Raw genomic sequence first — 57671 nt, 5'->3', positions numbered from 1 at the left:
AATGTATTAGAACAAATGATTTGGAAAATGTTGGTATAACACCTAGACATCATACTTTCTTTGAAATGTTAGGTAATTTCTCATTTGGAGATTATTTTAAAAGAGAAGCAATCATGTGGTCTTGGGAATATATTACAAAACATTTAAAATTAGATATAGATAGATTATGGGTTACTGTATATACTACTGACGATGAAGCATATGATATTTGGGTTAATGAGGTAGGAATAAGTAAAGATAGAATAGTAAGACTTGGAGATAGTGATAACTGGTGGGCTGCTGGTCCTGTTGGCTCTTGCGGTCCTTGTAGTGAAATCTATTTTGATACACAAAATATGGGTAAAAACAATGAAGAAATAAATTGTAAACCTGGAGATGATGGAGATAGATTTTTAGAAATTTGGAATCTTGTATTTACTGAATGGAATAGATTAGAAGATGGCAGTTTAGTACCGCTACCTGAAAAAAATATAGATACCGGTGCAGGAATTGAAAGAATAGCAAGTGTTTTACAAAATAAGAAAACTAACTTTGATACTGATATTTTTATGCCTATAATTGAAAATATTAGAAAAATACTTTCTCTTAAAGAAAATGAAGAAGACGTATGTACTAAAATTATAGCAGACCACATCAGAGCATCTGTATTTTTAATATGTGATGGTGTTCTCCCTTCAAATGAAGGTAGAGGGTATATATTAAAAAAATTAATAAGAAGAGCTTATGGTGCTGGAAGTATTGCAAATAAAGAAATATTTGACAATGGTCTTTGCTTTTTATACAAAGTAGTTGAAAGCGTTGTTGAAACTATGAAGGAAGCTTATCCTGAATTAGTTAAAAAACAAGAATTTATAGAAAACACTATAAAATCTGAAGAAGAAAAATTTGCAAAAACATTAAAAGTTGGTGCTAATTTACTACTTGATGAAATTAATTCATTAAATAATAAAAATGAAAATAAATTAAATAGTGATATTTCATTTAAGTTATATGATACTTTTGGGTTTCCCTTTGAACTGACTAAACTTGTTTGCGAAAGAAACAACATATTAGTTGATGAGGAAGAATTTAATGAAAAATTAGCTGAACAAATCAATAGATCTAAATCTGCAAGAACTGTAATAAGTGATATGATAAAAGATGAATTTATAGATAAATTCTATAAAGAACATGGCAGCACACAATTTACAGGTTATACAACTCTTGAGGATACAGCCAAAATATTACACATTTCAGAAACTGAAAATGAAAATATTTACCAATTAATACTTGATAAAACACCTTTTTATAGTGCACAAGGTGGGCAAGTAAGTGATAAAGGATATATTTTTGGTGATAATTTTAAAGCAAATGTAGTAGATATGACTAAGAAATCTGATATATTTATACACTATATTGAACTTTTAAATGGACAATTACCTAAAGTAAACGATATTGTTAATTTATCAGTTGATAAAATATTTAGAAAAGCAACTATGAGAAATCATACTGCTACTCATATATTACATAGAGCTGTAAAAGAAATTCTTGGAAATGATGTAAATCAAGCTGGATCACTTGTTTATGATAAAGGGTTAAGATTTGATTATACTTATGAAAAAGCTCTTGATCTTGAAACTATTAGAAAAATAGAAAAAAGAGTTAATGAAATAATACTTGAAAATTTACAAGTTGAAGTTACATATACTACAAAAGAAGAAGCAGATAAAATGGGAGCTATTGCTTTATTTGAGGAAAAATATAAAGAAACTGTAAGAGTTGTAGATATAGTTGGTTATTCTGCTGAGCTTTGCGGAGGTACACATTGTCCTCATACTGGTAATGTAGGCTCATTTTATATTTTATCAGAACAAGCAAAGGCATCAGGAATTAGAAGAATTGAAGCTGTAACAGGTACAGGTGCATTTGATCATTGTATTAATTTATCAGAAACTCTATCAAATATATCAAAAGAATTTAAAACTGATGTAAATTCTATTGAAAAAACTTTAACAAAACATAAAGAAAATCAAAAAGAATTAGAAAAAACTATAGAAGAATTAAAAAATGATTTAGTTAAATACCAAATAAACGATTTACTTGATGAAGCTACTGATTTAAATGGTTCTAAACTTTTAGTAAAAAAATTAAATATTGGTACTTCTGATATCAAAAATATCATAGACAAAGCTAAAGATAAATTAAAATCTGCTATTGTTTTATTTGCTGTAACATCTAATGACAAAATTACCTTTGCTTGTGGTATTACAAATGATTTAACTAAGAAATATAAAGCTGGAGATATTGTAAAATATGCTGCAATTTTAACTGGTGGTAATGGTGGAGGAAAACCTAACTTTGCACAAGCCGGTGGTAAAGATATTTCTAAATTAGAAGATGCTCTACAATCTACAATAAAATATATTAAGGAATTATAATGAAAAAATATATAGGCATTGATTTAGGTGATGTTAGAATAGGTATTTCAAAATGTGATCCTTTAGGTATACTGGCAACAGGATTAGTTGTTATTGATAGAACAAAAGAAGATGCTCTCAAAAGAATATTAGAAATTTGTGAAGATGAAGGGACATACAAATTGGTTATTGGAAAACCATTAAGGTTAACTGGAGCTTCTGAAATACAAGTAGAAAAAGTTGAAGCTTTCGCAAATGAATTAAAAAAACTAAATTCAAAAATTGAAATAAATTTTGTAGATGAAAGATATACAACAAAAGAAGCAGAATATTATCTTAAAAATTTTTCCAAAAAAAATGGAAAAGACAGAAGAAAAATTGTTGATATGGTTGCTGCAACAATTATATTGCAAAGTTTTCTTGATAAATACATTAAATAGAACCAAAATTAGGTTCTATTTTTTATAAAAAATACAATCCCTATAAAATTTTATAAGGATTGTATTTTAATTTATTCTTATTTAATATTGTATAAAGATTTTATTCCTTTGTATATTGCTTGACCTGCTAATTCATCTTCAATTCTTAATAATTGATTGTATTTAGCAATTCTATCAGTTCTTGAAGCTGAACCTGTCTTAATTTGACCTGCATTAGTTGCAACTGCAACGTCTGCTATTGTATCATCTTCAGTTTCTCCAGATCTATGTGATATAACTGCTGTATATCCTGCTTTTTTAGCCATTTCAATAGCATCTAAAGTTTCAGTTAATGTTCCAATTTGATTTAATTTAATTAATATTGAATTAGCAATACCTTTTTCAATACCTTGTGATAATCTTTCAGTATTTGTAACAAATAAATCGTCACCAACTATTTGAATCTTATCTCCTAATTCTTTAGTCATTAATTTAAATCCGTCCCAGTCATCTTCTGCAAGACCGTCTTCTATTGAAACTATTGGATATTCAGCACATAATTCTTTGTACCATTCAACCATTTCAGCAGATGTTTTTTCTCCACCTTCTCTTTTGAACACATATTTTCCTTTTTCTGAATCATAAAATTCTGATGAAGCTGCGTCCATTGCAAATGTAATATCTTTTCCTAATTCATATCCTGCATTTGTAACTGCTTTAGATATAATGTCTAATGCTCCTTTTGTTCCAGCAATTTTTGATGGTGCATATCCACCTTCATTACCTACATTTGTAGAATCTCCATTTGCTTTTAATAATTTTCCTAAGTGATGGAATACTTCAGTACCCATTCTTAATGCTTCTTTATATGTTTTAGCTCCAACAGGTTGAATCATAAATTCTTGAACGTCAACTGCTGAATCAGCATGTGCTCCACCATTTAAAATATTCATCATTGGAACAGGTAATTCTTTTGCATTAACTCCTCCTAAATATCTATATAAAGGCAATCCTAATTGATTTGCTGCTGCTTTCGCAACTGCTAATGATACACCTAATATTGCATTAGCTCCTAATTTACCTTTATTTGGTGTTCCATCAAGTTCTATCATTGCTCTATCTATTTCTACTTGATTTAAAGCATCCATACCTATGATATTTTCAGCAATTATTGTATTAACATTTTCTACTGCTTTTAATACACCTTTACCTAAATATCTTGATTTATCTTCATCTCTTAATTCAACCGCTTCGTGTACACCAGTTGATGCTCCTGAAGGAACAGAAGCTCTACCCATAGCTCCACCTTCTAAGTAAACTTCAACTTCAACTGTTGGATTACCTCTTGAATCTAAAATTTCTCTTGCATAGATATCTTCTATCATTGTTTGATATTTTATATTTGTCATTGCAAATTTCCGTTTTTTTTGAAAAAACGGATTCACCACCTTTCACTATTTTTCATAATTAATTATATCACAAATGATACTTAAAGTCTATAAAACAAAAAGGATTATCCCTAATTAATTTTAGGGATAATCTAAATTTAAAATACGTAATTTAAACCAAAACCAATTTTATTTGATTTTATATTTTTATTAGTATAATTAATGTTTAAATTTAATTTATTTGTAGGTCTAATATTTAATCCTGCTTTAAACTTGAACTCATTATCCTTCAATTTTACTGTATTAACGGTATTTTGTATATCAGTAAATTCTGATGAACTAACTTTCAAATCAAATTTAGTATTTGTAATCCATTTACTGTATTCAAAATCCAAGTCTAAATCTAACTTATCATTAAATTTAACATTACTTTCTATTCCAATTTTTGCACAAACTTTATATTTTGCTTGTAAATCATATTGTAATCCTAAAAATGAATCTTGTTCTTTATATTTATCAAATACAAATAAATGATTATCTAGGGTTAACTTAGGTTTAATTGTAGCAATATTATTAATATTGAATCTATATCCAAGTCCTACTGCAAATGATAAATTATATTGATTTTGCGAATATTCACTTCTATTTTCATATAAAACATCTTTTACCACTTTTTTATAAATCACATCAGTTGACAACACGGCATCAAACTCAACATTCTTTTTATCAAGTTTCATAAACGTTCCTATTCCAATACTGTTTAATTTTACTGCTTGAATATCATCATTATATACACTTCCATTTAAATATTTACCATAAATACCAAAATTAATATCATTCATTTTAGTACCAACACCTAAATATCCTCCTGTTAAATGAGATTTTAATACAATATCATCTTTAATATCTTTATGAACTGTTAAATCTGTTAATCCTTGTGTAAATAAATTTACTTTTTTATTTGTAAATCTAACTTTTAAAATATCATCAGATATATCTTTATTTAAGCTTGCTACATCAAATCCTACAGATAAAGAGTCAACAAGTGTTTGACCATTCATAGCTTTAATATCATTCTTTTTTGCATATAAAATGGCATCTAGTGCATCACTTACTTTAGAACGCTTGTACTCTAACATTTCTGTTGTCATAGATTCTGACAATGAAAGTGCAGTAGGTACATATTCTCCTTCTTGTTTTTCTAAAGAATTTATTGTAGCTAATACAGTATTTGTACTTGGTTTATCAGATGATTTTTTATTTTTACTATTTTTTTCGTCTTGTTCTTTACGTCTTTTTTCTGCTTCTTCATCTAATTTTTTTCTTGTTTCTTCAAGTTTCTTTTCTAATTCTGATAAGTAAGGTAATTTATCTCCGCCTGATCTTTTATCCTCGGCTTTTTCATATATACCACCTTTCATTATTGTCCCTTTTAAATATCCGTCTTTATATTCTAATTTAAGAGATAATTTTTCACTTACAGGAAATATTCCTAGTCTTACTTTGCTCATTTCAGTAGCATTTGCCTTTGCTTCAAATATTAAAGATTCTGTTTTAAACTGTGTTATTTTATTACTTATACCCTTTACTTGGAATATATCAATAGTAAAATCATCTGTAAAACGTAAATCTAATGCTCCTATACTTAATTTAGATATAGGTGAAACATATGTTTTTGACCCTGTGTAAGGAAGGTATTTTTTCGTAATTGTGTCTGAATTAGAATATGAGTATAAAGAACCTGCATTTTGTATTTCTCCATCTATCGGTTTATACTTACCTTCAGGATCATTTTTAGTTATTACATTATCTTCATAGTTAATATCTAATTTTAATTTAGCACCTTTAAATATATTTATATTAGATTTCATACCACCTCTTATAACTAAAGTTCCTTCTTTTACATTTGTATCTCCTGTATAAGTATTATTTTTTCCTGCTAATATTAATGTTCCTTTTCCTGTTTTTTCAAGACCAGCATCAAAGAATAATTCTCTTTCCTCAAAAGATAGACTTGACAGATATTCTTTTAGTTTATCAGCATATTTTTTATTAAAATCATCTTGACTTGCTGAATTATTAAGTTTTGTTATTTCCTCTTGAGGTAATTTCCCTCTTGATAACATATGTTCTATAACACTAAATCCTCCAGCTATGTCATTTGAAAATACAGACACACCTGATTTTATATTTGCATTAAAGTAATCGCTTCCTGTTTCATGAGTTAAAGCTTTAACAAATCTTGCAGGACCTTTGTATGCTTTTTCTTTATCAAGTAGACCCCAACCTATATTTTCATCTACTCCATAAATACCTTTAATTTCTTTTTTTCCATCTTTAACTTCTACTATTCTAAAATCATCTTTAGCTGTAGTTAAAATTGTTTGCTTTATTTGATGTGCTGTCATCCAAGGAAATAGACTTTGTACTTTTGCAGCTACTGCTGTAACTCTTGGTGTTGCAAAACTTGACCCAAAGTTTATATTAAAATTCTTATCATCATCTAATTTTGTACCATCTGTTGCTGTTTTACTTACATATGCATATTCTCCTTCAGCTGCAATAGACCATAATTTTGATGAACCTGCTCTTGTCAGTGAGAATAAATCCGCTTTACCGTTAGTTGATGAACTGAAACTTTCAATTGCTTTTATTTGATTTTCAACTTCTTCCTGTTCTTCTTTAGGATATTTAGTTGGATCTTTTCTCATTTCATTTAACTTTTTAACTAAAGAAATATACATATCATACATTCCAGGTGTTAAATCCTTATTTTTTAATTTAGGTATTGCTCCTGTTCCTATACCATATCCCCAAAAATCATCAGTTGATTTTGATCCATAAAATGATGATTTACTACTTACTCCAACTACTCCAAGTAAATTTTTTCTATAAGTATAGTCGTATTTATATTCTTTTCCTTCTTTTTCTGCTTCTTTTGCTCTTATATAATTTAACATACTTGGGATACTTCCTAAATTGTTATTATACTTTAAATTAGGATCTGATATAATTCTTTTTTGCCCATTAGATTTAAAAGTTGTTAAATCTACATTAGCATGTGAATATGTATTCCCTAAAGCTCTTACAAAAAGCACATCATTATTTGCTGCAATAAGTTCTGGAGCATTTTCTAATGCTGACTCCAAATGATATTTTTTAAATCTTATTAATTTTTTAAAATCTTCTGCTGTTATTGTTTCTTTATTTTTAAAATAATTGTATAAAGTTGTTGCATCAAAGGCATCTGTATATCTTTTACGTATTAATTCTGATATTTTATCATCTTCAGCTTTAAGCCAAGCTTGTATCAAAAATCTGTATAATGGATTTTGATTATAGTAATCAGCTGCCTTTTGTACATTTTCATCACTTACAGTATCAAGATTAACATATTCATCAAAACTTTGATCTGAACCATAAGACATATTAACTATTTTAATATTCTTATTTTCTTCTAAAGCTTTTGCAATATATTTTCCTGATTTAACAGGATCAACTGAACGACCATCTTTTTTCCCCATTGAAATAACATGAAAATTAATGTCTGTATAAGGTATTTTATCAACTTCTGTAATATTTCTAAGTTCTAAACCTTTTTTTAGTACAAAATCATAATATTCTTCTAATTTTTTCTTTTTTTGTTCCTCAGTTAATGTTTGCTCTTGCTGCCCAATAGGTTTCATTTTACCTTCTATTGCAGGTTTTAGCGTTTTCTCCATTTCTGCTCTAATTTCATTTACAACGTTTTTTACATTAACTTTATCCGGATATTTTATTTCAAGTGATTCTAGTATACCGTTAAGTAAATCAAATAACTTTTTATCATCTAATTTTTGTTTTGTTTTTTCTCCCGCATCTTTTCCAACTTTTCCTATTTGAGCTATAGTATTAGCTCTCCACCAATAATGATCCCCATAACTTAACTCATCTATCATAGAACCTATAACTGTAGCTCCATGTGTTCTTTCAAGTTTTGATTGCTCTTTTGCATATTCATTAGGGTTATTCTTATTCATATCAATATAGTTAAATTTAGGGTCTGAATAATATGGTGTTTGTCTGTATGTTCTTCTTTCAATTTCAGGTGATAAATCAAAAAATGAATTATCTGTAACTAATACAGTAGGTCCATTAAATCCTACAAAACTTTCATCATATTTTTGATAAACAACTTTTCCATTTTCTATTATTTGTCTTACAACTTTATGATTACCAACTGTAGGTTTAGTAGGATCTTCATCAATTATTTTTGTAACAAATGCTAAATCTTTTGTATTTTTACCATGATAATCTTTATTTTCATTTGCTAATAATTTTGATGTTATCTCTTCATTAAATCCACCTAAAACTTCTTTCCCGTCTTTACTAAATCTTAATGAATTTTCATCAAGATTTGAAAGTAATTTTGAATAGTCTTTTTTATAGTCTTCTAATTTTTCACCAAAATATACTTTTTTCTTAACAAATACATCTCTTTCAGAAGCAAAACCATCAACTCTTATTCTTACAAGAACTTCATGTTCTCCTACCATATCATCTAAATCTTCATATTTATTTATATTTGTATCTTTAATTTTAAATGTTAATCTACTAAGTCCGTCAGCTGATGCTACATCTAAAGATATTCTTCCATTATCAAGTCCTTTTTTTAAATCAGTATATCTTACTACTCCTGGATATTGTTTATTAAATACATCTAAAGGATCGATTACTTTTATTTTTTGAGTTAAATTTACTTCTCTTTCTTTTCCTGTATCTGTACTTTTTAAAATCATTTTTACATTTTTATCATTATTTTCAAAAACAACTTTTTGTTTAATTGTCTTTTTGCTATCTTTAGGATCTTTTATTTCTTCAATCCTAACTGTATACTGTTCATTTGATTTATCAGGATAGTTTGAATATTCAGCTTCTCCTTCTTTAATAACTTTTTCAGCTAATTCTACTTTTGTTTTATAAACCACAGTTTCTGAATCTATATATTGAGTTTTAAATTGTTCACCTTTATATACATATTTAGGTCCTCTAATTTCAAAATTCTTTGAATCATATTCTTTTGTATAGTCTGAAAGATTAGTATCTTCTTCTTTATACATTACTAAGGTAGGCTTACTGTATCCGTCATTTTTGACAGCAGTACTACAACTTGTTAAAGCAACTACCCCAAAAATTATATTACTTATCTTTTTGATATTCATGTTTTCTCCTTTATTATTACCACTTATACTCTAATTCTAAACCTACCTTAGGGGATATTTTTCTTAACTTAAATACTCTATCAACTGGTCCATAAGTTCCATAGTCTGTTCTTTTTTTATCTTCAATTTTATTTAAGACCTTTCTACCAAAGTCTATATTAAGTTCTAATAATCCGCTTAAATTGAAATTTTCAATAAAGTCATATTTTACCTTCACTTTAGGAACTATTTCTATTTTACCCCCAACATTGTATTTCATGTTGTAATAACTTGAAGTTTCTAAATCAATTCTATTTTCTTTTGTATCTTCTTCAGATTTTCTTTCCTTGGTTTGTTTTTCTTTCATAAGTGAAATAACATCTAATTTTGCTAGCACTTTAACACCTGTTTCTAGTGTTAATTTATCTATTACCTTTGTATAATTTAATTGTGCATTAGCTGTATATTCTTGAATGAATAATAAAAGCCTTGGATCGTTTTTAAATTTTCTTTTTTGAGGTTCATTGAGTCTATTCAAATCAATTTCAGGTTTAACAAGTTCTTCTATCTTTTTCTTATTTTTATCCTTCTCAGTTTCGTTATTATCTTTTTTTAGTAAAGCTAAGCCCGCAGTAAACACTTCTTCTGATACTGTTTTTGCACCTGGTAATGGTGGTGCAGGCGGTATTGTTCCAGGCGTACTTGGTAATGGCGGAGCTGGAGGCACTGGAGTTTTAGGTAATGGTGGTGCAGGTGGTATATTTGTTCCTCCTTGTTCTTTTTTTCCTGTGTTATTATTTGTATCTTTTGATTTTTCTGGGAAGTTAATTTCAGGTTTATCTTTATGTGGTTTTTCTTCAGGTTGCTTTGGAAACTTATCATCAGGTATAAATGGAACATTTCCTCCATCTAAAACATAACTGATCTCATATTTATGACTCAGTCCTAAATCTACTACTAAATTCATTTTTTCTGATGTTTTATTATTATTAATTATTGTATAATCTGCTCCTGCATTTACTGAATATGCTAATTGTAAGTTATCAAAATATACTCTTTCTTGCACATCATTTACGGTTTTTAATACAGCTGTATTTTTTCCTTTACTTGTAAATGTAAGTTTATCATTATATTTATATTTAACATCATATGATTGACTAAATTCTGAATTTACTTCCTTTAGTATCTTTCCTAAAAGATTAAAATTAATTTTATTATTAAATTTAGCACTTGCATTTATATTATCTTTTTCATATGAATTATCTAAGTTTGCATTTAAAGTATATTTACTCACAAAATATTCACTCATAAACATATCTTTAGTTGTTGGGAAAATTAATTTTGTTTCAAAATTGATGTTTGGTTTAAATGTGAAATTGTTGTAATAAAAGTCTTTTCTAAGTTCTATTTTATGAAATGGTTTTACAACAGACCATAATTCGTAATTTTTATTATTAAGATATTTTGAAGTTTCAAATCTATTTTCAAGTCCAATTTTATTTACTAAATTTATTCCATATTCCAATTTATTGTTTATGTCTAAATTAGTATTAAAATCAATTTTATGATTTATTATGTCTGTTTTATCTTCTTTTTTTGGTCCGCCAATAAAATAACCCTTATCATTAAGTTCTACACTAATCTTATACGTATCTTCATTTACCTTATGAGTATAATCTGACTTAATATCTTGAGTATATCTTCTTACAAAATTGTTAAGGTAAGAAAATGATTCATCTTTTTCATTTTCTTTTTCTTCTGTATACTTAACTGATAAAGATCTTAGGTTATACTTGAAATCATGACTAAAATTAAAATTATCATAATTCAATTTGTTTTTTAAATAAAAGTATGGATATCCTTTAGTATAATTAACAAAGTTATTTGCATAATATTCAGAGTCTATCTCAATATTTAATTTTTCAATAGGCTTTAATTTTAATCCTGCTCTAAGTTTAACATCTCCACCCAAATACTTCTTCTTATCATTTTCAATAAATTCTAAATCATATGTCTCTTCTTCTAAAGTTTTCCCTTTATCGCTTAATTTCTTTTTAAAATAATTATCGATATAATAATCAATTCCTAGATTAGCACCGATTTTACCTTCTTTGGGATATTTCCAATCAACAAACAATTTTGATTGAAAATCATGATTTTTTTCTTTTCTTTCTGCTTCCTTATTGTATTGTTCACTAGCCCAATCATTAATCAAAATGTTTTTTCTACTTGATTTAGTTACAGTTCCAAATGTAAAACCGTGTATTTTATCTTTTAAAGTTAAATCTAAAATAGTAAAGTTATAGCCAGTTTTGTTATAAGTAAACCGTTCTTCATTAGTATTAGTGCTAGTATTATTTTCTTTTGATGTAAATTCCGGAGATATTTTTATACCAGTTTTAAGTTCACCTTCTAATGAATAAGCTAAGTTTGTTAGTAGTAGTATTGATACAAATAATCTAGTTTTATTCATTTATCCTCCTTATTTAAATTTTTTAGATTAATTGTATAGTAAATTATTTCATTATGCAACAGTTTACATAAGTTTCAATTATATCAATTTTTAATAAGATCTATTAATATTTTAATGATTAAAATTTAAAATTTTTTCTATTTTTTTATAAAAAAAATTATTTTTATGCAATAATTAAAAAAAGCAATTCAAATGAATCGCTTTTTATAGACCTAAAAATTCTTTTACACTATCAGGTATAAAATCTATATATTTTTCAGGATTTTCTCTTATTTTCGTTGATGATATGTAATATCCTATTCTTTTAGGGTCAACTAAATACGCAGGTGTATTAAGATATTTAGAATAATTTTCAATATCTTGTACTTCATTTGTAAATATACAATCTATTTTTATATTATCTTTATCTAAAGTTTGCCTAACTCTTTCACTCCATTTTTGCCAACCATTAGGATATGACTCTATTCCATCTTCATTTAAAACTTTAACGTATATATTTTTATATCCTTTTAACTCTTTTTCAACAAATAATTTTCTATCTTTAATTGTCATGTTTTTATTTAATTTTGACTCTTCTTGTAATTTTATATCTCTTTTTGTTTCTTCACAAACATAGACATATAGTTTTTTACAATATCTACTCACGTATTTTATAAACGAAATATGACCTTTATGTACAGGAAAAAATTTACCGAAAATACATGCAATTTTATCTTTTTTATCATACATTTTATTTACTATTGTCATTGCATTTTCAAATTCTTCTTTACTAATATTAAGTAAATTTAATTTTTTAAGTAATCCCTTAGTATTAGAATATCCAATTGATAAAACATCCCCTAAAACTGCTCTTTTAATACTTGAATCATCTGTTAAAGTTAAACCGTTATCTATTAAATCTTGCATTGAAAATTTATCTTTTTGATTTTTACTATGTCTAATATTTTTAAAAATATTAAGTATAGCCTCATCAAGCAAATTCTCTACTCCTACATTACCATCTCTAAGGCATAAATTTCTTGATGCATATAGATTAATAATATTGGGTATATTTTTATTTATTTTTTCTCTTATTTTTTCACCTGCAAAATCAGGATCGGTTAATAAGTATATTGTATTATTGTTACTCAAATCTTTTAAATAATCAATTTTTTTCTGATTTGCTCCAGTCATACCGTTTAATACAAAAATATTTGCTGATATAACCCGACTTAGTGCTGTTTTATCATCTTTTCCCTCAACAACAACTATACCATCTACATTAAACAATTGTGTACTCCTCTAATACTTTTAATAAAAATTCCCAAGTTTGGGCTACTGCACTTATACTCATTCTTTCATCAGGCGTATGCGGATTTTTAATATCAGGTCCTATTGAAATTATATCTAATTTATCATTACTTTCATAAAAAATACCACATTCAAGTCCTGCATGTATTGCTTCTATTTTAGGATATTGTCCTGTTTGCTCTTTAAATACTTTTGCAAAATAGTCTCTTATCTTTGAATCTTTTTTATATTCCCAAGGATTTGCAGTATCATCAATAATGCTTTCTCCACCAAATTTATTTCCGTATTCAACAACATAATCACATAAATCATTTTGTTCTTTTAATATAGCACTTCTAACTAAAGTATTAATCATTAAATGACCGTTATTTAATTCTACAACACCTAAATTTAAAGAAGTTTGTATTAGATTTTCTATATCTTTACTTTTTCTGATTACACCTGTTAAATACCCAGATATATATTGCATGAATTTATATGTTGAAGATATTGTCATTTGTTTTTGACCTGTATATTCTATTTTTTCTACAATTACTTGCATTGTACTTTCACTTTCTTTATATTCATAACTAAGTGAATCCATTGCCATTTGTACAATTTCATTTACAGTTTCAAAATTTTCATCACATACTATATGTGCATGTGATTCTCTAGGTATTGTATTATTTTTATTACCACCGTTAAAGTCTATTATATTTACATCTTTTGTTATAGATAATCTTCTTATAATTTCATTTAAAATTTTATTTGCATTTGCCTTATTTTCATTTATATCAGCACCACTATGACCACCACTTAAACCTTTTAGCTCAAGTGAATAAATTTTGTCTTTATTTATTATTTCTTCCATTTCAAAATCAATCATAGTTCTAACTCTTGCACAACCTGCACTACTTACACAAATTGTACCGTATTGTTCACTGTCAACATTTACTAAAATATCCGATTCCAATTTTGATACATCAAAAAATATAGCTCCAGACATACCTACCTCTTCATCAGTAGTTAAAAGTATCTCAAGCTTTGGATGCTTAATTTCGTTAGATTCTAATATTGAAAGTACCATAGCAACACATATTCCATTATCAGCACCTAAAGTTGTTCCATCTGCAACTAAAAATCCATCTTTAACAAGTATTTTAATTTCATCTTTTTCAAAATCAAATTCTACGTCTTTATTTTTTTCGCAAACCATATCCATATGTCCTTGAAGTGCAATTGGTTTATATTTTTTATATCCCTTAGTTGCTTCTTTTCTTATTAAAATATTGTATTTCTCATCTTGATAAACATAAAGATTGTGATCTTTTGCAAATTTAACTAAATAATCACTTATTTCTTTTTCATTACCTGAGCCTCTAGGTATTTTTGATATTTCACGAAAATAGTGAAATACTCTTTCTGGATATAACTTTTCTAATTCCATATAAATACTCTCCTTTTACAATATATTTTCTAATAACTCTTCCAAATAACGTCTATCTTCTTGACTTAAATCAACGTTATTTTTAAGCTTTTTAAGTATAGGATCATTACTTCCAACTAGGCTTTTGTCTAATATTTTTATAATTAATTTTCTATAGTAGTCCATATCTCTCCTTTATAAATTTAAAAATATAGGTTTATGATTAGCATATTTTAAAAATTTTTCAAAATCGTAAAATTGTATATTAAGGGTAATTGTGTTTATAAACGGATGAAAACCAACTGTTGTATTTGTATCTATTTGAGTATCAATAATTACATTAATAATATTTTCAGTATCATATATTAAACCAAATGGAGTTACAACACCCGGTTTACAATGCAAACATTGTTCTAATACTTTTTCGCTTGCAAATGATAATCTTTTTTCATTCAATAATTCTGCTAAATTAGTTAAATTCACAGATTTTTCATCGTGTAGTATAACAAGATATATTTTATTACTACTTTTAGCTTTTAATACTAAATTTTTAACTTGTTGTCCTTTTAATTTCGGTGCATTTTTTACAGAAGTTATAGGTTCATGTTCTAACTTTTCATATTCAATCTTTAAAGCTTTAAGTAAATCATATATCATTTTTTCCATAACTTTACCTCTTTATTATTTATATTAAATTATAACATATGAAAACGGAAAAAAAGTAAATTTATCTAAACTTTTAATTTATAATATAAATTTATTATAAAAAATAACGGCTTTAAAAGTCAATAAATTAAGTTTTTTTATTATATAATAAAAATTATAATATCTAATTTAATTTTTATTGTATTGACTTTATAACATCATAGATTTTTTCTTGTATGCAATTATAAAATTTAAAAAAAATGAGCTATATTTAATAAAGCTCATTTTTATAAGCTCAACTATTGTTGAGTTTGAATTATTTCTATAATAATTACTATTTTTTTCTTTTTCTTATTTTACTAGAGCTTGTGCCAATTTATCTATTCAACTGTTACTGATTTTGCCAAGTTTCTTGGTTTATCAACATCATTTCCATTTAATATTGAAGCATAATAAGCCATTAATTGTGTAGGAATTATACTTAATATTGGCATAAATAAATCAATTGTATCTGGTATAATAATTACTTCATCTGAAATATTATAAATATTTGTATAATTTTCTTTAATTATAGAAATAGTGTCTGCTTTTCTTGCCTTAACTTCTTGTATATTTGAAAATATTTTATCTACTAAATTTTCCTGAGTTGCTATTGTAATAACAGGAATATCTTTTTCTATTAAGGCTATCGTACCATGTTTTAATTCTCCAGCAGCAAAAGCTTCTGTAAATATATATGAAATCTCCTTTAATTTTAAAGCTGCTTCCATTGCACTCATATAGTCAATGCCACGACCTAAATAAAAAACAGCTTTACTATCTTTTATTCTATTTGTTATTTTTTTAAATTTATCTTTTTCACTTAATATTTTTTCTATTTTACTTGGTAAAGTTAATAATTCATTTAATAGTTCTTTATACTCTTTTATATCTAAATTCTCATTTTTATATCCAAAATCCATAGCTATTAAATACATAGCAACCAATTGCGTTATATATGCTTTTGTTGAAGCTACTGCAATTTCAGGTCCTGCCCAAGTATAAAATACATAATCTGATTCTCTTGCAATTGATGAACCAACCACATTTGTTATAGAAAAAATCTTGGCTCCCATTTGTTTAGCTTGTCTAAGTGCAGCAAGTGTATCTGCTGTTTCTCCAGACTGACTTACAATTATTACAAGAGTTTTTTCATCTATAAACTGACAGTTATATCTAAATTCAGAAGCTATCTCAGTATAAACGGGTATTTTCGCTAGTTTTTCAACAGCATATTTGCCTATACACCCTGCATTATACGCAGTTCCACAAGCCACAATATATATTTTATTAATATTTTTTAAGTATTCTTTAGATATTTGTATATTTGATATATCAACAGTCCCTTGCTCATTTAATTTTCTTTTAATTGTATTTTCAACTGCTTGAGGTTGTTCAAATATTTCCTTTAACATAAAATGTGGATATCCATTTTTATTTGCAGCTTGTACATCTAAATCTAAATGACATAACTCCCTTTTTATTTCACATAAATTTTCATTAAATATACTTATATTATCCTTAGTTAAAACTACAATTTCTCCATTTTCAATAAAATAAACATCTTTTGTGTGCTCTAAAATTGCTGATATATCAGATGAAATAAAATTTTCTTCATAACCTTTACCAACTATTAATGCTCCTTCATTTCTTACTGCGATTAATGTATCCGGATCATTTTTTGAGATTATTCCAAGTACATATGCTCCCTTTAAATGCTTTTTTATTTCATATACAGTTTCTAATAAACTATCTTTTTTATAATAAGACAATAAATGAACTATTACTTCAGTATCTGTACATGAAATAAAATGATATCCTTTTTTTTCTAACATTTCTTTTAAATCAGTATAATTTTCAATTATTCCATTATGAACAACCGCAAATTCTCCTTTTTCATCAACATGAGGGTGTGCATTTATATCAGAAGGTTCACCATGAGTTGCCCATCTTGTATGACCTATTGCAATATTTCCAAGAAGTTGAGATTTACTAAGTTCATTTTTTAATACTTGTATTCTTCCTTTTTTCTTTTTAACATTAATTTTTCCATTATAAATAGTTGCAATTCCTGATGAATCATAACCTCTATACTCTAATTTTTCTAAACCATTCAACACAAATTGTGTTGCATTTTTATTTCCAATGTACCCTACTATTCCGCACATAAAAAAAGCCTCCTATATTTTTAGTAGCAAAAATTAAGGTTTTATACCTTTTTGCCTTCTATTATACAGAGAGTCACTGAAATAATTTTATTACAAAATTTCTTTTGTTTTTTGTATATTCCTTAGGCTGTGAAACCTTTGAGACATCCGCCGAATTTTCGATAATCTCACTCCTCGTCAACCATAAAAGGTTCTGGCGCTTCACTAATATTTTTCTCTCTTGTCATATGATAGTAACATAACATATCGCTATTTTGCAATAAAAACACTATTTTTTTATTTAACAAAAAAGCACTAAAAATAATTTCAGTGCTAATTAAATAACTATATTCTATACTCAAAATATGTAACATTGTCAACTAAATACTTAACTTTTGTATTCTCTTTAGGATTAATAATCATACCATGTTTTATTTTAAAATAATTTAACATTGCATAATCTCCATCACTATCTCCAGCTATTAAAACAGGATGTTCTTTTTTACCTAAAGATTTTATACTTTCTATTTTGCCAACTCCTCTTGTTACTATACCCGTTTCTTCATAGATATATTTATTGTTATTATCCATTTTTAAATTTACTGCTCTAACATTTTCTCTTGGAATACCATAAATATCTGCTGCTACATTTACCATATCTTTTTGTGATGCAGAACATATATATATTTCAATATTATTTTCTCTTAATAAATTAAAAAGATTTTCCATTTCAATTCTTTTTGTTAAATCATTAGGATAAGCTTTTATACTCTTTTTAGTTAAATTATATACTTCATCACTTGTCATACCTTCTATAAGAAGCAAACTAATATCTTTTTCATATTTTGAATATATTTTATCTGAAAGAGCTATAAAATTAGTTTTCATATCTAAATTTAAGATACCTTCTTCTAAATCAGGATACATCAAAAGTAATTTTTGTTTTATTTCTTCAGGAGTTAAAATATATTCATCATACTCTAATTGATATTTAACTGTAATTCTTCCTACATCACCATTTATTATTGTCTCATCACAATCAAATACAGCATATGCTCCATCTTCTTTTATTTTTTCTATAATATTTGTCATAAGCTTTTTAAAACCTCTAATTTATCACTAAATTCTTTAAGTGCTTTTTCAAATACTTCACTTGTATTAACATCAAGTCCTGCTGTTTTTAATATTTCAATTGAATTTGCACTACTTCCTGATTTTAGATAATTAATATATCTTTTAACAGCTTCTTCTTTATTTTCCAATATATCTTTTGCAAAAGCACAAGCACAGCTAAATCCTGTTGCATATTGATATACATAAAAATTATAGTAAAAATGCGGTATTCTCGCCCACTCTATAGAAATAAACTCATCAGTAACAACATTTTCTCCATAATACTTTTTATTTATTTCATAGTATTCCTTACATAGTCTGTCTTTAGTTAGTACTTAGCCTTTTTGTTCTAAATTATGGATTAAATCTTCAAACTCAGCAAATTGTGTTTGTCTAAATACTGTACCTCTAAATCCATCTAAATATTCGTTTAATATATAGTTTGTTACTTCTTTATTATCTTTATATTTTTCTAATAAATATTGTGTTAATAAATTTTCATTAGTCGTCGATGCTATTTCAGCTAAAAACATAGTATATGAACCATATACATACGGTTGTGTATGTCTTGTATAATATGAGTGTATACTATGTCCTATTTCATGTGCTAGAGTATATACAGAATCTATATTATTTTGCCAACTCATTAAAATATGGGGTCTTGTCGTATAACTTCCACTTGAATATGCTCCACCAGCTTTACCTTTATTAGGCATAAAATCTATCCAATTTTCATCATAACATTTTTGTACTATATCAAGATACTCTTGACCTAATGGTTTTAGAGCTTCTAATACTAGTTTTTTTCCTTCTTCTACACTAAATTTAAGATTAATGTTTTTAGATATACTCTTGTACATATCATACATATACAGTTTGTCATAACCCAATACTTTTGCTTTATAATTCATGTATTCATGCAATTTATTTAAATTTTTATTTATTACTTCAATTAAGTTATCATATATATTTTTTTCAATAAAATTTGAACTCATGGAAGCTTGTCTTGCACTATCATATTTTTTAATTCTTGCAAGTACATTATTAACTTTTACATTTGTTGATAAGGTTTTTGCAAATGTGTTTCCGTATTTATGATATTCATTATAGTAAGCTTCATATATTCTTCTTCTTTTTTCCCTATCCTCTATATCAGCAAGTATTGAAGTAAAACTTTCATTACCTATTTTTTCACCATCAACATTAGGAAAATTCATGTCTGCATGACAAAGTGTATTAAATGTTTCATATCCTGAATTTAAAATTTCACCAAGATTTGAAACTAACTTTTCATCAGATTTAGATAATGTATGTTCTTTTAACGAAAAAATTTCATTAAAATAATGTATATATATTTCAAGCTCTTTATCTGAATTTAAATATTCTAAAATTTTACCAGAATTTTTAAGATATTCTGTTGTCACATATGATAATACTTCATTTTTGTTTGTTATAATCGAAACAGCTTTAGAATACATTTCCTGATAAAATGAATTTGTTGTATCTTCATCATGTTTTAAATGTGAATACACATAAATTTTATCAATAAGTGTTGAAATTTCTTCAAAATCTGTTAAAAAATTTTTAAAATTTTGAATACTATCTGTGATTTTTCCCTCATATGCTTTCATTTTATCAAGCATTAATAAAGCTTTTCTATTAAATTATCATTTTCGTATATATACTTTAAATCCCATGTATTTTCTTTTATATCTTTCCTATCAATTACCATATATTTTCCTATTCTTCCTCAACAACTATCTCACTATCAGTAAATTGAATATTTTCAGCATAATATTTACCATTAAAATCATTCAAAGGTTTTACTGTCAATATATTTAAAACAAGATTTGTAATAACTTGACTTACTTTTTGCTCTTCAACGTATCCATTATCTCTAATAATATCTATTATTTTTGCATCTTTAGCATAAACAATATTATTTTCAGTTTTAACATCTGATACAATTGTCATAATTCCTTTATTACTTGTTCTTAAACTACCTAATTCTGAATATATATATTCAATTTTAGTGTATGTTTTACCATTTTTTACTTCTGTATTTAAATTTTTCAAACTAATATTTGAAAATTCTGAATTTTTAACTGTTTTTGCTGATATAGAACAAGATAAAAGGAATAAAAATATTACAAATACACTTAATAGTTTTTTCATTTTTTCTCCATTATTGTCTTAATATTGCTCCAAAATCCTTACTTAATTTTTCTTTAATTTTTTCAAGTACAGCATTTATATCTTTTTCTTCAAGAGTTTTATTTGCATCTCTCATAAGTATTGATATTGCAAAACTCTTATAACCTAATTCAACTCCTATACCTCTATATATGTCAAATAATTCAACTTTTTGTACTATTGGATCAATTTTTTCAACTGCTTTTAGTACATCTCCAATTAAAACTTCTTCCCTTGCAACTAAAGCTAAATCTCTTGTTGTTGATTGATATTTACTAAGAGTCTTATATTTTATTGCATTTTTTATGTATTTTGATAATTTTAAAATATTAACTTCCAAATACATTACTGCTTTATTTTCAAGTCCAAAATTTTCTTGTATATCAGGGTGTATTTCTCCAAAACTTGCTAACTTTTCTTTGCCTATAAAAATATCAGCAGATCTTCCAGGGTGTAATTTATTACTTTCAGATCTAAATAATCTATATGAATTAATTCCAAGTTTTTCAAATATTTTTTCAAAAATACCTTTAATATCATAAAAATCGTAACTAGTTCCCTTATCATAGATATTCTTATCAGTTGCTCCTGCAAGAACTACTGCTAGATTTTCAGTTTCAGTAATTTTATCATTTAATTTTTCAAAAACTTTACTAACTTCAAAAAATCTAATATTTGTAAAACTTTTATTAAAATTATCCTTAACATTTTTTAAAAGACTGTACATTAAATTTGATCTCATAATTGCAAAATCTTCTGTAATAGGATTTTCTATTTCAATAATATTCGTTTCATCTATTTCTGTTTTTATAAGTTCTAATGCTTTTTTAGGTATAAAACTATAATTAATGACTTCTCTTAATCCTAAATTTGAACATATTTCTTTTATAATATAATTCAATTTTGTTGTATCTACCACTCTATTTTTATTAATATCTAATCTAGGTAATACATTTTCTATGTTATCAAAACCGTACATTCTTATTATTTCTTCAAAATAATCTTGTTCATTTACTAAATCTGCTCTAAAACTTGGTGCAATAAGCTCTAAATTATCTCCTAAATCAACTACCTTAATTTCAAGATTTTCTAATATTTTTATTACAGTTGATTTATCAATTACTTTTCCGACAAATCTATATAGTCTTTCTAAATTTAATGTTGAAACCAAAGCTTTGTCAATAATTTTAACATCTTCTTTTATACTATAAAGTATTTGTCCTCCTGCAACTTCTTGTATTACATTTGCAAGTCTATTTACCACATTATGTAAATTAGAACTATCTACTCTTCTTTCAAATCTATATGATGATTCTGAAATTATTGTATATTTTCTTGATGTTTTTCTAATGTTTTGTGAATTAAAATGTGCAACTTCTAATAAAATATTTTTTGTATTGTCATCTACACAAGTATTAAGTCCACCCATAACACCTGCAAGTGCTACTGCTTTACCATTTGCTTTAATTACAATATCTTGGTTATCTAATTCCAATTCTTGATTATCTAAAGTAATAAACTTTTCTTTATATGTTGCAGTATCTACTTCAATACTATTAGAACTTAATTTATCTAAATCAAATATATGATTTGGTTGATTTTGTTCTAACATAACAAAATTAGAAGCATCAACTATATTATTAATACTTTTCATACCTAATGACTCAAGTTTATCTTTTAACCATTTTGGTGAAGGTCCAACTTTTACATTTTCAATTATTCTTGCAACATATCTTTTTGATAATTTTTCATCATTTATTTTTACATCTATATTATTTGCTTTAGTACTTTCTTCTTTTATTTTACAACTTGGATTTTTAACTTTAATCCCATAATATGCACCAAGTTCTCTTGCAATTCCTATATATGATAAACAATCCGGTCTATTAGGAGTTATTTCAAGCTCAAAAATTATGTCATCTTTACCTAAAAGTTTATTAAGTGATACTCCTATAGGGGTATCTTGTGGAAATATTATTATTCCATTATGTTCTTCTCCAAGTCCTAGTTCTTTTTGAGAACATAACATCCCATTTGATTCAACACCTCTAATTTTTCCTTTTTTTATTTCAAAATCAGGAGAAAGTTTAGTACCCACTTGTGCAAGAGCTACAATGTCCCCATTTTTATGATTACTTGCACCACAAACTACTTGTAATATTTCTTTGCCATTATCCACTTTACAAACAGTTAAGTGATCTGAATCTTCATGCATTTTATATTCAACAATTTTAGCTGTAACAACCTTATCAAGATATTCGTATTTATTTTCTATTTTTTCTACTTCTTGACCTATCATGGTTAAGGCATTTTCTAATTCTTTTATACTTTTATTTTTTATGTCAACGTACTCGTTTAACCAATTAAGTGAAATTAACATTTTTTATTGTATCCTTTCCATTAAAATTGCTCTAAAAATCTAATATCATTTTCATAAAATGCTCTTAAATCATCAATACCATATTTTAACATTGTTATTCTTTCAATTCCCATTCCAAAAGCAAATCCTTGATATTTCGTAGAATCTATGTTAGCTGCTTCAAGCACTTTGTTATTTACCATACCACTACCTAATATTTCAAGCCAACCTGTGTTTTTGCAAAGTCTACAACCAGAACCCTTACACATAGCACATTCAACGTCCATTTCAGCAGAAGGTTCAGTAAACGGAAAAAAGTGAGGTCTAAATCTTACTTTTCTATCAGAACCAAATATTCTTTTTACTATTAATTCTAACATAGCCTTAAAGTTTGAAAAAGAAACATCTTCTCCTATCATAAGTCCTTCTATTTGATGAAACATAGGTGTATGCGATATATCATAATCAGGTCTATATACTTTCCCTAACGAAACCATCCTAAATGGAGGTTTATGTTCTAGCATATATCTAATTTGCATTGGTGATGTTTGTGTTCTTAATAATGTATCATCAGTGATATAGAAAGTATCTGTTTTGTCTCTTGATGGATGTGTCTTAGGTATATTAAGTGCATCAAAATTATACTTAACCAACTCTATCTCAGGACCATCTACTATATCAAATCCCATTTCAGAAACTATATCTTTTAATTCTTTCATTGTCTTTGTTATTGGGTGCATACTTCCTGTTTGTTGTATTCTACCTGGTAAAGAAACATCTATAGTTTCATTTTTTATTCTATTTTGTTTAATTTCTTCTTTTATTTTACATAAAGTTACCTCAATTAATTCTTCAACATTTGAACGGGCTTCATTTATTAGTTTTCCTAAAACTTTTCTTTCATCAGGTGTTATATTCGCCATTTCCTTCATTAAATTGGTAAATTCACCTTTTTTTCCAAAAGCTTTTACTTTTATTTCGTTTAATTCATTAATATCAACTACATTTTTTAACTTTTCAGAAAAAAAGTCTTTTAGTTGTTTTAACTTATTTTCCATTCCAAACCTCTCAATTAATTTTGTTTAGTTTCCACATTTTAATAAATTCTTTTAGTTCCTTTTCATTTTGTGCATATCTAACACCATTCATATTATTTGTTCCACTTATGCCAATAACATCTTTTTTTGAATTTACAAATACATTTCCAATATAGATTGTATTGTATACATATTCTGTATCTTTTGATAACATTTTTGTAATATTATATGGTAAGTACTGTATTTTAAGTTTTTGAACAAATACTATGTCTAAATTTTTGTTTTCATCTAATAAATAATAAAGACCGGTATGTTCATCCTTGGTAGATTTTGTTAAATATCTAGTGTCGTATTTTCTAAGATAATGCTCTAATTTTTTTTCAATTAAATCTTCTTTTTTCTTTATTAAAATTGGTTTATCAATTAATTTAACATACTTTGAAAGTTTATTTATTTTTATACCAAGTTCATTTGCTTTTTCTAAATCATAAGATGCTTCAATTTTTAAGTTTTCTTTTCCTTCTAAAGTTTTCTTTGAATTTTCAATATCAAATGTTAAACCTTCTTCAAGAAAATTTCTTAAAAATGGATCAATATACTTGGTTTCAATTTTTTTATAATTTACATATGCTTTTGATTTAATTTCTCCTTTATCATCTAATGTGTAACCAAAAACAAAATAATTAAAAGGATTAATAATATTTGCATTTCTTATTACATAATAATTATATATACCTAAATTTGCTAAACATATTATTGTTGAATTTAAAACCAGTAAACTTAGATATTTTGAACTAGCCTTATCTGTTTTTAAAATTGTTTCATAAAAATTGCAAACAAATGCTACAAAAGTTATAGCTAAACTTAAAATAAGTACGATATATATTATATATCCCAAATCTTTTATATATTGTAATTTTGCCATAAGATAAATAGCCTTTGAAAAATCACTGCTATATAGCCTATTATTAATGCTTTTTATTGCATAAAATATATCCTTTGTAATAAACAACAAATAACAAGAAAATAGTATTGAAGATATTGCTGTTACTGAACTAAATTGCATAAGTTTAGACATTTCTTTTGAAACTATTCTAAATATTACAAGTATAGCAAAACTTATTATTAGGATAAATATAAAAGCTCTATAAATTGTACCTAATGTTTCTATTGCCTTTAAATCCTTTTCTTGATTAATTAATTGCATTATTATATCTACAAAACCATAATTTGATGATGTATTATGTAAATATCTATATACCGCATCAGCAATTTTTGCAACTGTTATAAATCCTATCAAAAAGCAAAAACCTAATAACCAAGTCATAACTGTTTCAATAATTTTTGTCACTTTAAATTGTTGTTTATCAAGATTAATATTGTGTTCCATTTTAGTTCCCCTTTATCCTATGAATATTGGATTTGTAGAATCTTCAATAACTTTTAGTCCTGTTTGACCCGTTAATCTTTCTAATAAGTAAGAATAACTAAGACCTCCCATAACTATCATATCATAAGGTTTAGCAAAATCCTTTATTATTTGTGCTTCATTATCTCCAGTTTTATCTATTATATTACATATATTTCCAAATCTTTCAGTAAGTCTGTTTTTATCTTCAACATTTACTCTTAATACATCTATATTGCTTTCTCCAAATAAATGAAAATATGCAAAAATACTTCTATTTACTTTGAAACCACCATCATTTAACATTAATATTTTATCGAATTTGTATTCTCTATCTTCTTTACTTATTATTATTAACGGTTTATATGCTGTTTTTAATAATTCTTGCATTCCATAACTAAGTTTTTCATTTTTAACTACTATCAAGGCATCATATGCTTTTAATTCTTCTAATATAACTTCGCAAGTTTCACCTTCAACACTATATACTTTATCAAAATTACCAAAAGCTTTTTCTTTTATACCTTCATATATTTTTGCTTCCAAATTTTTGTATTCATTAACTAACATAGATGTTGAACCATGTATAGATATTCCGTCTATACTTGTTGGAAAAATTTCATATTTCATAATATCTTTTACATATACAGCATAAGTTAATGCAGATTCAAATTTTTCTTTCATTGATTTAGAAAACTTTATAGCATAATTTACTTCATGTTCATCTGTTAATAAAAATAGAAATTTTTTATTAGTCATTATTTTCATCTCCTTCAGTTGATAATGCAACAGAAGTTACAAGATCCTCGTTTCTGACATTCATAACTCTAACACCTGATGTTGCTCTACTATAATTTGATATTGAAGATATAGAAGTTCTTATTAATGTTCCATCTTTAGTTATAACCATAATTTCTTTATCTTCTTCTCTATTTATTATTAAAGAAGCTACAACATCTCCTGTTTTACTTGCAATTTTGAAATTCTTTATTCCTGAACCGCCTCTTTTTTGCAATTTATATTCACTTAGTGCTGTAGTTTTTCCATATCCTTCTTGAGAAATAGTTAATACTTCTAATTTTTCTTTATCTTTTACAGAATCTATTATGCAAGCTGAAGCAACGCTATCATTTTTATGAAGTTTTATAGCTTTTACTCCTCTTGTATTTCTTCCCATACTTCTTACATCTGCTTCACTTATTCTAACTGAATTTCCTTTTTTTGTAGCAATAAATATTTCATCTTTATTTCCTTCACTTAGATTTACAAAAACTAGCTCATCGTCATCATCTAATTTAGTTGCGATAAGTCCTGATTTATTAATGTTTAGGAAATATTCAAGTTTACATTTTTTAGCAATTCCATTTTTTGTTAAGAAGAATAATTCTGCATCTTTTGAAGCTCCTGCAATATTTAATATTGCACTTACACTTTCACCTTCTACAAGGTTTATTATATTACTCATTAATTTTCCTCTAGCAGTTTTACTTGCTTCAGGAATTTCATAAACTTTAAGACTATATGCCTTACCTTTATCTGTGAAAATAAGGAGTTTATCTAAAGTTTTAACAGTGTATATATTTTGAACTTCATCATTTTCAACTGTGTTTGTAGAATTTACTCCTACTCCACCTCTTTTTTGAAGTTTATATGTTGCTACTTGTGTTCTTTTTACATAACCTTTATTTGTTATTGTTACAACAACATCTTCTTCTTTAATTAAATCTTCTATGTCTATTTCTGTTCTTATATTTTGAATTTGAGTTCTTCTCTTATCTGAATAATTCGTTTTAAGTTCAATTACTTCTGTTTTTATTATTGAGTATTTCTTTTCTTCACTTTCTAAAATCGCTTGAAGATTTTCAATTAATGCAATTATTTCGTTATATTCTTGTTCTATTTTATCTCTTTCAAGACCTGTAAGTCTTTGTAAACGCATATCAAGTATTGCTCTTGCTTGTATTTCAGTAAATCCATAAAGTTCTATAAGTTTTTCACGTGCCTCATTTGCATCTTTCGAAGCTTTTATTAAGTTTATTATTTCATCAATATTATCAAGAGCTATTCTAAATCCTTCTAATATATGTGCTCTTCTTTTTGCTTTATCAAGATCATATTGAGTTCTTCTTGTAATAACTTCTAATCTATGTTCTAAGTATTTTGATAAAATTTGTTTTAAATTTAAAACTCTTGGTATATTTTTTACAAGAGCAAGCATTATTACTCCAAAAGTTGTTTCTAAATCTGTATATTTATATAATCTATTTAAAATTAGTTCAGGTTCTTCTCCCTTTTTAATTTCTATTACTATTCTTATACCTTCTCTATCAGATTCATCTCTTAAATCTGTTATACCTACTATTTTCTTTTCTCTTGCAAGTTCAGCAATTTTCTCAATAAGTTTTGCTTTATTCACTTGATATGGTATCTCACTGACAATTATACTTTGTTTTCCAGATTTACTTGTTACTATATCAGCTTTACCCATAACTTTTATTTTACCACGACCTGTTTTATAGGCGTCATAAATTCCCTGTTTACCATTTATTATTGCTCCTGTTGGAAAATCAGGTCCTTTTATATGTGTCATAAGTTCTTCTATACTTGTATCAGGATTATCAATTAATGCAATTATACCATCACATAATTCCGCAAGATTATGAGGTGGTATATTAGTTGCCATTCCTACTGCTATTCCTGTTGTTCCGTTTAATAATAAGTTAGGTAATTTTGCAGGTAATACTTCAGGTTCATCTAAACTTTCATCAAAGTTTTTTCTAAAATTAATTGTGTCTTTATTTATATCTTCCAACAATTCATTTGTAACTTTTGACATTCTTGCTTCTGTATATCTCATTGCCGCAGCTGAATCTCCGTCAATCGACCCAAAATTTCCATGCCCATCAATTAACATATATCTTGTATTAAATTCTTGTGCCATTCTTACCATTGAGTTGTATACTGCTGTATCTCCGTGAGGGTGATACTTACCTAAAACTTCTCCAACGATTCTTGCTGATTTTTTAAATGGTTTATCACTTGTCATTCCTAATTCATTCATAGCAAATAAAATTCTTCTATGCACAGGTTTTAAACCATCTCTAACATCTGGTAATGCACGACTTACAATTACACTCATTGAATAATCAAGATATGAAGCTTTTATTTCATCTTCAATATATACCGGGATTTCTTTTTCATTATTCTTGGTGCTCATTATCTCTTTTATTAATTCACTGTCTTCTATATTTTCATTATTATCAATAATTTTATCTGACATTTATCTTCTCCTTAAATATCCAAGTTTCTTACATAATTCGCGTGTTCTTCAATAAATTGTCTTCTAGGTTCAACCTTATCTCCCATAAGCACATTAAACATTTTATCTGCATAACTCGCATCTTCTAAAGTAACTTTAAGTAATGTTCTTGTTGCAGGATCCATAGTTGTTTCCCACAATTGTTCAGGATTCATCTCTCCAAGTCCTTTATATCTTTGTATTGCATATCTTCTATTTTCTTTTTCTAAAACTTGTGTTACATTTCTTAATTCATCATCTGAATATGCATATTTTATACTCTTTCCTACTTGTATTTTATATAAAGGTGGTTGAGCTATATACACGTGTCCATCATTTATTAATTCTCTTAAATATCTAAAGAAAAAAGTAAGCATTAATGTTCTAATATGAGCCCCGTCTACGTCGGCATCTGTCATTATTATTATTTTTCCATAGTTTAATTTTTCAATATCAAATTTATCTCCAATGTTTGTACCAAAAGCTGTTATCATTGATTTTATTTCTGCATTTTCTAATATTTTATGCATTCCTGCTTTTTCAACATTAAGTATTTTACCTCTAAGCGGTAATATTGCTTGAAACTTTCTGTCTCTTCCTTGTTTTGCAGAACCTCCCGCAGAATCTCCCTCAACTATATAAATTTCACATTCATCAGGTATTTTTGATGAACAATCTGCAAGTTTTCCAGGTAATGGGCTTATTTCCAATCCATTTTTTTTAAGTATCATAGATCTTGCTTGTTTTGCAGCCTCTCTTGCTTTTTTACTAAGAAGCATTTTTTCAATCATAAGTTGTGCTTCTTTTGGATGATCTTCAAGATACATTTTAAGCTTACTTGAAACTACGCTTGATACAGCAGATGTAGCTTCACTACTTCCAAGTTTTGATTTTGTTTGACTTTCAAATTGTGGTTCAGGGAATTTTATATTTATAATTGAAACAAGTCCTTCTCTAACATCTGAACCTTGTAAATTTTCATCTTTTTTATCTTTTACTAAATTTAATTGTTTAGCAATATCATTCATAGTTCTTGTAAGCGATGTTCTAAACCCTTGAACATGAGTTCCACCATCATATGTATTTATATTGTTTACAAATGAATATTCAACTGTTGCTTGTGAATTTTTATAAGTCATTGCAATTTCAACTTCAACAAATTTAGCGTTTATTTCATTTCCATTTTCATCAATTGTCTTATCTGATATCATTACTCTATCATTCATATAAATTACTGGTGAAACCGCTTTCTCATCTTCGACTAATTCATTAACAAAGTCTTTTATACCACCATCATAGTAATATTCTTCTTTTTTTACACTTTCGTCATCTCTTTCATCTGTTAAAATAATTTTAAGACCTGTATTTAAATAAGCAAGCTCTCTTAATCTTGACTCTAAAATACTATATTCAAATAATATACTTTCAAATATATCTTCATCTGGTCTAAATTTTATAGTCGTTCCATGTTCATTTTCATTTGCAACTCCTATTTGTTCACATTCACTTATAGCCTTACCTTTTGAAAAGTTTTGTCTTACAACTTTACCATCTCTTGTAACAGTAACAATTAAATCTGTTGATAACGCATTAACAACAGATATACCTACACCATGAAGTCCTCCTGAATAAGTATAGTTTTTATCACTAAACTTACCTCCCGCATGTAGTATTGTTAAAACTACTTCAATTGTTGATTTACCTGTTTTGTGCATATCTATTGGTATTCCACGTCCATTATCTATAACTTCAATATAATTGTCGGGTAACATTCTTATTTTTATAGTATTACAGTATCCTGCTAATGCTTCATCAATACTATTGTCTACAATTTCCCATATTAAATGATGTAAACCTCTAGATGATGTTGTTCCTATATACATTCCAGGTCTTTTTCTAACAGCCTCTAATCCTTCTAAAACCGTTATGTCATCTGATCCATATTTTTTTTCTGACATTTATCTTCTCCTAATCATTTTTATAAGTTATTATAGCATTTTCAGGCTTTTTTTTCCAGTCTTTTTATGATATAATCAGCTTAAAAAGGGGGTTATGATGAAAGAAATTTTTAATAGAAGAAGTATAAGAGAATTTACAAATGAAAAAATTGATGAAAATATTATAAAGGAAATATTACGTGCAGGAATTGCAGCCCCATCAGCCCATAAAAAAGAACCACGTAAATTTTATGTTATTGAAAACAAAGAAATATTATCACAATTTTTCCAAAAACATCCCTATGCAAGAGCACTTGAAACAGCAACATTAGCTATACTTGTCTGTGGAGACAAACAAAAAGACACAAACTTAACATTTTTAATCCAAGATTGCAGTGCTTCATTACAAAACATGGCACTTATGGCAACACATTATGATTTAGGTTCTGTATGGATGGGTATTCTTGATAATGAAAATGCTGAAAGTATAACAAGAGAAATAATAAATTTACCAGAAAACTTAATTCCTATTTCTATTATGGCTTTTGGTCATAAAGCAATCAGCCTAAGACCTCATATTTCATACAAGGAAGAAATGGTTGAATGGATTAAATAAAGAATAATAAAATCTGAAAATATATTATCAAATCATTATCTTTTATTTGATATATTTTTCTTTTTTAAACTATAAAACCTAGTATTTATCTAGGTTTTTCAAATTTTAAATTAAATATTAAAAATTTTTGTTGACAAATAATTTATTTTTTGATATTATTAGTTTTGTCGTTAGACGACACAAAGTATGGGCCCTTCGTCTAGTGGTCAGGACATCGGGTTTTCATCCCGGCAACAGGAGTTCGATTCTCCTAGGGCCTACCATACTTACCCATGGTCGCATAGCTCAGTTGGGAGAGCACCTGCCTTACAAGCAGGGGGTCACTGGTTCGAGCCCAGTTGTGACCACCATGTGCGGAGGTGTAGCTCAGTTGGTTAGAGTGCTTGCCTGTCACGCAAGATGTCGCGAGTTCGAGTCTCGTCACTTCCGCCATTTTATTTGCCGCTTTAGCTCATCTGGTAGAGCAACTGACTTGTAATCAGTAGGTGGCTGGTTCGACTCCGGCAAGCGGCACCACTTTATATTTTTTTGGCGAGATACCCGAGTGGCCAAAGGGAGCAGACTGTAAATCTGCCGGCTCAGCCTTCGAAGGTTCGAATCCTTCTCTCGCCACCACTTTTTTTTTAATCGGAGGATTTAAAATGGTTAGAAAATTAAAAAGTTCAACTTCTTCTAATAGTCAAGTTGATATTATTAAAAGAGCTAAACAAATGCAAGAAGCAATGCTGGAAATTCAAGAAGGATTAAAAGATAAATTCGTTGAAACTTCTGTTGCTGGTGGGCAAATATCTATAAAAGTTAATGGTCAAAAGGAAATTGTAGATCTTAAAATAGGAATGGATATAATAAACGAAGCTTGCGAAGAAAAAGATTCAACTGAATTATCAAGTTTAATTCTTTCTGCTGTAAATGAGGCTTTAACTAAAGCTGAAGAAATGGCAGAAAAAGAAATGGAAACTGTTACAGGTGGAGTTAAAATTCCAGGTTTATTTTAAATAACTATTGACAAATTAGCTTATTTGCATTATAATCTTTTTTGTCATTGATGGGCTGTAGCCAAGCGGTAAGGCAGTGGACTTTGACTCCACCATGCGTTGGTTCGAATCCAGCCAGCCCAACCATATTTGAAGCGTAGCTTCTTTTTTTTTGCTTTTTTTATATTTCAAAGTATAATTAGTTGCTTAAAAATATTTAGGAGGAAAAATTATGAAGAATTTTATCAAACTTTTATTAGTAATCTCGATTGCTAGTTTATCATTTTCATATGGTCCAAAAGTGCCATATACTCACACAGGATTTTATTCTACTGAACAAACACAAAAAGCTGTACATTTTGTTTCTGTTGAAGATATAAAGAAAAGTCTTGAAGATACCAAACCTATAAATGTTAGTTTTGATATTGATGATACTTTATTATTTTCTAGCCAATATTTCCAATATGGAAGTCAACATTATCAGATTCCTAACCATCCTAAAGGTCAAATAAGCTATTTATATAATCAAAAATATTGGGATTATGTAGCTCAACAAGGCGATGAACATTCAATACCTAAAAAATCTACTATGAAGATAATTAAAATGCATTTAGATAGAGGAGATAAAATTTTCTTCATTACAGGTAGAACAGGACATTCAAAACAAAAGAATTATACTTCTACAAAATTATCAAAAACATTACAAAGATATTTCAATATCCCATATGAAGTTTACGTTAATTATACAGGTGACACTCCTATGCCAGGATTTAAATATGATAAATCATATTATATAAAAAAACATAATGTTTCTATTCATTATGGAGACTCTGATGACGATATATTAGCTGCTAGAGAAGTTGGCATTCGTGGCATACGTGTACAAAGACCTTATAATTCAACTAATCCACAAAAAATGAACGGTGGATATGGAGAAGAAGTTGTAATTAATTCAGCTTGGTAATAATGAGGAGGTACAATGAAAGAATTATTAATATTTATATATATTTTTTTCACATTTAATTTATTTTCAAATACTAATTACAATGTTTATGTTAAATTTGATAAAAATACTGAAAATATTGTTTCTGATATATCAAAAAATTTAGAAAAAGTAGGAATTAAAAGTCTTTATTCAGATGGATATTTGATTCATCTTACGCTTTACCTTACTGAATATAAAAAAGAAGCTTTAAATGATATAATAAAAGAAATAGATTTAATTGCTAAAGAAACAAGTCCATTTGAAATTGATTTTTATCAAATAAGAAAAACTGGAGGCAATTGGCTTATGCTTGATGCCATTAAATCAGACAAACTTTCAACATTATCTAATTTAATTGCAAATAAACTTATACCACTTAGAGCATTAGATGCTAAAGTTCCAAATTGGGCAGTATCAATACCTGAAAAGTCTGAAGCATTTAAAAAATTTGGATCTCCTAATGTATATGAAAATTTTGATCCACATATAACACTTTTAACGCCACAAGATCCTGAAAAATTACAAAAATTTTTGGATAATTATAAGCTAAATAAGTTTAAAGCTAAAATAACTGGAATAGGTATTGCTCAGGTTAATGACCTAGGACAAGCCAAACATGAAATATATTTTATAAAATTTTAGATGTTTTAAGCTGTTGCATTTTTTGCACAGCTTATTTATTTTGAAAATTAGTATTAATGTGCTATAATTTATTAATTACCTAAAATATTAATAAAAGGAGAATAATATGACAAAAATAAGATATGATATGCCTTGTAATTTAGCACAGACATTGAATCTAATCGGTGATAAATGGACCATGCTTATTTTATTTAATATTCTACATGGATTAATGACATATAAGGAATTGCAGGATAAACTTACAAATATTCCTACAAATTTACTTGCTAGAAGGTTAAAAGAATTAGTTTCAGATGAATTTTTATCATTAGAAATGTACCAATCAAACCCTCCTAGATACAATTATTTACCTACTGAAAAAACAAAAGAATTAAAAAGTATTTTTTATGCTTTCGCTATTTGGGGAGAAAAAAATTTAAATAATGAAAGTTGTTTTTGGAATATCGTTAATAAAAACGGACATAAAATTGAATTTTCACTTATAGATACTGTTACAAATGAAAAAATTAATACAGATGATTTAGTTTCAACAAGATTAAATAAAGAATATCTAGAATAAAACAAAAGGAGTAACTCGCATTATTATTAGTTGTTTACTCCTTTTTTATTTCTAGTTATTTAAAATATAGTTAAATGCAGAAAGTGCAGCTTTTGCTCCTTCTCCCATTGAAATTATTATTTGTTTATGTAAAACTGTTGTACAATCTCCTGCTGCAAATATTCCTGGTACATTTGTCATATTTGAATTATCTATGATAATTTCTCCTGCTTTATTAACATCTACTAAATTTTTAAATGGATCTGTGTTAGCAATAAGCCCTATTTCGACAAAAATACCATCTGTATCTATTATTTTTGTTTCATTAGTTTCTCTATCAACAAATTCTAAATTTGTTACAAATTGTGTCCCCGATATCTTTTCTATTTTAGTATTTGGCATTACTGTAATTTTATTGTTTTCATATAATTTTTCTTGTAAAACTTTGTCTGCTTTTAAACTTGGCATAAATTCCATTAAAATAACACTTTTTGCAATGTTAGATAAATCAAGTGCAGCTTCAACTCCTGAATTTCCACCACCAACAACTACTACATTAAGATTTCTATAAAATGGTCCATCGCAAGTAGAGCAATAATGTACTCCTTTTCCTATATATTCTTTTTCACCTTCAACATTTAATTCTCTGTGTTTAGCTCCAGTTGCAATAATAACAGTTTTAGTTCTAAAACTAATATTATCATCACTAATCACTATTTTATCTTTTACATCTACTTTTATTTCTTTTACAATATGACCTTTGTAAAATGGTATTTCATATTCCTTAGCATGTTTTTCAAGTGATAGCGAAAAGTCACTACCTGTTGTTTTTGGTATTCCAATTATATTTTCTATTTCATTTGTTGTTGTAACTTGTCCTCCAATTATATCTCCTATAATTCCTGTTACAAGTCCTTTTCTTATAGAATAAATTGCAGCTGACATCGCAGCAGGTCCTGCACCTATAACTATTACATCATAATAAGTTTTATTATCCATATTAGCGAATTTTTTACTATTTAAATCTAAATTTAAACCTTGCATATTACCTCCACTATTTTTTTATTTTTATTATTTTCTTTTTACCTGCTTTTATTATCATGTCATTTTCAATTATTATTTTTGCTTTTACATCTTTTATTGGAGTATCATTAACTTTAAATCCACCTTGTTCTATTAATCTTCTAGCTTCACTATTGGTATTTGCAAATGCTAATTTTTTAACTAATAGCTCTATAACATCTACTTCATTTTCAGTTATTTGTACAGTCGGTAATTCAATATCTAAATTTTTCTTAGAAAAAACATTTTCAAAATATTCTCTTGCTTTTGTTGCTTCTTCAACTGAATAATATATTTTTACAAGTTCTTCTCCCAATCGTTTTTTTGCTTCCATAGGGTGCATATTTTCTTTAATTTGTTTTATTTCTTCTATACTAACATCCGTAATTTGTTCGTAATATATATACATAAGTTCATCGGATATTGACATAATTTTACCAAACATATCATTAGGAGTATCTTTAACACCTATGTAATTATTAAGCGATTTACTCATTTTTTCTGTACCATCAAGACCTACTAATATTGGCATTAACATACATACTTGTGGTTCTTTTTCAAAATCTCTTAATAAATCTCTTCCTCTTAGTATATTAAATTTTTGTTCTGTTGCCCCTAATTCAACATCTGCTTCTAAATCAACAGAATCATATGCTTGTAATATTGGATACATAAACTCAACTAGAGATACTGGCTTATTAGCTGCAAGTCTTTTAGCAAAATCTTCTCTACTTACCATTTGTGATACAGTAAATTTTGAAAGTAAACCTAAAAATTTTGATAAATCCATTGATTCTAGCCAAGTATGATTATACTCAACTCTTAATTTATTAACATCAAGTATTAATTTTAATTGTTCCAAATATGTTTTTATATTATTTTCAATAGTTTCCATACTTAACATTTTTCTTGTTTCAGATTTCCCTGTTGGATCTCCTATTCTTGCTGTAAAAGTTCCTATTAAAAAAATCGGTTCATGACCTAAATCCTGAAACTGTTTTAATTTTCTAAGTGGTACAGCATGTCCTATATGTAAATCTGAACCTGTTGGATCTATTCCAAATTTTACTTTTAAACCTTTACCAGTTTTTATACTTTTTTCTAATTTATTTTTAAAATCTTGTTCATTTATTATTTCTTCGCAGCCTCTTTTTAATATATTAAACTGTCTTTCCACTTCTTGCTTTATCTCTAAATCAGTCATTGTTACTTCCTTTATTACTTAAATTTATCTAAAAAACTTCCTCTAAATTTTAGAAGAAGTTTCATTATGTTAACCAAAAAAACTATGATTATATAGAAACTATTTTAGTTGCTTGAGGTCCTCTATCTGAATTTTCAACTTCAAATGAAACTCTTTCGCCTTCTAAAACTGTTTTGAATCCTTGTTTTTCAATATTTGAGAAATGTAAAAAATAATCTTTACCATCTTCACCTAAGATAAATCCGAATCCTTTTTTCTCGTTAAACCACTTTACTGTACCTTTCATGGCTCCTCCAATCTTGTAAGTTTAGTTTGCTTTAAACTTCACAGTGATTATATCATATTATGTCTTATATAGCAACTTTTTTTTTTAAAGTTAGTGATGCATTTTTATAATTAAAATCGACTTTTTTTGTTTATTATTTAAATATTCTTTTTTATGAAACACCCATTTGAAATGTATATGGATTATATGTTCCACTCTTTGTTTTTATACTTTTAATAATTTTTTTTGTTTCTTCATAAGTTTCAAAAACAAAATCTAACCTTAATTCATCAAGACCTAAAGTTTCTATTAAATATAATTTAGGAATTAAATTCATAGGTTTATTTAAGAAAAGTTCAACATTTCCAAATTCATTTTTTCTAAGTTTGTATCTATCATAAAATTCACCTTGAATTTCCATATAATTTTTTTCTATTATACTATGCTCTATATACATGCCTTTCAAATAACCATATATAACTAAACCTTTTTTTAATGATTTTGTAGTAATATGTCTTATTTGTTTATAACTTAATTCAGGTGATAAAAATATAGTATCAACATTCTTAAATTTTGAAAGTGCATCAATACTATAATTATTAAAAATATTTAAGTTCCAATTTATGGAATATTTATTTTCTAATTTTTCATTTTTTAATAAATCGTAAAAGTTATATGCAAGATTCGTAGCTTTCGTAAGTTTATTTAGATTTTTTTGTTTAGCAACATCTTTGCCGTTTTTATAAATTTTAGTTATCCCCATTTCAATGCAAGCTTTTTCTTGTTCTTCATTTTCTACAAGAGCAGAAATTACATATGGTTTATTTTCTATATTTTTGTCATATTGCTTATAATTTACATATATATCTTCATTTCTTCTATATGAATTAATCAATTTTTCATATAAAAGAGAAGCTGCTTGTCTTTTTAAATTTTTTAATTCACTAAATGATATAAATACACCATCATTGTAATGAATATTAATATTTTGTGCTTTAAAAGTAGTATCACCTAATTCTGATAGTTTTTCAGATATCATGTCTAAACTTATACTTTTTTTACTTAATTCATTTAAAATGCTACCTTTAATATTGACTTCAATCAACTCATTTTTAAGGTTTTTTGTGCAAAATGTAAGGCTAATATTGTTGTTTTTTTCAGCTTTTAAAATAATATCAATATTTAAATATCTTTTACTTATTTTAATATCGTGTTCTATTTTATCGTTCAATGCTTTAGAATAGTTTTTATAAATATACACTGCATTTTTAGGTATATTGGGAAGTGAAATAATATCATTTTTAAACGCTGCCACTACTTTTTTATCATTTTTAAATATTTTATTGACAAATATACCTTCAATTGTTTCAAAATTTGAATTTACATATTGTATACCATCTCCATTTTCTAAATCATCAAGTAATTTTATTTTATTATTCGAAATAGAACCAAGTAGATATCCAAAATTAGATGGATATTTTGTATTCATAAGATTGTCATCGAGATAAAAATATCCTTTAGAATATCCTCTATTAAATAGTTTATAGCTCATAGATGGTCTGGGATTTTTATCAATAACACTTCTATAATATCCTACTGTTTCAAATACATAATTTTGATTTTTCTTTCTACCTTCTATTTTTATTGAATCTATTCCTATACTTTCAAGCATTTCAATTTCTTTATTTTCCAAAAATTGATCGTTTGGGGATAAAGTATATTTGATTTTATTATAATCTTGTTTAAATTTTTTTCTACAAGTATAAGCACACATACCTCTATTCCCTGAACGTCCACCAATAAAACTGCTTATGTAGCAATTACCTGAATATGATATACACATAGCCCCTGAAACAAATACCTCTAATTCAATATCTGTTTTTTCCCTTATTTCTTTTATTTCATTAAAACTAAGTTCACGGGCTAGAACAACTCTTTTTAATCCCAATTCTTTAAAATAGTTTGCTTCAATATGATTTGAAACTGTCGTTTGAGTACTACCGTGAATAATTAAATCTGGGAAATTTTCCTGTAAAACTGACATTAGTCCTATATCTTGGACAATTACTGCATCTATACCATGCTTATAAATAGGAATAAAAGCATTAATCACATTTTTTAGTTCAACATCTTTTAAAACGGTGTTTAAAGTTAATAAGCATTTAACACCTCTTGAATGTGCATAATCAATTCCATCAAAAAGTTCTTGATATCCTAAATTATCATTATTTCTTCTAGCACCGAATCCTTTTAAACCAAGATAAACTTCATTAGCACCTGCTTTTATTGCAGCTACTAGTTTTTCATAGTTTCCGGCAGGAGCAACTATATCCATTTATTTCCCCCTTTATATATAGGTTCAACATGAAGTGTTATTCTTTTTATTTGTGGATAATTCTTTTTCACCATAATTCCAGCATTTTCTGCTATTTTATGAGAATCATTAACTGTTAAATTATCGTCCATTCTAACATCTCCGTAAATATATATATCTTTACCTGAACTTATCATAAATAAATCATGTACAAAATATATATTTTCATCTTTAACTAATAATTGTCTTACTTTTTGAAGTAGCTTTTTATCTTGTGTTTCCATAAGAATTGAACCATTTTCATATACTATCATAGCTCCTTGATAAATTATATATATAGTTATTAGTATTCCTAATATTATGTCAAATATACTTGAAAAATAGGCAGCTAATATTATTCCAATAAGAACAGAACTTGAAATTAATATATCTGCTAAATAATCAGTTAATACTGATTTTAATAATATACTGTTATATTTATTTGCAATGTATGAGACATATAGATATTGTAAAATTTTTAATATGATAAATAAAGTAGCAAAAAAGTATACTGTATGCGAATGTTGAATATTGCTTGGATGAAAGAAAATTAATTTCTTTACATTATTAAAAAGGATCCCAAGAGTAGAAATAATTATTGAAAGTCCAATAAATATACTAAAAATAGATTCAATTTTACCATGACCGAAAGGATGTTCTTCATCTTCTGGAGTATTCGAAATTTTAAGACCTATAACAACTAATAAATTAGTTACACAATCTGCTGTTGAATTTATACCATCAGCAATTATAGAGACAAGTCCAAATATATATCCTATTAATATTTTACCTAAAGATAAAAAAATATTTAGCATGAAAGAAAAAAAACTGGCATTATAAATCGCCTTTTTTTGTCTTATATTTTGTTGTAAATTTTTAATTATCAATATATTATCATTTAATTCAAAACCATGTTTTATAAAAAAATTATAAGTTGATTCATTGAAATTGCAAACTTTCATACTATCACCATAATTTATTGCATAGTAATTGAATATATAATTAATTAATTTTCTACCATAACTTATATTTCTATATTCTTCAAATATTAGAAAATCAGTTATCGTATCTTTTTTTATAATTGCATAACCTATAAGTTTGTCATCATAAAGCTCTATTCTTATATCAGCATTAATTTTATTTACTTTAAATTCCATATTATATATCCTCCTACTATGAAAAAAGGTCATACATTAAAATCTTGAAATAAATTTACCACCCGTTTTATATATATTAACTCAAGTTTAGCAACCCCATAAACCTAGAAATCTAGACTTAATGCTGCTTCGTTCCCGACCTGACATGGTTTGTCTAATTTCTACAATATAGGACTAAACTCTCAACATCTCTATATATAGCGTGATACTAAAATATTCCGCAAAATTAATAAAATCTCCACTAAAGCGGGTTGTGGATACAGGGCACCGCTAGCTCCCCAATTTGTATGACCTAGTATATGTTAGCATTTTTAGTTATAAATTTCAATAGCGTGAAAAAACGGTTGCAATAATTTATAATAATCAAATATTGCATTTTTCAAAATTAGGGGTAAAATATATATTGAAAACAAAAAAACCTCTTCAAAAAGAGGCTAGTCAAAAATAATTTGACGATTTCAATAAATTTTTATTTAAACTCGTTATGTAAATTTAAATAGGTATTTAATTTACAAACTTAGTATACAGTAATTATTTATATTTGTCAATAATTAACTTAATAAAAAATCAAGAAAGGTGAATATATATGGATAAATTAAAAAAACAACAATTTACAGACTATTATCTCGGACTAGATTTAGGTACTTCATCAGTAGGTTGGGCAGTAACTGATCCTAATTACAACATATTAAAATTTAACAAAAAAGATATGTGGGGATCAAGATTATTTGATGAAGCACAAACTGCAAAAGATAGAAGAGTACAAAGAAATTCTAGAAGAAGATTAAAAAGAAGAAAATGGAGATTAGACTTACTAGAAAGAATTTTTGAAGAAGAAATATTTAAAATAGATCCCACATTTTTTATGCGACTTAAAGAAAGTAATTTACATTTAGAGGATAAAACGTATAAAAAAGAATTTATATTATTTAATGATAATAATTATACTGATAAAGATTTTCATAATAATTATCCAACTATATATCATTTAAGAGATGATTTAATTAATACAAATGAAAAGAAAGATATAAGGTTAATATACCTAGCATTACATAGTATTTTTAAAAGAAGAGGACATTTTTTATTTTCTGGATTAAGTATAGATGAAATCAAAAATTTTCAAATAGTATTTGAAAATTTAAAAGATAGCATTAAAGAAATTCTTGGTTTTGAATTGGATGCTGATAGAGATAATTTAAATAGTATTTTAACAAACAGAACCACAACAAAAAAAGATAAAGAAAAAGAATTAAAAAACATATTAAAAAATAACCAGCTTTTAGCAATATTTAAATTAGTAATTGGTTCAAAATCAAATTTTAAAAATATTTTTATAGAAAATGAAACACTACAAGAAAAAGACAATGAAATAAATATTTCTTTTTCTGATATTATTTACGATGATAAAAGAGATGAACTTGTAAATATTTTAGACGAAGATATTGATTTAATTGACAAATGTAAAAATATGTATGATTATTTACTTTTGAAAAAAATATTAAAACAAGAAAGTAGTTCGATTTCAAGTTCTATGATTGATAGTTATAATCAACATAAAGTTGAATTAAAACAGTTAAAGTACTTTATAAAAAAATATTGCAAAGAAGAATATAATAATATCTTTAGAGATAGCAATAAAAATTATTCGGCATATATTAATTTAAATAGTATAGATGGAAATAGAAAAATAATAAATTATAGTGAAGAAATATCAAAACCAGAACATTTATTTAAAAATCTTAAATCAATATTTCAAAAATTTGGAAAAATTAATACAGAAGGAACTGTAGTTAGTGAAATAATAGATGAATCCGATAAAAATATATTTAAAAAACTATATGAAAAAACAGAAAATCATACTTTACTCGCAAGACAAAGGACAACTAATAATTCTATATTACCTTATCAAATTCATAAATATGAATTAGAAAAAATATTAGAAAATCAAAGTAAGTATTATGAATTTTTAGGCATAAGAAAAAATGAAATAATTAAAATATTTGAATTTAGAATTCCTTACTATGTAGGACCTTTAAATAATAATAGTAAACACTCTTGGGTTGTAAGAAAAAGTGGAGAAATAACCCCACAAAATTTTGAAGATAAAGTGGACTTAGAACAATCAGCAGAAAAATTTATACTAAGAATGACCAACAAGTGTACTTACTTAAGAGAAGAAGATGTTTTACCTAAAGATTCATTAATATATGGCGAATATATGGTTTTAAATGAACTCAATAAAGTTAAAATTAATGGTAGTTCCGATATATTAATAAAATACAAACAAGAAATTATAGATTTATTATTTAAAAGAAATGTCACAGTAACTGTAAAAAAATTGATTGAATTTTTAGAAACAAAAGGAATTAAAGTTGAAAAAAGTGAAATAAGTGGTGTAGAAGTAAAATTTAATTCAAGTTTAAAAACATATATTAAATTTTTTAAAATAATCGGAAATAAACTTGAAGAAGATAAATATAAAAATATTGTAGAAAATATTATAAGATGGAAATGCTTATATGGTGATGATAAAAAAATATTCGAAAAAAAATTTAATTCAGAATATAAAAATAACGAGTTAAATAAAGATGAATTTAATCAAATATTAAAATTAAGTTTTAATGGTTGGGGAAGGCTATCAGCAAAATTATTAACTTCACAATTTGATTTTGTAAACTTAAATACTGGAGAAGGTCCATATAAATCCGTAATGGAAGCACTTAGAACAAATAATTTAAATTTAATGGAATTATTGTCATCAAATTATGATTTAATGGATAAAATAGAAAAAGAAAATAATGAAAATAATGAAAAAGGCAAAAATTCTACATATAAAGAATTAGTTAATGAATCGTATGTTTCTCCATCTGTTAAAAGATCAATTATACAAACAATAAAGATAATTAATGAAATTAAAAAGATCACAAAAAAAGTTCCGAAAAAAATATTCATTGAAACTGCTAGAACTAATGAAGTAAAAGGTAAAATTACCGAAAAAAGACAAGAGGCAATACAAAAACTTTATAAATCTGTAGAAAAAGATAAAGATTTAATATTTGAAGAAATAGATAGTCTAAATAAAGAAGTAAAATCATTTGATAATAATAAACTTAGACAAAAGAAATTGTTTTTATATTTCATGCAATTAGGTAAATGTATGTATTCAGGGGAATCAATTGACATTAGTGAATTAAATAATAGTAATACCTATGATATAGAACATATTTATCCTCAATCAAAAGTTAAAGATGATAGTTTAGATAATATAATACTTGTAAAAAAAGAGATAAATATTTCAGAAGGAGATAAATATCCTAAATCATCAAATATTAGAAATAAAATGAAAAGTTTTTGGAAAATTCTTAAGGATAAAAAATTTATATCAAATGAAAAATACAGTAGATTAATTTGTGATAAAGAAATGACTGTAGATCAGTTATCTGGTTTTGTTGCAAGACAATTAGTTACAACTAGACAAGCCACAATAGAAGTGATTCGAATCTTAAATATACTTTATCCTGAATCAGAAATAATTTATTCAAAAGCTGGAAATGTATCTGATTTTAGAGAAAAATTTGATTTAATAAAATGCAGAGAATTAAATGATATGCACCATGCTAAAGATGCATATTTAAATATAGTTGTAGGAAATGTATACAATACTAAATTCACAAAAAATCCAACAAATTTTATTAAAAGTCAATTAAACCTTGATAAAAAAGATAGTTATAATTTAAAAAAAATATTTGATTATGATATTGAAAGAAACAATCTGATTGCATGGAAAAAAGAAAAAAAAGATGAAAATGGAAAAGTATTAAAAGAGGGAACAATATCTTTAGTAAGAAACAATATATTAAAAAATACTGTTAATATAACAAGAATGTTGATTGAAGATAAAGGACAACTATTTAATTTAACAATAAAAAAGAAAAAAGAAAATAAAGATGGGGATTTTATTCCTGCTATAAAAATATCAGGAGAAAGTCAAAAATTAACTAGTAAATATGGATATTATGATAGCCTGAACCCATCGTATTTTGTACTTTTAAAGTATGATGATAAAAATGGAAATAAACAAATGATTGCAGATAGAGTTTTTATTAAAGATTTATCAAAAATTAAAACACATAAAGATTTAGAAAAATATTATGAAGCTAAGTATAAAAACCCTAAAATAATTAAAAAAATAAAAAAACAACAATTAATTTTATTTGACAATTATCCCTATAGAATATCAGGATATACAAACAAATCAGGATTAGAATTAAAAAATGCTAAAAGTTTATTTCTTGAAAATAATTATGTTAAATATTTAAAAGACGCAATAAAATTTGTTTTAATAAATGAAAAAAATAATGAAAATAGCTATATTTTTCCAAAATTAAAAAGAGATAATAATACAAGACCTGAAACTAATGAAGAAGCAAAAGCAAGACATGAAAAAGAATTTATTAAATTATATAATGTCTTTATTGAAAAATTACAAAGTAAAGAATATGCTAATTATTGCTTTAATAAACGTTCTATTGATTTAATATCTCAAAAAGAAATTTTTGAAAAAAATTCTTTGTTAGAAAAAGCAAAAATGCTTAAATGTATTATTAAAATTTTTAATAAAGATACAAACTGGCAATTTACAGGAAAAAATGATAATTTAAAATTAATATTAACAGTATCTAGATCTTTTAAGACATTCAGCAAATTTAATCCAGGTAAATTAGTATTTATTGATGAATCAATAACAGGATTGTTTAATAAAAAAATAATAATTAAATAAGTATGGAGTTAAAATGAGTGGTTGGAGAACAGTAATTATAGAAAATAGGAGTAAGTTGGATTTAAAACTTAATAATATTTGTGTGAGAAGAGAAAATGAGACAAAATTAATAAATATATCAGAAGTTGATAATTTAATCTTAGAAACAACATCTATTTCAATAACCGCTGCTTTAATGTGTGAATTAATTAAACAGAAAGTTAAAGTTATATTTTGTGATGAAAAATTTAACCCTCATTTTGAACTTATACCATATTATGGTTCTCACGATTGTGTTACAAAAATAAAAATGCAATTTAATTGGAATGATTTTATTAAAGAAAATGTATGGAGTTTGATAGTTTATGAAAAAATAAAAAATCAAATGTTACTTTTAAAAAAATTCCAAAAAGAAGAATATAAAATACTTGAAAAATATTTATGTGAAATAGAATTAAATGATGAAACCAATAGAGAAGGACACGCAGCTAAAGTATATTTTAATGCACTATTTGGAAAATCATTTTCAAGAAAAAATGAAAATAGTATTAATAGTGCTTTAAATTATGGTTATCAAATATTGTTATCTCAATTTAATAAAGAGGTAATAAATAATGGATACTTAACACAATTAGGAATTAATCATAAAAATCAATATAATTTTTTTAATTTTTCATCTGATTTAATGGAACCATTTAGACCAATAATTGATGAATTGGTATATAATCAAAATTTTCAAAAATTTAAAACAGAAGAAAAGCGTATAGTTCAAGAAATTTTAGAAAAAAAATTAAAAATAAACGATGAAAATCATTATTTATCTGAGTGTATAAGAATATACACTAAAAGTATATTAAATGCATTTGAATTTAATAATTATAGATTAATTAGGTTTTTTGAATATGAGTTATAGATTTATGAGAGTATTAGTATTATTTGATTTACCATCAGTAACCAGTTTAGATTTAAAAAATTATAGAAATTTTAGAAATTATTTAATTAAAAGTGGATTTTTAATGTTACAAGAATCTGTTTATTGTAAACTTGTGTTAAATAATACAGCACAAAATACATTAGTTGAAAATTTGAATCGTAATAAACCAAAAAAAGGCTTAATCACAGTTTTAACAATAACAGAAAAACAGTTTCAAAAAATGATTTTTTTAATTGGAGAAAAAAATACACAAGTTTTAGATAGTGATAACAGGATAGTGATACTATGAAATTAAGTTATATTGGATTTGATTTTGAAATAAATTTTGAAAAACATAATATTATTGATTTAGTTATAGAAAAGACAACTTTATATAGACAAATGATCAATGAATTATTAGTAAATAATTCAGGTATAGATACAAATTTTTTGTTATCAGATGAAGATAAAGTTTTGCAATTAGATTTAAATTTATTTGTTTTTCATGATTATTTTACAGTTGATATAAATAAAAAAACGATTAATAAGTATTATAAAAAATTATGTTTAATTTCTGAAACAGAATTTATGCATGAATTATATGAATTGAAAAGTAAAATTAATGAATATATTTTTAATTTATTACAAATTGAAAATTTAAATATAAATTTTGATGAATTAGAAAATATAAATTTATTTAAATTAATAAATCTGCAATTTAACAACAATGGAAATATCCTTGAAAATTTACTAGATAATATGAAAATATTAAATAATGTATTAGGAATAGAAATATTTATATTAACAAATATACAGATTTATTTTAATGAAAACGAAATTATTGAAATATTTAAGTTTGTATTATATAATAATTTTAAGGTAGTTCTATTGGAAAACCATAAAATAGTATCAAAATATATTGATAAAACAATTATTATTGATAACGATTTATGTGAAATTTTCTAATTTTATTTAAATTTGCATTAAATGGGGTCGTTTCCATTACTTGAAAAAGTATCTTAATCTAATTTGAGGTTTAAGAGTTATGTAAATTTAAATAGGTATAAAACTATTAGTTGGTTCTGTTCAATTTGAGATATGTTTAAGAGTTATGTAAATTTAAATAGGTATAAAACAATTTACTCCATTTGTAACGAATTTGATGCGTTTAAGAGTTATGTAAATTTAAATAGGTATAAAACTAATGAAAGCGCAAACAGCAACGCAACAAGGTTTAAGAGTTATGTAAATTTAAATAGGTATAAAACAATAAACTCAATTCAACAAGAAATCAATTGTTTAAGAGTTATGTAAATTTAAATAGGTATAAAACTCCAAATAAGATTGTAAGCTTGTCTAGGAAGTTTAAGAGTTATGTAAATTTAAATAGGTATAAAACTAAAAAATGCAGAAAAAGAAAATGCGGAAAGTTTAAGAGTTATGTAAATTTAAATAGGTATAAAACTTCTGGCACTAAAAACGGTAAATAAAATAAGTTTAAGAGTTATGTAAATTTAAATAGGTATAAAACACAAAAAGTTAATTAAAGGTAAATGGAACTGTTTAAGAGTTATGTAAATTTAAATAGGTATAAAACTAACGAAAATGGAAAATACGCTTCGATAGGGTTTAAGAGTTATGTAAATTTAAATAGGTATAAAACGCGGCAAAAGACAAAGAAACCATCGAGTACGTTTAAGAGTTATGTAAATTTAAATAGGTATAAAACATATGTACTCAACATTAAAAAATAAAGAGAGTTTAAGAGTTATGTAAATTTAAATAGGTATAAAACAAATTAAAGAGAGAAATAAAAGAAGCGTGGGTTTAAGAGTTATGTAAATTTAAATAGGTATAAAACTTGCTGAAAATCTGCAAAAATTAAGCAGTTGTTTAAGAGTTATGTAAATTTAAATAGGTATAAAACAGACGGGATTTGATGAAAGCTCAAACCGAGGTTTAAGAGTTATGTAAATTTAAATAGGTATAAAACCAGAGCTGACACCTAAGACATTAAGACATCGTTTAAGAGTTATGTAAATTTAAATAGGTATAAAACTGCAATTGAATAGCGAATTCTTGCAAGTCAGTTTAAGAGTTATGTAAATTTAAATAGGTATAAAACAAGAGAGAAATAATAGGATAATGAGAGAGAGTTTAAGAGTTATGTAAATTTAAATAGGTATAAAACCCTGAAACTTGGAAAAAAGTGTTACTTGAAGTTTAAGAGTTATGTAAATTTAAATAGGTATAAAACAATATCCAGAATATGAACTTGTGTTAGGCGGTTTAAGAGTTATGTAAATTTAAATAGGTATAAAACTAAAAATGAGGTTCGGGATTAGCCCTACAGGTTTAAGAGTTATGTAAATTTAAATAGGTATAAAACTATGAGAGAAAGAGAGGATACAGCTGTCCAGTTTAAGAGTTATGTAAATTTAAATAGGTATAAAACTTTCATTTAAGAATGCTATCATGTTTAATGGTTTAAGAGTTATGTAAATTTAAATAGGTATAAAACGGTTGAACAGTTACAGAGAAAAAGAGCTGTGTTTAAGAGTTATGTAAATTTAAATAGGTATAAAACGAAATTTTAACATATTTCGTTCCGTATCGTGTTTAAGAGTTATGTAAATTTAAATAGGTATAAAACCACCTAAGACATTAGGGCTGGTGTCAGTGGGTTTAAGAGTTATGTAAATTTAAATAGGTATAAAACATAATTGATGAAAAGACAGCATTTGAAACAGTTTAAGAGTTATGTAAATTTAAATAGGTATAAAACTGTTCAATTGTACATTATCTGGTAGTTTCAGTTTAAGAGTTATGTAAATTTAAATAGGTATAAAACACTTAGAAAGTAAAAACGTTAATAAATTAGGTTTAAGAGTTATGTAAATTTAAATAGGTATAAAACAAGAAAAAGAGAGTATAGAAATAGCGAAAAGTTTAAGAGTTATGTAAATTTAAATAGGTATAAAACATTCCTATTATGAAGATACATACAATACTTGTTTAAGAGTTATGTAAATTTAAATAGGTATAAAACATAACTCAGGAACGTTATTAACTGAACAAAGTTTAAGAGTTATGTAAATTTAAATAGGTATAAAACCGAACGAAGAACTTGAATATCTTCTTGAAAGTTTAAGAGTTATGTAAATTTAAATAGGTATAAAACCCTGTTTGCTCTTTGAGTAACGTATCCATTGTTTAAGAGTTATGTAAATTTAAATAGGTATAAAACCTTTAATAACGTTCTAGTTGGATGTGGAAAGTTTAAGAGTTATGTAAATTTAAATAGGTATAAAACTAATACCAATTTTAGAAGGAATAACGCCTAGTTTAAGAGTTATGTAAATTTAAATAGGTATAAAACAAGCAAGAGCAGGAAATACACAACAAAGCAGTTTAAGAGTTATGTAAATTTAAATAGGTATAAAACTTCTTGACTTATTTAAAAGTGGATGGACTGGTTTAAGAGTTATGTAAATTTAAATAGGTATAAAACATTTTTTATATTATAATCTTTTAGTCTTATGTTTAAGAGTTATGTAAATTTAAATAGGTATAAAACCATCAAGCTTTAGATTTAATAATATTCTTTGTTTAAGAGTTATGTAAATTTAAATAGGTATAAAACTTATTTTGGAAAACACAATAGCCGACGTCTGTTTAAGAGTTATGTAAATTTAAATAGGTATAAAACAATAATTTCAGGAAAACAGAAGTAGTGCAAGTTTAAGAGTTATGTAAATTTAAATAGGTATAAAACTTCATAGCTATCTTCTGGATTTTCACTAGTGTTTAAGAGTTATGTAAATTTAAAACACAAGAGTATATTAAAGACAATGATAGTGTGTTTAAGAGTTATGTAAATTTAAATAGGTATAAAACTAATTACTGAGCAAAAGAGCGGAACAAGTAGTTTAAGAGTTATGTAAATTTAAATAGGTATAAAACATGGAACAATTGAAAATGCGTTGGGGAGTAGTTTAAGAGTTATGTAAATTTAAATAGGTATAAAACTTAAAGAAAAGGGAATTAATGCAACAATGCGTTTAAGAGTTATGTAAATTTAAATAGGTATAAAACTTTTTGCGTAAAAAGGGTATAATTGTATCGGTTTAAGAGTTATGTAAATTTAAATAGGTATAAAACTAAAAAATGGTGATTTAAAGCATAAAATTCGTTTAAGAGTTATGTAAATTTAAATTTTAATAATATAAATACACAATATTATTTTTTGTTCTTTCTAATTTTTAAATAATCATATATATAACAAATATAATAATTCTGATTTGAGCAATCAAAAAAAATTCTCCATGATTTTATCTAAACAGTTATATTGTTATGCCTGTTTTCTTTTTATTTTAAACAATTCTTATACATTTTGTGTTGATACCGCCAATCATGGATTTGTTGTCCAATAAAAATTTTTTCAAATTTTCCACCTGATGGTAATATTATAACTTAGGCTAGCTATTGTTCATCTTATCCTTTATTTTCCCACTATTGAATTAAGTCATTCAATTTTTTTATATTCAACTTCAAGAAAAAGACGCTTAACTTCTTCTATAAGATTTTAACTTTCATTAACATCTGAAACCTATTCTTAAATTAGACTTTCCTTGCCATTTTTTTATAACTCTTCTCTCGCATATTTAACTCATTTTTTGACATATTGATTATACTTTTTGGAATAATATTAAATTCTATTAAGTATTCCCAATATACGTAATTACAGATCTCTTAAATTCATTTGAATACTTTTTCCTTTACATAACTTGTATTCATCCAAAGAAAGGAGTTCACTTCATGATGTTTACTTTATTTTAATATCAAACTTTTTTCTTTTGATTTTTTATCATAGTTTTAAAATTAGTTGGTGTCATATTCTTATTTTTATTAAAATTATTATTAAATGTCTTTATATTATTGTATCCAACCTTAAAACAAATATCTACTATACTATCATCTGTCTTTTCTAACAGTTCACAAGCTTTGTTAATTCTTACATAATTAAGATATGTACTAAAATTTCTATTTACGTAAAGAAGTAATAATTTGTTAATTTTAACTTCTGAAATTTTAAAAATTTCTGCTATAACTTCAATACTTATTTCAGTCATATAGTTTTCCATTACATAGTTTATTATATTATATGCAAGTGTCCTATCCTCTTCACTAAATGTGTTAAATGACGATCTATACATTGTTCTATATGCACTAGGATTCATATTTTTTTTCATATTCCATATTTTTGTTATGTGTGAACCATCAACAAAACCCGAAATTTTAGCTATTTCATCTAAATTCATATTCGTATATAATAAAAGTTCTTCTGTTTTTTGTAATCTAATTTTATAAAGTAATTCGTTAAATGTTAAATCTGAAAAATTTTCTATGTATTTTCTGACTGTTGATTCACTCATAAAAAAAATAGTTGCAAGTTTTACAACAGTAAGTTTTTCACTTGAATGTGCAAATATATATTTAATAATTGCTTGACCTATTGAAAATTCAGATTTTTGATGATTATGTGCTAAATCTCTTGAAATTAGTATTAATATTTCAATAAACTTCGTTAATACGAATAAACAAGAAAAATTATCTTCAACGTTATAATCATCAATTTCTACAATATTTTCATCACCAATTTCAGTTCTAAGTTCTAATAATAATTTTGTAATTTTAACAGATGATTTACGGCAAATTTCAAGTGCTTCAAATTGATCAATTTCTTGAAAAATTTTTGAATCTTTGCTATTTATATTATTTATAGTTCTTGAAATATACATTCTATTATAAGACAAAATAATACAATTTATTGTTTTTTCAATATTATATACTTCAACTAAAGTCCAAGGCGTAATATTAATAAATAAATTCTTTTTAATTTCATACTCTTTTTCATTAACTTTTATTCTGCCTACACCATCAAGTACAAATATAAACTTACAATTAGTATGTATAAATGTTGAGTTTTCTTCAATAATTTGTGTAGATATTGTTATAGGTCTAGTTTTATCATATTTTGATGTTGAATCAATGTGATTATACATTTAACTTTTCTCCATTTAATATTTGATATATTATAGTATAACTTATTTTTTTAGATATTCAAAATTAAATATACCTAGCTTTTTTTGCTAGGTATATTAGAATTTATTTCTTTTCAAACGGCTTTTTAAATGGTTTTGATTCTGCCTGGCTTGAAATATATATTGCTAACTCGGAGTATAATTCATCCGCTTTATCTTTTATAAATTTAGTATTTTTATATGTCATATCTGTTGCAAATTTTTCTGCACTATTTTTTCCTTTTAACTTGTATATTTCCATATATTTTTTATCAACCAAAGCTTAATTTTTTATAAATTGATCTTCAATTGATGACCAATATTTCATTATATTATCCCCTATAGTAGCTCTATCAACCTTACCAAATACATTTATAAGTTTTGAAGTCCAATATAAACTACCTGAATTATAGCTATAATGTTCTGAAGAATATTCTTTTGGAGTACTTGTTATATTACCATAATGTGGAACAAATACTGAATGTTCAACAGGTCCAAATGATAACCACATAATAGGAGGTAAATTTTTTCTAACTTGGAAAATATGAGTTTCTAAATTAGTTTCAATTCCTATTGGTCTATAATCAGAATTATTATAATATTTTGTTCCTTTATATCTATCTCTTAAAATAGTCATTACTTCTTTAAGTTCAATTTTTTTGTCAGGTTTTCTAAACAATTCAAATGTCTTATCATTATCAAATTCTTCCTTAGTTGAAGGATTTAATCTATTTTGAGTTGCCCAAATTCTTATTTGATTATATTTACTTTGAGGCTCTCTATAAGTTAATGCTAAATGAAATCCTTTTTCATTTTCTTTTAGTAAATTATGTTTTAAAGGTAAATTTTTAATGTCTTTTGAAGCAATTGTATCTTTACTTTGTAAGTCCACATTACCTAAATAATAAGCATTAGGTACCAACGCATAAACATCATCAGGAACCTTTACAGCAACATATTGATGCCCTGTATATATTTCCATATACCATATTTCATTTTGGTCTGAAACGAATATTATATTTCCTTCTCCCGCACCTTTTTTATCAATAATATCAGCTATTATTTCTACACCTTTTCTAGCACTTGTCGCACTCATAAGTACCAAAGATGCCATATCAGGTTCTGTAATTCCTCCTTTAACATACGGATCATATTTTAAAATTTCATCACCTGCTTTTGCAGAAACTGTTGCAGAAACCATAACACCCATTTCATTTGTTCCTGCTTCTCCAAATATACCGTAATTTTGATCTACATCAGGTATTAAAGTATATTTATATGTTTTTCTAGGTAATACATGACTAAATCCAGTATCAGGATTTTTTAAAATATCCGAAGCTTTTTTCATTGAAATATTTCGTGCATTAACAACAATAAACCTTTTTGGATTAAAACCGCTTGAAAAATCTTCATTTCTTGCAAATATCATTGTTCCATCTGCACTTGCATTTTTTCCAACAATCATTCCAGTACAAGCTATTGAATTAATTGCACTAATTAACAAAGTAAGTGTAAAAACAGTTTTTTTCATTTTTTTCTCTTTTCAGATTAAATTACATAATCATCATTGCTATTGTTAAAATTATTATATTCATAACAAATATTACTATTAATAATTTGAATACCCATTTAAAGAATGTATTATATTCTACTTTTGCAGTTGCAAGTCCACCCATAACAACTCCTGAAGTTGGTGTGATTAAGTTGATTAATCCACAAGCTCCACTAAATATCATTATCATAACTTCAGGACTATATCCTAAATTATTAGATAAAGGTCCTAAAATTGGAAGTGATACTGTTGCTAATCCTGATGTTGACGGTATTAAGAATGATAACACCATATACAATAAGTATGAAACAGGTGCAAATACAAACGCTTGTAATCCTTGTAATCCTTGTGAAGCAAGATTTAAAATATATTTATCTAAGAAAGTTTCTTTCATTAATACTGAAACACCACGAGATAGAGCAATAATTAAAACAACTGATAAAATGTCAGCACAACCTGCCAAGAAAGCATCTATTGTTTCTTTTTCACTAAATCCATTTATTGCAGCTATTATTATACCTGATAAAGTAAACCACATTGCAAGTTCACCAAAGTACCATTCACCTAAAGGAACACCTGTCAAGTATGATGACCAACCTTCAAATATAGTTATTCCATATTCTTTCCACGCAATTAATGACACTATCATTACTATAAATGTAACTACGAATACGCTTAAAGTAACTTTTTGTTTAGAGTTAAATTCAACATTATTAAAATCAACATGTCCAAAAGTTTCTTTCATTGCTTCTTGTTCTCTTAATGATAAGAAAATTGAACCTTTATCTTTTTTTATTTTTTTAGCATAGTTCATAACATATATAATCGCTACTATTAATGAAGTTATCCATAATATTATACCTATAAGTATTACTTTACCTGAACTAACTTGTATACCTACTTTATTAACAGCATCCATAGCAACTCCAGTTGCAAACGGATTAATTGTAGATCCTAAAACCCCAACACCTGCTCCAAGTAATATAGTAGCTGCTCCAACCATAGTATCAAAACCGGCTGCAACCATAGTTGAACAAATCAAAATATAGAAAGCAATTGTTTCTTCAGCCATTCCATATGTTGATCCACCTATTGAGAATAATATCATAAGTATTGGTATTAAAATTAATTCATTTCCTTTAAGTTTACGAACTAAAGCTGCAATACCTGCATCTAAAGCTCCTGTTTTAGTAACTATACCTAAAAATCCACCTAGTAATAGTACGAATACACATACATCAATAGCATCTTTAAATCCGTTAAATGGTGCCATAAATACTGTTGCAACACTAGCTGGAATTACTCCTGTTGCAAGTATAATATCTGATTCTATCATTTCTCCAGTAACATCTGCCGGTAATTTAGGCAGTACTAAAGTGATAAGGGCTAATATAACTAATAATATAATAATAATTGAATAAGCCGATAGTGACTTCTTTTGCTTTGTTCCCATGTTTTTCCCCTCTTCTATAATTATTTTTTTATAACAGTTCCTGTTTTTCCTTGTAATGCAATTGGTGCATTTTCCAGTGATGTTATAAGAGCTATACCTGTTTCACAAGATTTAACAAAGTCAATACATGCTTCAACTTTTGGTAACATACTTCCTTTTGCAAAATGTCCTTCTTTTATATACTCATTTGCTTTTTCTAAAGTTAATTCGCTTAATTCTTCTTGATTTGATTTGTTAAAGTTTATACAAACTTTATCTACTGCTGTTAAAATAACAAGCATGTCTGCTTTTAAATCAAGAGCAATTTTTGCACTTGATCTATCTTTATCTATAACTGCATCAACGCCTTTTAAACCTTCTTCTGTCTTTATTACAGGTATTCCTCCTCCACCAGCAGCTATAACTATTGTGTTATTTTCAACTAATTTTTTTATTGAGTTTAATTCAATAATTTCTATTGGTAAAGGTGAAGGAACAACTCTTCTATATCCTCTACCTGCATCTTCCACAAAAGTAAATCCATTTTCTTTAACAATTTCATCAGCTTGTTCTTTAGTATAAAACATACCTATAGGTTTAGTTGGATTTTGAAAAGCTTCATCTTTTTCATCAACTAAAACTTGAGTTACTAATGATACTACTTCTTTTTCAACTTTTTCTGCTTTAAGTTCTTCTCTAATTGCTTGTTGTAAATGATAACCAATATATCCTTGGCTCATTGCACCACATTCTGCAAATGGCATGTAAGGAGTTTTTACTTCTCCATTTGCAGCATAATCCATTGCTAAATTTATCATACCTACTTGAGGTCCGTTACCATGTCCTATTATTATTTCATATCCCTCTTTAGCCATAGCAACAATAGCTTTAGCAGTACCCCTAACAAGCTCAAGCTGCTCGCTAGGAGTCTTTCCTAAAGCGTTTCCTCCCAAAGCAATTACAATTCTTTTATTAGTTTTCATTTTATTTTAATGTTGCATACATTACTGCTTTAATTGTATGCATTCTATTTTCAGCTTCGTCGAATACTTTTGATTGAGGGCTCTCAAAAACTTCGTTTGATACTTCCATTTCAGCAATACCATATTTTTTATAGATTTCTTCACCAATAGTAGTATTTCTGTCATGGAATGATGGTAAGCAGTGTAAGAATATTGCTGTATCTTTAGCATATCCCATTGCTTTTTTATCAACTCTATAAGGACTTAATAATTTAATTCTTTCTTCCCATACTGAATCAGGTTCTCCCATTGATACCCATATATCAGTATAAATTACATCTGCATCTTTACAACCTTCTTCTACAGATTCTGTAAATCTTAATTTACATCCATTTTCTGCTGCTATTTTTTCACAAGTTTCAATTAATTCATCTGCTGGTTTTAATTCTTTTGGTCCACAAGCAGTGAAATTTAATCCTAACATAGAACAAGCAACCATTAATGAGTTTGCAACGTTATTTCTTGCATCTCCCATAAATACAAAATTTAAACCTTTTAAATCTCCAAAATTTTCTTCAATTGTCAACATATCAGCTAACATTTGAGTTGGATGAAACATATCAGTTAATCCATTCCATACAGGCACACCTGCATAATGTGCAAGTTCTTCAACTAATTTTTGACTAAATCCTCTGTATTCTATTCCATCATACATTCTACCAAGTACTCTTGCTGTATCTGCTATACTTTCTTTTTTACCCATTTGTGATGAACCAGGATCAAGATAAGTAACTCCCATTCCAAGATCCATTCCTGCTACTTCAAATGCACATCTTGTTCTTGTTGAAGTCTTTTCAAATAATAATACGATATTTTTTCCTTCTAAATATCTGTGTGGTGTTCTACTTAATTTTAATTCTTTAAATCTTTTTGATAAGCTTATTAAATCTTTTACTTCTTGTGTTGAAAAATCTAGTAATTTAAGAAAGTGTTTTCCTTGTAAATTTTTTGGCATTGTATTATCTCCTTTTTTATGTTTAATTAGTTTTCTTCTCTAACAAGTGGCATACTCATACATCTAGGACCTCCACGTCCTCTTGATAATTCCGCACTTGGCATTTCTATTACATTTATTCCATGTTCTCTAAGCAAGGCATTAGTTACATCATTTCTTTCATATACAACAACTTTTCCAGGAGCAATACATAAAGTATTAGAACCATCATTCCATTGTTCTCTTTCAGCAGCAATTCTGTCATTACCACCGCAAGGTATTAATGTTACTTTTCTACCCATATGTTTACTTAAAATATCTTCTAATTTACCTTCTTGAGGTGTAACTTTAACATCATCTCCATCTCTAGTAAGTTCAAATACTTCTAGTGGTCCTAAAATAGCAGGGTGTACACTGAACTTATCATAATCAATTTGAGTAAATACAGTATCT

At 26.1% G+C, this 57671-nt stretch carries 39 protein-coding genes, 6 tRNA genes, 1 other RNA gene, 1 pseudogene and 1 CRISPR repeat array (1 of these 48 running past the window's edge); of the genes and pseudogenes, 17 read left to right on the top strand and 30 right to left on the bottom strand.

Annotated features, from left to right (window positions below; genetic code table 11):
• Together alaS and ruvX are read left to right on the top strand one after the other, a co-directional pair.
• A protein-coding gene (gene alaS, locus AWT63_RS01845) for an alanine--tRNA ligase (RefSeq protein ID WP_068267976.1) crosses the window boundary here: on the top strand, positions 1-2417 show its 3' portion. It extends 190 nt beyond the left edge of the window; 2417 of the gene's 2607 nt are visible here — the last part of the coding sequence; its start codon lies beyond the left edge, outside the window; it ends in the stop codon at positions 2415-2417.
• Positions 2417-2836 (top strand): Holliday junction resolvase RuvX, encoded by a 420-nt coding sequence (gene ruvX, locus AWT63_RS01840; protein ID WP_082680415.1) that lies wholly within the window; start codon positions 2417-2419, stop codon positions 2834-2836. Before alaS ends, ruvX begins: the two co-directional genes overlap by 1 nt.
• A gap of 77 nt (positions 2837-2913) precedes the next feature.
• Here the strand turns inward: ruvX and eno are convergent, their stop codons facing one another.
• The 17 genes and pseudogenes from eno to gyrB form a co-directional block, all read right to left on the bottom strand.
• Positions 2914-4224 carry a phosphopyruvate hydratase gene (eno, locus tag AWT63_RS01835; protein WP_068267974.1) on the bottom strand — a complete coding sequence of 437 codons (1311 nt, stop codon included), beginning with the start codon at positions 4222-4224 and terminating at the stop codon, positions 2914-2916.
• Between the two features lie 137 nt (positions 4225-4361).
• Positions 4362-9404 (bottom strand): S8 family serine peptidase, encoded by a 5043-nt coding sequence (locus AWT63_RS01830; protein ID WP_068267973.1) that lies wholly within the window; start codon positions 9402-9404, stop codon positions 4362-4364.
• A 16-nt stretch (positions 9405-9420) separates the two neighbouring features.
• Positions 9421-11856 (bottom strand): hypothetical protein, encoded by a 2436-nt coding sequence (locus AWT63_RS01825; protein ID WP_068267972.1) that lies wholly within the window; start codon positions 11854-11856, stop codon positions 9421-9423.
• Positions 11857-12060: 204 nt separating this feature from the next.
• A complete protein-coding gene (gene rnmV, locus AWT63_RS01820) occupies positions 12061-13125 on the bottom strand; it encodes a ribonuclease M5 (RefSeq protein ID WP_068267971.1) in 1065 nt (354 codons plus the stop codon).
• On the bottom strand, positions 13118-14572 hold the full coding sequence (locus AWT63_RS01815; protein WP_068267970.1) for an aminoacyl-histidine dipeptidase: 1455 nt from the start codon (positions 14570-14572) through the stop codon (positions 13118-13120). Before AWT63_RS01815 ends, rnmV begins: the two co-directional genes overlap by 8 nt.
• Before the next feature lie 15 nt (positions 14573-14587).
• Positions 14588-14737 (bottom strand): hypothetical protein, encoded by a 150-nt coding sequence (locus tag AWT63_RS06310; RefSeq protein ID WP_197407518.1) that lies wholly within the window; start codon positions 14735-14737, stop codon positions 14588-14590.
• Positions 14738-14746: 9 nt separating this feature from the next.
• Positions 14747-15217 (bottom strand): YbaK/EbsC family protein, encoded by a 471-nt coding sequence (locus AWT63_RS01810; protein ID WP_068267969.1) that lies wholly within the window; start codon positions 15215-15217, stop codon positions 14747-14749.
• Positions 15218-15576: 359 nt separating this feature from the next.
• Positions 15577-17403: a glutamine--fructose-6-phosphate transaminase (isomerizing) gene (gene glmS, locus AWT63_RS01805; protein ID WP_068267968.1), complete on the bottom strand. Its 1827-nt coding sequence runs from the start codon at positions 17401-17403 to the stop codon at positions 15577-15579.
• Positions 17404-17727: 324 nt separating this feature from the next.
• Positions 17728-18474 carry an HAD family hydrolase gene (locus tag AWT63_RS01795; RefSeq protein WP_068267966.1) on the bottom strand — a complete coding sequence of 249 codons (747 nt, stop codon included), beginning with the start codon at positions 18472-18474 and terminating at the stop codon, positions 17728-17730.
• A pseudogene (gene pepF / locus AWT63_RS01790) lies at positions 18471-19973 on the bottom strand (oligoendopeptidase F). Before pepF ends, AWT63_RS01795 begins: the two are co-directional and overlap by 4 nt.
• A gap of 262 nt (positions 19974-20235) precedes the next feature.
• Positions 20236-20670 (bottom strand): hypothetical protein, encoded by a 435-nt coding sequence (locus AWT63_RS01785; protein WP_068267965.1) that lies wholly within the window; start codon positions 20668-20670, stop codon positions 20236-20238.
• 10 nt (positions 20671-20680) lie between these two features.
• Positions 20681-23068, bottom strand: coding sequence for a phenylalanine--tRNA ligase subunit beta (gene pheT / locus AWT63_RS01780; RefSeq protein WP_068267964.1), 2388 nt, complete (start codon positions 23066-23068; stop codon positions 20681-20683).
• A 20-nt stretch (positions 23069-23088) separates the two neighbouring features.
• On the bottom strand, positions 23089-24105 hold the full coding sequence (gene pheS, locus AWT63_RS01775) for a phenylalanine--tRNA ligase subunit alpha (protein ID WP_068267963.1): 1017 nt from the start codon (positions 24103-24105) through the stop codon (positions 23089-23091).
• 10 nt (positions 24106-24115) lie between these two features.
• On the bottom strand, positions 24116-25474 hold the full coding sequence (locus tag AWT63_RS01770) for a hypothetical protein (RefSeq protein ID WP_068267962.1): 1359 nt from the start codon (positions 25472-25474) through the stop codon (positions 24116-24118).
• Between the two features lie 12 nt (positions 25475-25486).
• Entirely contained in the window at positions 25487-26251 is a 765-nt protein-coding gene (locus AWT63_RS01765; protein ID WP_068267961.1) for a hypothetical protein, read from the bottom strand.
• The gene (gene gyrA, locus AWT63_RS01760; protein WP_068268002.1) at positions 26244-28709 is read right to left on the bottom strand and encodes a DNA gyrase subunit A; all 2466 of its coding nucleotides are present in this window, start codon (positions 28707-28709) and stop codon (positions 26244-26246) included. The genes AWT63_RS01765 and gyrA overlap by 8 nt, the downstream gene beginning before the upstream one ends.
• Before the next feature lie 74 nt (positions 28710-28783).
• Positions 28784-30748 carry a DNA topoisomerase (ATP-hydrolyzing) subunit B gene (gene gyrB, locus AWT63_RS01755; RefSeq protein ID WP_068267960.1) on the bottom strand — a complete coding sequence of 655 codons (1965 nt, stop codon included), beginning with the start codon at positions 30746-30748 and terminating at the stop codon, positions 28784-28786.
• A 97-nt stretch (positions 30749-30845) separates the two neighbouring features.
• On the opposite strand from gyrB, the gene AWT63_RS01750 reads away from it, so the two are divergent.
• The 11 genes from AWT63_RS01750 (at position 30846) to AWT63_RS01700 (ending at position 34503) form a co-directional block, all read left to right on the top strand.
• Entirely contained in the window at positions 30846-31343 is a 498-nt protein-coding gene (locus AWT63_RS01750) for a nitroreductase family protein (RefSeq protein WP_068267959.1), read from the top strand.
• Between the two features lie 188 nt (positions 31344-31531).
• Positions 31532-31606, top strand: a tRNA-Glu gene (locus AWT63_RS01745).
• Between the two features lie 11 nt (positions 31607-31617).
• A tRNA-Val gene (locus AWT63_RS01740) sits at positions 31618-31693 on the top strand.
• A gap of 5 nt (positions 31694-31698) precedes the next feature.
• Positions 31699-31775: transfer RNA gene (locus AWT63_RS01735), tRNA-Asp, on the top strand.
• 8 nt (positions 31776-31783) lie between these two features.
• Positions 31784-31859, top strand: a tRNA-Thr gene (locus AWT63_RS01730).
• 14 nt (positions 31860-31873) lie between these two features.
• Positions 31874-31958: transfer RNA gene (locus AWT63_RS01725), tRNA-Tyr, on the top strand.
• Between the two features lie 26 nt (positions 31959-31984).
• Positions 31985-32338, top strand: coding sequence for a YbaB/EbfC family nucleoid-associated protein (locus AWT63_RS01720; protein WP_068267958.1), 354 nt, complete (start codon positions 31985-31987; stop codon positions 32336-32338).
• 51 nt (positions 32339-32389) lie between these two features.
• Positions 32390-32464: transfer RNA gene (locus AWT63_RS01715), tRNA-Gln, on the top strand.
• A gap of 85 nt (positions 32465-32549) precedes the next feature.
• A complete protein-coding gene (aphA, locus tag AWT63_RS01710) occupies positions 32550-33281 on the top strand; it encodes an acid phosphatase AphA (protein WP_068267957.1) in 732 nt (243 codons plus the stop codon).
• Between the two features lie 15 nt (positions 33282-33296).
• On the top strand, positions 33297-33944 hold the full coding sequence (locus tag AWT63_RS01705; protein ID WP_068267956.1) for a 2'-5' RNA ligase family protein: 648 nt from the start codon (positions 33297-33299) through the stop codon (positions 33942-33944).
• Between the two features lie 106 nt (positions 33945-34050).
• Entirely contained in the window at positions 34051-34503 is a 453-nt protein-coding gene (locus AWT63_RS01700; RefSeq protein WP_068267955.1) for a winged helix-turn-helix transcriptional regulator, read from the top strand.
• A gap of 51 nt (positions 34504-34554) precedes the next feature.
• Here the strand turns inward: AWT63_RS01700 and AWT63_RS01695 are convergent, their stop codons facing one another.
• From AWT63_RS01695 to ffs, 6 genes are all read right to left on the bottom strand, one after another.
• Positions 34555-35526 (bottom strand): FAD-dependent oxidoreductase, encoded by a 972-nt coding sequence (locus AWT63_RS01695; RefSeq protein WP_068267954.1) that lies wholly within the window; start codon positions 35524-35526, stop codon positions 34555-34557.
• 10 nt (positions 35527-35536) lie between these two features.
• Entirely contained in the window at positions 35537-36748 is a 1212-nt protein-coding gene (tyrS, locus tag AWT63_RS01690; protein WP_068267953.1) for a tyrosine--tRNA ligase, read from the bottom strand.
• An 88-nt stretch (positions 36749-36836) separates the two neighbouring features.
• Positions 36837-37034, bottom strand: coding sequence for a cold-shock protein (locus AWT63_RS01685; protein WP_068267952.1), 198 nt, complete (start codon positions 37032-37034; stop codon positions 36837-36839).
• A 151-nt stretch (positions 37035-37185) separates the two neighbouring features.
• Entirely contained in the window at positions 37186-39348 is a 2163-nt protein-coding gene (locus AWT63_RS01680; protein WP_068267951.1) for a peptidase U32 family protein, read from the bottom strand.
• On the bottom strand, positions 39339-40523 hold the full coding sequence (locus tag AWT63_RS01675; protein ID WP_068267950.1) for a cation diffusion facilitator family transporter: 1185 nt from the start codon (positions 40521-40523) through the stop codon (positions 39339-39341). Before AWT63_RS01675 ends, AWT63_RS01680 begins: the two co-directional genes overlap by 10 nt.
• A 29-nt stretch (positions 40524-40552) precedes the next feature.
• Positions 40553-40814, bottom strand: an RNA gene (gene ffs / locus AWT63_RS01665) — signal recognition particle sRNA large type.
• Positions 40815-41109: 295 nt separating this feature from the next.
• Here ffs and cas9 point away from each other — a divergent pair.
• The 4 genes from cas9 to csn2 are packed head-to-tail and all read left to right on the top strand — an operon-like array spanning position 41110 to position 47161.
• On the top strand, positions 41110-45303 hold the full coding sequence (gene cas9 / locus AWT63_RS01660; RefSeq protein WP_068267949.1) for a type II CRISPR RNA-guided endonuclease Cas9: 4194 nt from the start codon (positions 41110-41112) through the stop codon (positions 45301-45303).
• Between the two features lie 13 nt (positions 45304-45316).
• Entirely contained in the window at positions 45317-46195 is an 879-nt protein-coding gene (cas1, locus tag AWT63_RS01655; protein WP_068267948.1) for a type II CRISPR-associated endonuclease Cas1, read from the top strand.
• Entirely contained in the window at positions 46185-46505 is a 321-nt protein-coding gene (cas2, locus tag AWT63_RS01650) for a CRISPR-associated endonuclease Cas2 (RefSeq protein WP_197407844.1), read from the top strand. The genes cas1 and cas2 overlap by 11 nt, the downstream gene beginning before the upstream one ends.
• Positions 46502-47161 carry a type II-A CRISPR-associated protein Csn2 gene (gene csn2, locus AWT63_RS01645; protein WP_068267947.1) on the top strand — a complete coding sequence of 220 codons (660 nt, stop codon included), beginning with the start codon at positions 46502-46504 and terminating at the stop codon, positions 47159-47161. Before cas2 ends, csn2 begins: the two co-directional genes overlap by 4 nt.
• 68 nt (positions 47162-47229) lie before the next feature.
• A CRISPR array of direct repeats spans positions 47230-50422; the repeat unit is 36 nt; unit sequence GTTTAAGAGTTATGTAAATTTAAATAGGTATAAAAC.
• A 614-nt stretch (positions 50423-51036) separates the two neighbouring features.
• Here the strand turns inward: csn2 and AWT63_RS01640 are convergent.
• The 7 genes from AWT63_RS01640 to AWT63_RS01615 form a co-directional block, all read right to left on the bottom strand.
• Entirely contained in the window at positions 51037-52260 is a 1224-nt protein-coding gene (locus AWT63_RS01640; RefSeq protein WP_068267946.1) for a helix-turn-helix transcriptional regulator, read from the bottom strand.
• Between the two features lie 103 nt (positions 52261-52363).
• Positions 52364-52540 (bottom strand): hypothetical protein, encoded by a 177-nt coding sequence (locus AWT63_RS06225; protein WP_156414483.1) that lies wholly within the window; start codon positions 52538-52540, stop codon positions 52364-52366.
• Positions 52541-52561: 21 nt separating this feature from the next.
• A complete protein-coding gene (locus tag AWT63_RS01635) occupies positions 52562-53809 on the bottom strand; it encodes a C69 family dipeptidase (protein ID WP_068267945.1) in 1248 nt (415 codons plus the stop codon).
• Positions 53810-53831: 22 nt separating this feature from the next.
• Positions 53832-55283: a YfcC family protein gene (locus AWT63_RS01630; RefSeq protein ID WP_068267944.1), complete on the bottom strand. Its 1452-nt coding sequence runs from the start codon at positions 55281-55283 to the stop codon at positions 53832-53834.
• Between the two features lie 20 nt (positions 55284-55303).
• Complete coding sequence (gene arcC, locus AWT63_RS01625) at positions 55304-56245, bottom strand: carbamate kinase (RefSeq protein ID WP_068267943.1); 942 nt, start codon at positions 56243-56245, stop codon at positions 55304-55306.
• A 1-nt stretch (position 56246) separates the two neighbouring features.
• Complete coding sequence (argF, locus tag AWT63_RS01620; protein WP_068267942.1) at positions 56247-57239, bottom strand: ornithine carbamoyltransferase; 993 nt, start codon at positions 57237-57239, stop codon at positions 56247-56249.
• A gap of 26 nt (positions 57240-57265) precedes the next feature.
• A partial coding sequence (locus AWT63_RS01615) for an arginine deiminase family protein (RefSeq protein WP_231723207.1) occupies positions 57266-57671 on the bottom strand: 406 nt, incomplete at its 5' end.

This window comes from Caviibacter abscessus, from assembly GCF_001517835.1.
GTDB lineage: Bacteria > Fusobacteriota > Fusobacteriia > Fusobacteriales > Leptotrichiaceae > Caviibacter > Caviibacter abscessus.
This window is presented reverse-complemented; position numbering and strand designations above follow the sequence as displayed.

Excerpts from the sequence above, each read along its gene's own strand:
- eno (WP_068267974.1), bottom strand. The coding sequence starts at position 4,224 with ATGACAAATATAAAATATCAAACAATGATAGAAGATATCTATGCAAGA.
- AWT63_RS06310 (WP_197407518.1), bottom strand. The coding sequence starts at position 14,737 with ATGGACTACTATAGAAAATTAATTATAAAAATATTAGACAAAAGCCTA.
- AWT63_RS06225 (WP_156414483.1), bottom strand. The coding sequence starts at position 52,540 with ATGGAAATATACAAGTTAAAAGGAAAAAATAGTGCAGAAAAATTTGCA.
- AWT63_RS01815 (WP_068267970.1), bottom strand. The coding sequence starts at position 14,572 with ATGGAATTAGAAAAGTTATATCCAGAAAGAGTATTTCACTATTTTCGT.
- ruvX (WP_082680415.1), top strand. The coding sequence starts at position 2,417 with ATGAAAAAATATATAGGCATTGATTTAGGTGATGTTAGAATAGGTATT.
- AWT63_RS01635 (WP_068267945.1), bottom strand. The coding sequence starts at position 53,809 with ATGAAAAAAACTGTTTTTACACTTACTTTGTTAATTAGTGCAATTAAT.
- AWT63_RS01795 (WP_068267966.1), bottom strand. The coding sequence starts at position 18,474 with ATGACAAATATTATAGAAAAAATAAAAGAAGATGGAGCATATGCTGTA.
- gyrA (WP_068268002.1), bottom strand. The coding sequence starts at position 28,709 with ATGAGCACCAAGAATAATGAAAAAGAAATCCCGGTATATATTGAAGAT.
- pheT (WP_068267964.1), bottom strand. The coding sequence starts at position 23,068 with ATGTTAATTTCACTTAATTGGTTAAACGAGTACGTTGACATAAAAAAT.
- AWT63_RS01825 (WP_068267972.1), bottom strand. The coding sequence starts at position 11,856 with ATGAATAAAACTAGATTATTTGTATCAATACTACTACTAACAAACTTA.
- csn2 (WP_068267947.1), top strand. The coding sequence starts at position 46,502 with ATGAAATTAAGTTATATTGGATTTGATTTTGAAATAAATTTTGAAAAA.
- AWT63_RS01705 (WP_068267956.1), top strand. The coding sequence starts at position 33,297 with ATGAAAGAATTATTAATATTTATATATATTTTTTTCACATTTAATTTA.
- AWT63_RS01810 (WP_068267969.1), bottom strand. The coding sequence starts at position 15,217 with ATGGAAAAAATGATATATGATTTACTTAAAGCTTTAAAGATTGAATAT.
- glmS (WP_068267968.1), bottom strand. The coding sequence starts at position 17,403 with ATGTGCGGAATAGTAGGGTACATTGGAAATAAAAATGCAACACAATTT.
- AWT63_RS01720 (WP_068267958.1), top strand. The coding sequence starts at position 31,985 with ATGGTTAGAAAATTAAAAAGTTCAACTTCTTCTAATAGTCAAGTTGAT.
- AWT63_RS01685 (WP_068267952.1), bottom strand. The coding sequence starts at position 37,034 with ATGAAAGGTACAGTAAAGTGGTTTAACGAGAAAAAAGGATTCGGATTT.
- AWT63_RS01695 (WP_068267954.1), bottom strand. The coding sequence starts at position 35,526 with ATGCAAGGTTTAAATTTAGATTTAAATAGTAAAAAATTCGCTAATATG.
- AWT63_RS01630 (WP_068267944.1), bottom strand. The coding sequence starts at position 55,283 with ATGGGAACAAAGCAAAAGAAGTCACTATCGGCTTATTCAATTATTATT.
- cas2 (WP_197407844.1), top strand. The coding sequence starts at position 46,185 with ATGAGTTATAGATTTATGAGAGTATTAGTATTATTTGATTTACCATCA.
- tyrS (WP_068267953.1), bottom strand. The coding sequence starts at position 36,748 with ATGACTGATTTAGAGATAAAGCAAGAAGTGGAAAGACAGTTTAATATA.
- AWT63_RS01750 (WP_068267959.1), top strand. The coding sequence starts at position 30,846 with ATGAAAGAAATTTTTAATAGAAGAAGTATAAGAGAATTTACAAATGAA.
- gyrB (WP_068267960.1), bottom strand. The coding sequence starts at position 30,748 with ATGTCAGAAAAAAAATATGGATCAGATGACATAACGGTTTTAGAAGGA.
- aphA (WP_068267957.1), top strand. The coding sequence starts at position 32,550 with ATGAAGAATTTTATCAAACTTTTATTAGTAATCTCGATTGCTAGTTTA.
- cas9 (WP_068267949.1), top strand. The coding sequence starts at position 41,110 with ATGGATAAATTAAAAAAACAACAATTTACAGACTATTATCTCGGACTA.
- AWT63_RS01770 (WP_068267962.1), bottom strand. The coding sequence starts at position 25,474 with ATGGAACACAATATTAATCTTGATAAACAACAATTTAAAGTGACAAAA.
- AWT63_RS01830 (WP_068267973.1), bottom strand. The coding sequence starts at position 9,404 with ATGAATATCAAAAAGATAAGTAATATAATTTTTGGGGTAGTTGCTTTA.
- AWT63_RS01785 (WP_068267965.1), bottom strand. The coding sequence starts at position 20,670 with ATGAAAAAACTATTAAGTGTATTTGTAATATTTTTATTCCTTTTATCT.
- pheS (WP_068267963.1), bottom strand. The coding sequence starts at position 24,105 with ATGGAAAATAAGTTAAAACAACTAAAAGACTTTTTTTCTGAAAAGTTA.
- AWT63_RS01640 (WP_068267946.1), bottom strand. The coding sequence starts at position 52,260 with ATGTATAATCACATTGATTCAACATCAAAATATGATAAAACTAGACCT.
- AWT63_RS01765 (WP_068267961.1), bottom strand. The coding sequence starts at position 26,251 with ATGACTAATAAAAAATTTCTATTTTTATTAACAGATGAACATGAAGTA.
- AWT63_RS01700 (WP_068267955.1), top strand. The coding sequence starts at position 34,051 with ATGACAAAAATAAGATATGATATGCCTTGTAATTTAGCACAGACATTG.
- cas1 (WP_068267948.1), top strand. The coding sequence starts at position 45,317 with ATGAGTGGTTGGAGAACAGTAATTATAGAAAATAGGAGTAAGTTGGAT.
- AWT63_RS01675 (WP_068267950.1), bottom strand. The coding sequence starts at position 40,523 with ATGGAATTTAAAGTAAATAAAATTAATGCTGATATAAGAATAGAGCTT.
- argF (WP_068267942.1), bottom strand. The coding sequence starts at position 57,239 with ATGCCAAAAAATTTACAAGGAAAACACTTTCTTAAATTACTAGATTTT.
- AWT63_RS01680 (WP_068267951.1), bottom strand. The coding sequence starts at position 39,348 with ATGGATATAGTTGCTCCTGCCGGAAACTATGAAAAACTAGTAGCTGCA.
- arcC (WP_068267943.1), bottom strand. The coding sequence starts at position 56,245 with ATGAAAACTAATAAAAGAATTGTAATTGCTTTGGGAGGAAACGCTTTA.